The sequence below is a fragment of the Actinomadura rugatobispora genome, assembly GCF_042656285.1.
Lineage (GTDB): Bacteria > Actinomycetota > Actinomycetes > Streptosporangiales > Streptosporangiaceae > Spirillospora > Spirillospora rugatobispora.
Window position 1 is genome coordinate 115,343 of record NZ_JBHSON010000001.1, and the last position, 57,015, is coordinate 172,357.

Sequence of the window (57,015 nt, forward strand, 5' to 3'; positions counted from 1 at the left end):
TACGCAATCGTCACCCGTGATCGGGGTCGGGCGGGGAGTGTGGCCGTGATCGGTCGCCCGGGTTTATTGCCCCTTTTGCTCCTTTTGGACGGTGGGGCCGTCCCATTCGGCGGGCAGCGGCCAGGCGTCCGGCGCGACCCGCTTCACGATCTCGCCGAGCACGATCCGGACGTACGGCTCGCCCACCCACAGGTGCTTGGCGCCGTCCACCGCGACCACCTCGGCCTGCGGGATCCGCTTGAACCGCTCCCTGGCCTCGGCCGGGCGCAGGTAGTCGTCGAACTCGGGCACCAGCGCCACCACCGGCCGCCCGTCCTCGCCCCAGGCGTCGAGGTCGGCGTCACCGGCGCGGTGCAGCGGCGGCGACAGCAGGATCGCGCCCTCCACCAGCGGGTCGCGGCCCCACTTCAGGGCCAGCTCGGTGCCGAACGACCAGCCCAGCAGCCACGGATGCGGCAGATCGTTGAACTCGGCGTACTCCAGCGCCGCCGCCACGTCGAACCGCTCGGTCTCGCCGCCGCCGAACTCGCCCTGGCTGGTGCCGTGCACGGACGTCGTCCCGCGCGTGTTGAAGCGCAGCACCGCGATCCCGGCGAGCGCGGGCAGCCGGTACGAGGCCTTGCGCAGGACGTGGCTGTCCATCATGCCCTCGGCCGTCGGCAGCGGGTGCAGGCAGACCAGCGTGGCCACCGGCGGCCGGTCGGCGGGCAGCGCCAGCTCGCCGACCAGTTCCAGCCCGTCGCCGGTGTGCAGCGTGATCGCCTCACGCCGGGCCGGAAGCACGGTGCTCGCCCGGATCTCCCCCATCGCTCTCCTTCGTCCTGCGTCGCTCGGTCGGGTCGGAACCGCACGGCGGGCCGCGCGGGACGGCTCAGTGGCGGGGGGCGTCGCGGGAGCGCCGCGTGCGCGGCCGCCTGCGGTCGCGGGCCTGCCAGCAGGGGCGGTGCCAGTGCCGCCGGTCGTCGGCGTCGCCCCGCCCGTCGGCCGGCCAGGCCACCACGTGCCCCACGCCCGGCGGGATCTCCTGGTCGCAGCCGGGGCAGCGGTACGCCTTGGTGGCGTTGGCCCCGGCGATCGTGCGGACATTCCAGTCGCCGTCGGCGCCCTCCTCCGTCCGCTGGGACCAGAGCGCGGAACCGCCGCCGCCGGAGGGTCGGGGATCCGGCGTTTCACGGCGATTCTTGCGCGGGCTCATGGCCACCAGGATAGGAGGGCGGGCGGCCGGGATCGGCCACGCCCGCCCGTCTCCTCAGCCCACCGGCTCAGCCCACCGGAAGCCCTGCCGCGGCGTGCTCCCGCAGGATCCGCGCGGGCGCCAGCGCGGGCTCGTGGCGCTCCTCGTGCAGCGCCCGCAGCACGGTCACCGCGCGGTCCGCGCCGAGCCGTCCCAGGTCCGCGACGGGCCCGGACGGGTAGCCGCAGCCCAGCGTCATGGCCGCGTCGATCGAGGCGCCGTCGGCGTAGCCGGTCTCCAGCATCGTCGCGGCGTCGTTCAGGTACGGGAAGCGCAGCGCGTCCACGATGAACCCGGCCCGGCCGCGGCACCGCACCGGGACCAGCCCGAGCGCGGCCACCAGCTCCGCGGCCCGGTCGGCGACGCCGTCGCCGCAGGCCGCCGTGGTCGCGATCTCGGCCAGCCCGCTCCCGGCCTCGGGCAGGTGCAGCCCGACCACGTCGGCGGGACGGCCGGTGGCGAGCGCCTGCGGCAGCACCGGCACGAGCGGGTCGGTGACGGCGAGGACCGCGCCAGGCTTGGCCGCGCCCGCGACCGCCTCCTGGAACCCGGTGCCGGCCCCGGCCTCGATGATGATCAGGTCGCAGCCCGCCAGGTCGGCCGGGTCGGTGCCGATGCCGGCCACGCCCGCGCCCCCGCTCTCCTGCAGGGCCTTCTCCACCTCGGCGCGGGCGTCGTCGCCCGCGGCGACCAGGTGGACGCGCCCGCCCGCGGCGCGCTCGGCGACGGCCGCGGCGAACCCGGCCGCGCCCGCGCCGGCGGCCACGATCCCGACGACCGGCGGCTCCGCGGCCTCCGCCGCCGCCTCGGGCTCGGCGTCCTTCTTGCCGTAGGAGTAGAAGCCGCGGCCGGTCTTGCGTCCCAGCAGGCCCGCCCGCACCAGTTCCGAAAGGACGGGCGAGGGCGCGTGCCGCTGGTCGCGCGTCTCGTCGTAGACCGCGTCCAGCACGCCGAGGCAGGTGTCCAGGCCGATCAGGTCCATCAGCGTGAACGGCCCCATCGGCAGCCCGGCGCCGGCCGTCATCGCCGTGTCGATGTCGTCGCGGGTGGCGTGCCCGGACTCCAGCATGTTCGCCGCCTGGTTCAGGTAGCCGAACAGCAGCCGGTTGGCGACGAACCCGGCCCGGTCGCCGATCGTCACCGGGGTCTTGCCGAGGCCCTTCACCAGGTCGGCGACCCGCTCCACCGCGCCCGGCTCGGTGAGCACGGTCCCGATCACCTCGACCAGCCGCATCACCGGCGCGGGGTTGAAGAAGTGCACGCCCACGACCTTGGCGGGCCGCCCGGTGGTGGCCGCGATCTGGGTGACCGACAGCGAGGAGGTGTTGGTCGCCAGCACCGCGTCGTCCCGGCACACCCGGTCGAGCTCGGCGAACACCTTCCGCTTGAGGTCCAGCCGCTCCGGGACCGCCTCGATCACCAGGTCGCAGTCGCCCAGGTCGGCGAAGTCGGTGGAGAAGCGCACCCGGCCGATGATCTCGGCGCGGGCCTCCTCGGTCAGCCGGCCGCGCTTGACGGCGCGTCCGGTCGACCCCTCCAGGTGGCCGCGGCCGCGTTCGAGCGCGCCCGCGTCCACCTCGATTCCCACGACCGCCAGGCCACCGCGGGCCAGCACCTCGGCGATGCCCGCGCCCATCGTGCCCAGCCCGACGACCCCGACCCTGCTGAACGAACCACCAGTCATGCCCCGCAGTCTCGCAGAGCGCCGCGGGCCCCCCGAGGCCGGGTAGGACCGGGGCGTGCGCTTTGGAATCTTCCTTCTCGCGGCCCGCTTCCCGGGCCAGGACGACGCCGCCGCCCTCGCCCGCACGGTCGAGGCGGCCCTCACCGCGGAACGCGCCGGCTTCGACGACGTGTGGCTGGCCGAGCACCACTTCATGGCGTACGGCGTCGTGCCGTCCGCCGCCACGCTGGCCGGGCACCTGCTCGGCCTCACCCGCCGCGTGCACGTCGGCACGGCCGTCAGCGTCCTGTCGAGCCAGCATCCGGTGGCCCTCGCCGAGCAGGCCGCGCTGCTCTCCCTCGTCTCCGGCGGACGGTTCCGCCTCGGCGTGGGACGCGGCGGGCCGTGGCGGGATTTGGAGGTGTTCGGCACCGGGCTGTCCCGCTACGAGGACGGGTTCGCCGAGTCCCTTGACCTGCTGACCGCCTGGCTGAGCGGCACCGAACGCCTCGGCTGGACGGGCGGGCACTTCACCTTCCGCGAGGTGCCCGTCGTGCCGAGGCTCCAGGCGCCGCCGCCGATCGCGGTCGCGGCCACCTCGCCGGAGACCGAGCGGCTCGCGGCCGAGCGCGGGCTGCCGATGCTGCTGGGCATGCACGTCGGCGACGAGGAGAAGGCCGCGGCGCTCGCACGGCACGGCCGGCCGGGGCTGCCGCACGTCTCCACCCATCTCGCGCAGGTGGCCGGCAGCCGCGGGGAGGCGGTGGCGACGCTGCTGCGCGAGATGCCGCGCTGGCTGGGCCCCGGCCTGGACGGCTACGTGCCGGTGGACGACCGTCCCCGGACCCGGCAGGACCCGCTCGACTACACCCGGAAACTCTGCGACCTGCATCCGGTCGGGTCGCCGCGGGACTGCGCCGACGCGATGATCGGCACCGTGCGGCGCACCGGGATCAGGCACCTCGTCCTCATGGTGGAAGGGGCCGGATCCGACGGCGCCACGCTGGAGAACATCGCCCGCCTGGGCGAGGAGGTCCTCCCCCTCGTGCGGGCCGGCATCGCCCCCTGAGAACGCGGCCGGGCCGTCACCGGCCGGAGGCTCTTCCGGCGGTGACGGCCCGTACGACAGGTCCCGCTCAGCAGTCGCGGAGCTCGGGAGACTGGTTGAGGATCTGCTCCCGCGCCGTCACGAACGTCCGGTACGACGCCGAATCGCCCGTGGGGAAGACCGCGACGCGGTGGCAGTTCTGGAAGGCCAGCTTCACGCCGAAGTACCGCTCCAGCGTGCCGCGCATGGCGTCGCTGGCCAGCACCCGCAGCAGCTGGCCGCGCGCCTGCTCGTCCGGCGGCGGCGTCAGGTTGTCGGCGAACTCGCCGCCGTCGACCTGCAGCCGCGCCACCAGACCGCTGATCATCTCCCAGGCGTAGGGCAGGGAGGACCGGATGCACTCGACGAACGCGGCGTCGTCGACCTCGCCCTGCTGCGCCGTCTCGAGGAGTTCGGGGGTCACGTCAAGGGACATCGGGGTTCCTTTCACCGACTGTGATGAGCACCCACCACCCGTGACGCTAACCACGCCTCCGTGAGAATTCCAGGGCTTGACAGCCGTCCGGTTCAGCGACCGGCGGCCGGCGCCGCGCCCCGGGCACGCGCGCCCCGGCGGGGTCCGCGCTGCTCGGGGAGCTGCGCGGCCTCCTCCGCCCAGAACTTCCGGGCCCTGCGGAACACGTTGATGTCGCGAGCGTTCTTCGCCTCGGCCCGCTTGTCACGGGCACGCTCCTGCATCACCGAGTACATGATGTCGTTGTGGAACATCGCCCCTCCTTGGCTGCGGGCCACTCACTCGGCCCGACATCATCAAGGTTCGTTCTAAGGCGGGTGCCCCCACATCGGGACTAAGCCCTATCTAGGCGGCCTAGAGCGCCTTAGATGCCTCAGGCCCGGTGTGGAACGTCCTAGGCGATGCCTGGGAACGGCTTAGACGAGCGGAAGCTCCGCACGAGCAGGCCCGGGAGTCAATAGGGTGGGGCCTCGTGCGTCTCGTAATCGCCCGCTGCAGCGTGGACTATGCCGGCAAGCTCACCGCCCATCTGCCGATGGCCCTCAGACTGGTGCTCATCAAGGCCGACGGCAGCGTGAGCGTGCATGCCGACGACCGCGCGTACAAGCCGCTGAACTGGATGAACCCGCCGTGCACGCTCCGCGAGGAGCCGTACGAGGAGAACGGCGCCATCGCCCGGTGGACGGTCACGCACGGCAAGTCCGGCGAGCGGCTGATCCTGACCGTCAACGAGATCGTGCACGACTCCAGCCACGAGCTCGGCCTGGACCCCGGCCTGGTCAAGGACGGCGTGGAGGCGCACCTGCAGGAGCTGCTCGCCGAGCACATCACCACGCTGGGCGACGGCTGGTCGCTGATCCGCCGCGAGTACCCGACCGCGATCGGCCCGGTGGACATCCTGTGCCGGGACTCCGACCAGGCCACGGTCGCGGTCGAGATCAAGCGGCGCGGCGAGATCGACGGGGTGGAGCAGCTGACCCGCTACCTGGAGCTGCTCAACCGCGACCCGCATCTGGCGCCGGTCCGCGGAATCTTCGCGGCGCAGGAGATCCGGCCGCAGGCGCGCGTGCTGGCCACCGACCGGGGCATCGGGTGCGTGACGCTCGACTACGACGCCCTGCGCGGCATCGAGCACGAGGGCACGCTCTTCTAGTCCACGGGTCGTTTAGTCCACGGGTCGTTTAGTCTGCCCGGGATGAATCCACGCGGGCGGGGCACTTCCGGACGGAACCGGATACTCGCCGTCGTGCTGGTCCTCCTGCTGCTGCCCGCCGGATTCGGCCTGGTCCACGCGCTCGTCCGCGACGATTCGCTGCTGTGGAGCCTCGACGGCCGGACGATCGGCCAGGGCGGTTCGGTGCGGCCGACGACCTGGGCGACCGGGCCGACGCTGGCGATCACCCGGGCCCGGGACGTGACCGGCCACGACGCCGCGACCGGCGACCCGCGCTGGACGGTGCCGCTGTCCGGCACGGTGTGCGCGGCCTCGGCCCGGCCCGCCGGAGACAGGGTCGCGGTCCAGTTCGGCCAGAAGGGGCGCTGCGAGCAGGTCGCCGTGATCGACCTGAGGGCCGGGACGAAGGTGTGGGAACGGCCGATCGGCGCCGGCCGCTCCGGCTCGGGCCAGGTCGTCATCGGTGAGGGCACCGTGGTCGTGGACCGGCTCTACGGCGTCTCCGCGTTCCGCCTGGACGACGGCCGTCCGCTGTGGAGCAGTGAGGGCGCGGACTGCGCGTTCAAGGGTCTTGTGGGCGGTCCGGTGCTGTTGGCCGGACGGTCCTGCGACCGGGGGCGGGCCCGGCGCGTGCACCGGCTCGATCCGGGCAGCGGCCGTCTCCTCTGGAGCTACGACGTTCCCCCGGGCTACGCGGTGGGGGCGATGCTGTCGAGCCGTCCCGCCGTCATCGGGCTCCGCTCCGGCGACGGCGCGAGCGAGCGGCCGTGGCGGTTCGTGGTCCTCGACGCGTCCGGGAGGCAGGTCACGAGCCTGGACGCCGGCAGGTTCGCGGTGGACTGCACGATCGTCGTGCAGGACCCCACCCGCTGCACCAACGTCGTGGTCACCGGCGACACCCTCTACGTCCGGCGGGACGGCCGCCCGCCGGCCAAGGGGTTCCGCGCGGCGCCGGTCGTCGCCTTCGACCTGGCCACCGGCCGTATCCGGTGGAGCACCCGGAATCCCGACGGCAACCACCTGTTCCCTATCGCGATGGACGGCGCCCGGCTCGTCGCCGCCCAGCCCAGGACGGCCGGGGAGGGCGGCGACCCGCCCCGGCTCGTGGCGGTCGACACCGCCACCGGCGCGACCTCGATCATGGGGAAGCTCACCGGCGAGGCCGACTTCCGGCTGCGCACCGCGACCGACCGGCAGTACGCCACGGGCCGCTTCTTCCTCACCAAGGCGCTGGTGACGGCCGGGGACGAGGTCGCGCTCCGCGCCTACGGCGCCCGGTAATCTGCAAGGCATGCCCCCGGCGACCACCGACACCACGCGCGAGCGCATCATCGACGCGGCCGAGGAGTGCTTCGCCCGGTTCGGCGTGGCCAAGACGACGGTCGAGGACATCGCCGCCGCCGCGAAGCTGTCGCGGGCGACGGTGTACCGCAGCGTCACCGGGGGCCGGGACGAACTGATCATGGCGGTGGTGCTGCGCGACCTGCGGCGCTTCCTCGACCGGCTGGCCGAGCGGCTGCGCGGCGAGCGCTCGGTGCCGGAGGCGGTGGTGGAGGGCACCATGGACGCGATCGCCTACGTCCGGGAGCGCCCGGCGACCGCCGCGTTCCTGGTGCCGGAGACCGCCGGGCACATGCAGGCGGCGGTGGCGCGGGCGGCCGAGCACGTGCTGGCGGTGTGCTGCGACTACGTCCGGCCGCACTTCGAGACGGCGCAGCGACGCCGGATGCTGCGGGCCGACATCGACGTGGAGGGCACGGTGGAGTTCCTGTTCCGGATCATCACCTCGCTGATCGTGATGGACCGGGACCGGGAGCCGGCGGCGCAGCGCCGGTTCCTGCACACCTACGTGGTCCCGGTGATCGCGGGCCCGTGAGCCGCCGGGAGCGGCTCCGGCGCTCGGCGGAGGCGGTAGCGTCGAAGATCAGGCAGGACGAGGGGACGCGCGACGGCGCCCGGAGCAGGCGGGAAGAGGAACCGGAATGGGGACGGTACACCACATGCGGGATCGGTCCTCGATCCGGCCGAGCCCGGTGTTCCTCGCGATCGTGGGGATCACCGTGCTGTGCGGCCTGGTCGCCTGGCGGTACGGGGCGATGGCCTCCACCCCGGCCCGGGTCGCGGTGTTCGGCTTCGTGCTGGCCGCGTGGGTGCTGTCGCTGTGCCTGCACGAGTTCGGGCACGCCTACCTGGCGTACCGGTCGGGCGACCACAGCGTGGCGACCCGCGGCTACCTCACCCTCAACCCGGCCAGGTACACCGATCCGCTGCTGAGCTTCGGCATCCCGGTGCTGTTCATCCTGCTGGGCGGGATCGGGCTGCCGGGCGGGGCGGTGTGGATCGACCGGGGCGCGATCGCCGGGCGGATCCGGCACAGCCTGGTGTCGGCGGCGGGGCCGCTGACGAACGTGCTGTTCGCGATCATGTTGGCGGTCATCTTCAAGAACTTCGCGGACCGGCCGCACGGGGTGTTCTGGGCGGCGCTGGCGTTCCTGGCGTTCCTGCAGGTCACGGCGGCCGTTCTCAACCTGTTGCCGATTCCGGGCCTGGACGGCTTCGGGATCGTGGAGCCGTACCTGCCGAAGCGGTGGGTGGTGAAGGCGAACGAGTACGGCGGCTACGTGTTCCTGGCGCTGCTGACGATGCTGTGGCTGGTGCCGCCGGTGAACGAGGCGTTCTTCGACGTCACCTACGGGATCGCGGGCGCGATCGGCCTGGACGAGTTCCCGTTCGGGCTCTCCCTGAACGCCGGCAGCGTCTCCCTGGACGTCTCCCCGATCGGCACCGGCTTCGCCCTCTTCCAGTTCTGGAACGACTAAGACCAGTTCTGGAACGACTGACGCTCCTTCGCTCCCCCGCGCACGCCCGGCCGCGCACGTTGGACGGCCGGGCGTTCTCGTGCCTCCACTTGTCAGTATTGACATGTCACTTCGGAAGAATTTACTTTTGACCTGTCGATAGTGACATGTCGAGGAGGTAGCAATGAACGGTCCGACCGCGTCCCGCCCCCTCTGGATGGACGGGCACATGGCCCCCGTCCCCGACGAGATCGACGCCGTCGACCTCCCCGTCACCGGCGCCCTCCCGGCCGAGCTGGCGGGACGCTACTTCCGCAACGGCCCCAACCCCCGTCCCGGCGAGGAGACCCGGCACTGGTTCTCCGGGCACGGCATGGTGCACGGGATCAGGCTCCGCGGCGGCCGCGCCGAGTGGTACCGCAACCGCTGGGTCCGCACCAGGCAGTTCACCCACGGCGCGCAGCTGGTCGGCGCCGGCTTCGAGGTGGACCGGGCCGCGGTCACCGCCAACACGCACGTGATCCCGTTCAACGAGAAGATCTACGCGCTGATCGAGGTGGGCTTCCCCTACGAGCTGACGCCCGAGCTCGACACCGTCGGGCCGTGCGACTTCGGCGGGCGGCTGACCAGCGCGATGACCGCGCATCCCAAGGAGGACCCGCGGACCGGCGAGCTGCTGTTCTTCGGGTACGGCTTCGTCCCGCCCTACCTCACCTACCACCGGCTGAGCGCGGACGGCGAGCTGGTGGAGAGCCGGGAGATCGACGTCCCGGGCGGCACGATGATGCACGACTTCGCGATCACCGAGAACCACGTGGTGTGGCTGGACCTGCCACTGGTGTTCGACCTGGAGCTGGTCGAGCGGGGCCTCATGCCGTACCGCTGGGACGACGGCTACGGCGCCCGGCTCGGCGTGATGCCGCGCGATCCGGAGCGGGCGGGCGAGGTCCGCTGGTTCGACATCGACCCGTGCTACGTCTTCCACGTCGGCAACGCCCACGAGGACGAGGCCGGACGGGTGGTGCTCGACGCGGCGCGCTACACCCCGGGCGACTTCGACAAGGTGTGGGCGACGACCGGCGGCCTGCCCGCGCACGAGACGGTGACCGTGGCCTCGGTCCAGGGCGTGGCGCGGCTGCACCGGTGGACGCTCGACCCGTCCGGCGGGAAGGTCGCCGAGGAGGCGCTCGACGACCGGGGCGTGGAGTTCCCCAGGCACGACGACGCCCGCACGGGGCTGGAGCACCGCTACCTCTACACGGTGACCGGCGACTCGATCGTCAAGTACGACCTGCGGAGCGGGTCGTCGGCGGAGCACGCGCCGGGGCCGGGGCTGATCCCGGGCGAGGCGGCGTTCGTCCCGGCGGAGGGCGCGCGGGGCGAGGACGAGGGCTGGCTGATGTCGATCGTGACCGACACGTCCGGCGACGGCTCGGAGCTGCTGGTGCTGGACGCTTCGGACCTGTCGCGGGTGGCGTCGGTGCGGCTGCCGCGCCGCGTCCCGGCCGGCTTCCACGGGAGCTGGATCCCCGACGCCCGGTGAGACCGGGGGGGCCGCCCGGGGCGCCGCGACTGCCACGTTCCATCGGCAGCGCGTCCAATAAGGTGATGTACTAGCCGGTAAGCTGTGCAAGTATCCGCTTACTGAGCTCTCGCCGAAGCGCATCCCGGGAGGTCCCACATGTCCGTGGCCACGGAGAGCCCCGCGACGTTCGCCTCGCTGAACCCGGCCACCGGCGAGGTCGTCGCCGAGCACCCGGTACACGACGCCGCCGCGGTGGACGAGACGATCGAGCGCGCCCGCGCCGCCGCCGCCTGGTGGAGCGCGCTGGGCTGGAAGGAGCGCCGGCTCCGGCTGCTCAACATCAAGGGCGCGCTGACCCGCAACCTCAACCGGATGGCCGAGCTCATCCACCAGGAGACCGGCAAGCCGGTCCAGGACGCCCAGCTCGAGACCATCATGGCGATCCTGCACCTGGACTGGGCCGCCCGCAACGCCCGCAAGGTGCTCGGCCCGCGCGGCGTCCACCCCGGGGTGGCCTCGCTCAACCAGAAGGCCGTGCTGGAGTACCAGCCGCTCGGCGTGGTCGGCGTGATCGGCCCGTGGAACTACCCGATCTTCACCCCGATGGGCTCCATCGCCTACGCGCTCGCCGCCGGCAACGCGGTGGTGTTCAAGCCGTCGGAGTTCACCCCGGGCGTCGGGGTGCTGCTGGCCGAACTGGTCGCCGGGGTCGTCCCCGAACAGCCCGTCCTGCAGACCGTCACCGGCCTCGGCGACACCGGCGCGGCGCTGGCCGCCTCCCCCGGCATCGACAAGATCGCCTTCACCGGGTCGGCGCGCACCGCCAAGAAGGTCATGGCCGCGTGCGCGGCCAACCTCACCCCGATCGTGGCCGAGTGCGGCGGCAAGGACGCCTGCATCGTCGACGCCGACGCCGACCTGGACGCGGCCGCCGACGCCGCGCTGTGGGGCGCGATGTCCAACGCCGGGCAGACCTGCATCGGCGTCGAGCGCATCTACGTCGTCGACCGGGCCTACGACCGCTTCCTCGACGCCCTCACCCGGCGCGCCCGCGACCTGCGCCCCGGCTTCGACCGGGAGGCCGCCTACGGCCCGATCACCATGCCGGGCCAGCTCGACATCATCGAGCGGCACATCAAGGACGCCCTCGACAAGGGCGGCCGGGCGGTCGTGGGCGGCGCCGAGTCGGTCCGCAAGCCGTACGTGGAGCCGGTGGTCCTGGCCGACGTGCCCGACGACTCCGCCGCCGTGTGCGAGGAGACCTTCGGCCCGACGATCACCGTGCACCGGGTGAAGGACCTGGAGGAGGCGCTGGAGAAGACCAACCGCACCGGCTACGGCCTGGCCGGGACGATCTTCTCCGGCGACAAGGCCCGCGCGATGGACGCCGCCCGGCGGATGCGCTCCGGCATGACCTCCATCAACGCCTTCGCCGCCTTCGCGATGGTGGCGGCGCTGCCGTTCGGCGGCGTGGGCGAGTCGGGCTTCGGCCGCATCCACGGCGCGGACGGGCTGCGCGAGTTCGCCCGCACCAAGGCCATCACGCGGACCCGGTTCAACCTGCCCATGAACCTGACCTCCTTCGACCGGACGGAGAAGGAGATGGCCCGCATCCTGCAGATGATCAACATGATGCACGGCAAGCGCTACAAGCGCTGAGGTTCGCCTCTGACCTGCGTCGGGGCATTATCGGGTACCGCCAGGGGTCACATCCAGGGCACTCCGCACGCGGCTTGTGTCCTCGGCGGGCTCGAGGAAATCCTCCGGCGTCTCCTCGGCGCCGGCCGCGCGGCGGGCCTTGTGCCAGGAGAAGGTGTAGGTCTGGCGGTGCCAGGGGCGGCCGTCCTCGCGCACGAACAGAAGGCGGGCCGTGATGCGCCTGCCGCCTTCGGGATTGCGCCACGGCAGAGTGACGTCGACGGGAGGGTGCGCCTTGATGTGCTCGGCCAGGCGCCGCCCGAGCGAAGTCGAGGCGCACACCCCCGACAAGGCGGACCGCACGTCCGAGTAGCCCCCTGCAGGAATGGCGACACCCCCGCACTCCTCCACTTCGTCGGCAGGGGGCGGGGGCGTTTCGCGTTGTGCTATTCGACCACGATGCCTCGGTGATCCACCCATTCCTGAGTTGCCACCAGCATCGCCTTCAGCCACGTCGTGTCAGGAAAGCGCTCCACACGCTCACGCCACATCCGCAGCGTGGCCGCAGCGAACGCGTTGACCGCGGACGAGTCGGCGGTCTTCCACGCCTGGCACCCGCTCGCCCACTCCTCGGCGGCCTCGGCGTCGTGCCCCGCGGCGATCAGCTGCACCACCAGGATCGCCGGGTCGATGAACGCCGCACCCCGGGTGGGCCACGCCCAGTCCACCGCCCAGGTGTCACGGTCGCCGATCAGCAGGTTGCTCTCGTGGATGTCGGTGTAGAGCAGCGCGCCACCGCGGAACAGGCCGGCGTCTCCGCCGGCGTACCGGCCCCAGCGGGTCTCCACCCAGTCGTGCGCGATGTCCGGCAGCGCCACCGCCGCGATCCTGTTGAGGGTGTCGACGATGGCGGGCAGATCCGGCGACCCTGGGGTGAAGTCCGAGGGGCGGCCATTGACGACCTCGAAGCCCAGCGCCAGCCATGCCTCGTCCTCGGCGCGCCACCGCAGAGCGGGTGAGATGGGCTGTACGAACGGGTTGACCAGTCCTTCCCGGACCAGAGAGTCGCGGCGTCCGCCCGGCCGGTTGGGCACGGCCTTGATGAAGAACGGCCCCAGGGCGCACTCGACGAGGCCCGTGAACGCGGAACCGTTCCCGCGCGCAGTGGGGGCGATCTCGGCGAGGTCACCGGTGTGGGGACGGATCAGCGCCTCGAATCCTGGTCCGGGAAGGCTGGTCATTCTCGCCTCAGTTCCTGGGGTTGCACTCACTGCCCGGGAAGCCCGGGTTGCACTCGTCGTCGGAGTCGTCGGGGTCGCACCCGTCTGAATGCGCGACGGCCCCGATGGCGGCGGTGGCCTCTGCCATGGCGGCGCCGCCGAGGATATCGGGCAACGCCTGGTCCTGGACGTTCCCGACGCGCATCCATGTGGACATCGTGCACGGCGACACCGACCCGTCCGGGCCGACAGCGGCCTTCCCGTTTCCGCACCGGCCGCACAGCCCGGCCGGGTCCGGATCCTGTCCGCCGCTGGCACGGCCGAAGGGCCTGGCCATGTCGACCCTGATCGAGCGCACCCCGATGGCCTCCAGATCGCGCCGGGCCTCGTCCACGCGCTGGCCGTCGCCGGTGTCGACGATCCCGACGCGGATCGAGATGCCACGGGTGACCGCCCGCACGATGTTGGCGCGGGTGCGGGCGTGGGTCGGCCGACCGGTGAGCACGTTGTGCTGCCCGGCGTGGTCGGAGTAGTACGAGGTGGCCAGCGACACGCCCTCGCGCTGGAACACCCGCCACCAGGACGCGGAGATCGACACCAGGTTGGAGTAGATCTCGACCTGCAGGCCGAGGCCGAGGGCGTGCTCGACCAGCTGCATCGCGGCGGGGTGGAGGGTCGGCTCGCCGCCGATGAGCTGGATGCGCTCGACGCCGTAGACGGCGGCCTGGTCCAGGACGCGCGTCCAGTCCTCGGCGGTCATGGTGCCGTGGTCGCCGCCGGGCCCCGACTCGTTGTAGCAGTGTGAGCAGGACAGCTGGCACTTGCGGGTCAGGTCCAGCCAGAGCATCCGGGGCACGGTCGCTTCGGCCTGGACCTGTTCTGCGGTGATGGTCATGTGCACCTTCCGTCGGGCGCGCTCCATCGACTGGAACCTCGCCCCCGGCCGCGCGCCGCAAGCCGGGGTGAGGAGCTGGTGCGGGGCGGCCCGGCTGCCGCACCGTTCCGGCCAGGCCGCCCCGCGCTCGGGGTGGGGCGACCAGCCGCTCCCCGACCGGCCGCCCCTGTGAGCCCCGGCCGTCCCCCCTCCGCGTAGGGTTCGGCCGGCCGGGGCCCACGTCGTGCCGTACGGCCGCGTGACGATCGGGAGGGCCGCACGGCCGTACGACGTTGGAACCGCGGCCCCAGGCGCGCGCCTCGGCCTGGGGCCGCGGGGTCTATGTGCCGTCCGGCTTGGTCGGCTTGGCGCGGCGGGTCTTCTTCGGCTCCTCAGCGAGGACGTCCAGGGCTTTCTCGAAGACGTTCTTGTCGCCGCCCTTGGGGTTCCGCTCGGTGGGCATGTGGTCCAGGAACGCGTCGAACGCCACTGCCTTTCGGCCGATACGTGCCCGCTCCTGGTCGCTCACGGCGCCCCCTTGAGGAGCCACTCGCGCTCGATGTAGTCGACGGCACCCTGCAGGTCGTCGCAGCGGGCCATGTGCGCGCCCGTGGACGAGCGGAACCACGGCTCGTCCGATGCCACCCTCACCGTGTCGCCGACCTCCGGCAGCGACGGGTGGACGACGCGCAGCCGCACGGGCAGCTCGTGCGTGCGGACCTCGACACGCCATCCCGCGTCGGCCAGCGCCTGGCCGAGCTCCCGTAGGATCTCGGCGTCGGTCATCGCCAGCCGGTTCAACCGGTTGCGCAGCTCGTCCGGGGTGTCGGCCTCGACCTCGGACACCGGGTGCTGTTCGGGCCAGCCAGTTGCCCGGTCGACCACGGGCAGGCGGATTGCCCACCAGTTGCCCTGGTTGGTATGGATGATCGACCAGCCCGGGAACGCACGACGAAGTCCGGCCTTGGCCTCCTCAGTGGCTGTTGTCTGCGTCACAGGGCACACGTTGCCGGACATGAAACGAGGGACCGGGTACACCGTGTACCCGATCCCTCACACGTTCAACGGGTCCGGTCAGATCGGGATGCCGAGCGTCTCGGCCGCCGCGGCGATCGGCTCCTTCACCACCCTGGACCGCTGCGCGGCAGTCGCGACCAGCTCATGCGTGATCGGATGGTTCCGCACGCACTCGGGTGCGACCTTGTCGGCCTTCATCAGCTCCTCCATGGCCGCCTCGTCGTCGCCGTCCCGGCTCCGTGCGAGCGCCCGGTCCACGCCGTGCCGCGCCCTGCGCTCCTTCGGCAGGCTCGACATGTCCACGCCCGCGATCCGCTGCAGCGCCTCCCCGCCCTCGCCGAGCTCGAGCGCGACGTGCACGGCGTGGATCGCCTTGTTCCCCGGCCCGAACTCGGTTTGGTACTCGCTCACGCCGGCGCCCACTCGGTCGGCGGCGTCGGCCGCCTCCACCAGGTGCGCGGCCGCTTCCTCCCGCCGGCGCCACTGCGCTTGGATTACCGACTCGACCAGATGCAGCGTCCCCCACAGCGACCAGGTACCGGGGTCCGCATCGGCGAGCAGCGGGTCAAGCTGGTCGATCTGCTGCGTGGTGATCTCATGTGCCTCGTCGACCGCGCCGGCGGACATGTAGACCTCGGCCTGCGTCCAGACCATCGCCGTGACGAGCATCGGGTCACCCGACGCGCTGGCCGCGCGCACGGCCTGCGTCGCCGCGATGCCGGCCAGGTCGACGTACCCGAGCTTCTTTGTCGCCATGGCCGCATCGTGGCGGGCCTCGGCCAGCATGCCGAACGCGCGTTCCCGGTCGCTCCCGTCGAGCGCTACGGCCGTGGCCGCAGCGTCGTCGAGCAACTGCGGAAGGTCGGTGGCAAGGTCGCCATAGCGGGCGTGCCTGCGCTGCCGGTGGGCCCGGCTCACCCGGTTGCGCAGGTCCTCAAGTGGAAGCGGTGCGCCACCCGGGCGGGGCGGCATCTCGGCGCGCAGCAGCACCCGCCGCAGGCGCGGGATGGCGATGTGCGCGCGCTGCTGCTCGGCCGTCCCGCCCTGGTGCGGCACGCCCAGCAGGGAGACGACGTGGACGTCGAGCGCATCGGAGAGTGCCGTGATGACGGAGTACCGGTCGAGGGCCCGTCGGCCGATCTCGACGGACTTGAGCCACTCGACGGAGTATCCGACGGCGTCGGCCAACTCGGCGCGGGACATGCCGCGGGCCTCGCGGAACTCGTACACGCGCCTGCCGATGGTGCTGATCTCATCCAAGGGTGACCCCCCGAGCAGGTGGATGGTTTGCTCACACGGTCGCCTCTCCACATTGCCCGACCGTGTACGCCATGTACCCGTCCAGATCGTGCCACCGTCCGCGGACCTGCGGGAGCCAACTCGTACCGGAGCAAGGCGCAGGACCGAACCGCGTCATGGGGCTGACAGCATCCGCTTCACCTCGGCGGCCATCTTGTCCCGTGCCTCCTGTGAGGTCATCGCCTGCTCGGCGCCGGGCGAACGACAGGATGTAAGGCCGACGCGCTCGGCGTTCTTCCCGGCCGAGGTAGCCCAGCGCTTTGCGGACGTCTCCTCGCGCCAGTCGTAGACGCTGACGGCGTCGGTCGTGATCAGTCCGCGGCATGCGGGCGCGCACGAATGCGTGTTGTCCCGCGGCTCCGGCAGCGGGTAGAGCGTCTCGAGCCGGGCGACGATCTGTTGGGCCGTGGGTCGCGGTGCGGCGGCCGGCGTACTGGGTGGGGGAGCTGCTGGTGGCGCGGGCGATGGACCGGGCGGGGGTCCGTACACGGGGGCCTCCAGGGGGTTGGGGACGCTCGTGTGACGTGCGGCCTCGTCGGCGAGTTCACCGGGTGCGGGCGCTGTCACCATCCGGCCATGGCGCGGCGCCACGCGAGGCGGGCCATGCGGGGCGCGACGCGACGGCCGTAGGTCTTGGCAATGGCTCGTGCGAGGCGCGCGTCCTGGGCGCGGCGGGTAGGGCACATCCAGGGCACATCACACTCCCCCAATGTCAAACATTGCCCATTATGCGCAAACACAGTTTCCGCAGGTAGCAGGCCACTAGGGGCATCGTTGCTTGTGACCGCCGGGCCCCTAGCAGAAGCGCTACAAGCGCTGAGGCCCGGACCGGCGAGCGCCGGGTCGCGAGCAGCGGCACCGCGCCCGCCGTCCGGCGTCGTGAACCGCCGGGCCCCGCGCCACGTCCCAGAGACAGCGACCGAGGGGACGGGGCCATGACACAGATGGAGCCGAGGCCGCAGCCGGGGCCGGCACGGAAGATCGTCAGCTACGTGTGGGCGCTCAGCCCGATCTACACCCTGGGGCTCGCGACCCCTCTCACCATGGGAATCGCCGCCGCCCGCCTGAAATCGGCGTGGCACTGGCTGGCGCTGATCCCCTACTTCGCCTTCGCGTGGATCATGCTCGCCACGTCCGACAGCGCCGAGGGCACCGCCGAGGACGCCGTCTTCGTCGTGACCTGGCTGCTGTCGTCCTTGGCCGGAACGTGCCACGCCCTGGCCGTCCGCCGCCGCGTCTTCGAGGGTTCGGCGCCCCGCAACGCCCTCGAACGGGCGCGGATGGAGGCCGAGCACCGCCGCGCGCTGCGGGTCCACGCGGCCGGCATCGCCCGCGACTCCCCCCAGATGGCGCTGGAGATGCGCATCGGCCGTCCCGACCTGCCGCGCACCTACGACGACGGCGGGCTCGTCGACATCAACCACGCCCCCGCGTCCGCCCTCATGACCATCCCCGGCATGACCCCCGAGCACGCCGAACGCATCGTCGCGCTCCGCCACGACCTGGGCGGCTTCTCCTCCGCCGAAGAGGTGGCGGCCATGGCCGAACTGCCTCCCGGCCTCACCCCGCACCTGGCCGAACTCGGCGTCTTCCCGCGCTGACCACCGAGGCGCTCATGGCGACGCCTGGCGCTTGCGGCCGGGAAGGCGGAAGCCGAACATGACGATGACCAGGCCGACGGCGATGATGATCAGGATGCCGTTGCGCCCGGTGGTGAACGAGCGCAGCGTCCCGACCGTCCGGTCCAGCAGGCCGTTGTCGGCGGCCTCGGCCGTCTCGCCCAGCCAGATCGTCCCGTCGGAGGCGGCCGTGGGGTCGTTCTGCGACGCCTGCACGGTCTGCGCGAGACGCGGGCTCCGCTGGTCCATCTGCGCGGCGCTGAGCCGGGCCGGGTCCAGCTTGCTGAAGTCGACGCCGCCGAAGGTCATCTTGAGGATCGACCGGCCGTCCGGGCTCGGCTGCTCGTAGGTGAACTCCCCGCTCCGGATCGACTTGACGTAGTCGTCGAAGACCTGCCGCGGCTTCCAGGTGCCCTGCAGCTTCGCCGGGCCGAGGTCGCCGGTGTCGAGGAGGCCGTCGAACGAGGTGCGGTGCCCCTCCTGGTTCCGCTTGCGGATCCACTGGGCGATGACGCGGGCCAGGAAGGCGCGGCGCAGCGGGGCGTACTCCGGATCCTTGTTGACCGCCTCGATGACCTTCGGCACGATCATCTTCTGCTCGAGCTGCTCGTTGCGCGTGTTGGCGGCCGGGTCCGGGGTGCACGACATGCCCGCGACCCGCTCCGCCTTGGCCTTGACCGACAGGTCCGCCCTGATGATGTAGAGCGCGTCGCCGTCCTCGCGGACCTGCACGTCACCGGGAATGATCCACATCCGGGACGAGTAGCACGCCGTGCTCGAGATGGCCAGGAGCTCCCGCCAGTAACGCGCACCGAACTCGGTCTTCGGGTCGATCATCTTGCCCTGGGTGCGCTTCATCGCGAAGTCGGCCTCCAGCAGCGCCCGGCCCGCGTTGGTCTGCCCGAGCTGCTCGTCCACGATCCGGTCGGGCTCGGACGGGTTGAGGTTCACCCAGAACTTGCTCGGGTCCAGCACCAGCCAGGTCCGCAGGTCGGCGGTGCTGGTGGTGATCGCGCCCAGTCCGGTCTCCGGATCCTGGGCGCCTCCCGAGGCGGACGGCTTTCCGGAGAACGAGTACTTCACACCGGACGAGCCGTCCGACATGTACCGCATCTCCAGCGTCGAGAAGTCGACGCCGCCGAGGTTCTTGCCGTCGAGCATCTTGTCGATCGCGCTGGGCCCGCACGGCGCCTTCAGCCGCACCACCGCCATCGCCTGCCCGCCGTGCCCGCTTCCGCCCAACCCCCCGGTCGAGCACACCGGCCCGGGCTTCAGCCCGAGATTGACCCGCGCCTGCGCCTTCTTCTTCTCCTTGGCCTGCTTCACCTCCTTCTTCACCTCGGCCACCGCTCTGTCCAGCTCGGTCTTGGTCGAGACGATCCTGACGCCGGCGTTCTGCAACTTCTGGCGCACCTGATCACTCTTGATGCCTTTGACCGCGAAAAGGACGACCCGCTTGCCGGAGGGATTCACCGTCCTGTTCTTCAGCAGCCCGGGGCGGGGTTGCTTGGCCTTGGGATCGTCCAGGCTGCCGACGATCTGCGTCAGTTTCCCGCCGCCGTCTCCGGCGGTCACCTCGACGATGAAGTCCTTGGCCTCGACGTCGACCTCGGAATCGAAGTTCCTGGTGTCACCGGCCGCCGCTCGCCGCTGCTTGTCCAACTGGGGTTCGGTGTACGACCTGTTGAAGTCGACGACCTCCGGACGGATCCAGTTGGCGACCACGGCCTCCCAGTAGTGGTTGTTCCTCTTCTCGGCCTCCGCGGCTTCCCTGTTGGCCTGCCGGTATACCTCCCTGGCCTTCTCCACCTCCCGCGCCCAGTAATTCTTGGCCCTTTCGCTCGTCGCCTCCTTCATCGCCTTCTCGGCCGCGTCCAGCGCCGTCTTCGCCTGGCTCTTGGCCTGCTCGGCGGCCGTGGCCTCATCACCGCTGCGGCGCCGGCTCAGCGCGTGGTCGACCTCGGCGTCCAAGATCCGGCGGGCCTGCGCCTCCGCCTGGTTCTGCAGGGAGGTCGCGGCGCCGTGGTCGGCTTCGGCGCGCGCGTCCTTGACCAGTTGCCGCAACTTGGTGAGTTCGGCTTTGGCGGCGGCGAAGTCGGCGTTCCGGAGGGCGGCGTCGATCCGTCCGATGATCTCGGCGGACTCGCCGGGGGCCGGTGCCAGCGCGGCGGGGGGCGCGGCGAGGGCGGGGGTGGTGGTGACGGCGAGGAGGAGGGCGGCCGGGGCGGCGAGGAGACGCGTCCAGCGGTTAGGGCGCACCCGGGCCTCCCATGAGGGGAGGGCCGGGTTGGGACGTGCCGGTGGCGTGGATGTAGGAGTCGAGGACCTGCGCCGACTGCTGGCTCCCGCCGGCCGCGATCTCGCCCTTCCGGAGGACGCGGGCACCGAGCACGCCCATCACGCCCAGCACCGCGACGGCGACGACGGCGGCACCGGCCAGGGAGTGGCGGGTCGTGCAGGCCTCGCCGTCACCGAAGAGGGATCCGCCACTCCTGATCTTGTTGAGGTCGATCTCGATGTTGGGGCGGTAGCCGACGCCGACGTGGCAGGCCGAGGCCGGCTGCGCGGTCAGCGGCATCACGAGGCAGGTCATGAGAGCGGTCAGCACGAGGGTCGCCATGACGGCGCGGGCCGCGCGGCTCATCGGGTCACCACCGGCTCGGCGTGGGACTTCAACCGCATCACCTTGGCTCGCAACAGCGGGCCCTCCTCGTGTGTCTCCAGGTCGTCTCCGGCCTCCTGCTGCCGCAGCCGCCAGGCCGCCAGTTCCAGCTGGGCGGACTGCAGGCGCAGCAGCTTGCGCGCGGGGTCCTGGCCGTACCGCCGCAGCGTGGTCACCAGCGCCCAGAAGCGCAGCGACGGGTCGACCAGGAACGGCGCCTCCGCACGGGTGATCGCCGGGCCGCCCGCCATCACCTCGGCCGACACCGCCGTCCGCGCGGCGGCGGCGCGGGCGCGGCGCCCCGACCTCAGCACCAGGACGGCCAGCACGATGAACGGCGACTGCGGCAGAAGCCAGATGAAGGGCGTGACCACCAGGGTGTCGAACGCGGTCCCGGTGTCCATGTGGCCGTGGAGCTGCTGCGAGAACCAGCCCGAGAGGATCTCGGACGCGGTGGACCCGCCGATCGAGATCGCGAAGGCCGCCGCGACCGTCGTCCACCGCTCCTTGCGGCTGCGGGCCCGGGCGGCCAGGGCGAGCCCGGCGCCGAGCAGCGCCCCGAAGGTGACCTGCCCGCCGAGCAGGCCGATCGACTGCCTGATCCAGTACTCGAGCCCGGCCGAGGTCTGGAGGATCCCGCCCACCAGGCCGTAGATCTTCATGATCAGGGCGCTCTCGACGAGGTTGTAGCCGAGCCCCATCGCCGCCCCCAGGGCGAAGCCGGTCATCACGTCGGTGACGTGCCGCCGGAACAGCAGCATCAGCAGGACGATCCCGCCCGCGGTGCCCAGCGCGTTCACGGCGCCGAGGTGGAGCACCACGAAGTCCATGATCCGGAACTGGAGGCCCGTCACCTTGGTGGCGTCGCTCACGTTGTCGAAGTCGATCCCCGCGGCCTTGATCACGTAGTTGAAGAGCGACCCGAACATCAGGTTGGTGTAGGCCCGGCCCAGCCCGAACACGATCAGCGCGCCCCAGCCGAACGCGATCAGCAGCATCGACGGCGGAACCCGTGCGAACCGCTGCGCGTTGTGCAGGAGCAGCAGCACGAACGCGGTCCCGGGGAGGCAGGCGAGCGCGTGCAGCGGGTACAGGACCACGACCGACAGCCCGAGCAGCCCGAAGGGCCCCATCATGGCCCCGATGGTCGCCCAGGTCAGCCGGGCCGCGCGGGCGCCCCGCGGGCGGGTGATCGCCACGTACACCTGGATCAGCACGCCGACGACGATGCCGGCCAGGACGGCGTAGAAGACGACCGCGGGCATGGCCAGCAGCCGCTCGAGTGAGGCGAACGGGGAGTCCTTGAGCTTGCTGAGCTCCGACTTCTGGAACAGCGACAGCGTCGGCTCGTTCGGCAGGATCTTCGGCCGGGCCAGGTTGAGCAGCAGGAGCAGCAGGTAGATCCCGATCGAGGCGCGGGCGACCAGCAGCGCCCGGCGGCGCAGATCGTCGTCGTCGCGCAGGCGCGCGGGCGCGCGGTCGGGGAGCTGCGGCGGGACGCCGGCGGCGTGGTTCACGGTGCACCACCCGGGTTCGAGGGGGGCTGCGGGATGCCGGTCGGGAAATTCGTCGGGAACCCGGACGGCAATCCGGTCGGCAATTCGGTCGGGAAGTTCCTCGGCAGGCCGGTGGGATAGTTCGACGGCAGCTCGGTCGGGAAATTGCTGGGGAGGTTCGTCGGAAGGCCGGTCGGCATTCCGGTCGGGAATCCGGACGGCATTCCGGACGGCACCCCGGACGGTCTCCCCGGCATGTTCGGTATCTTCGGGGTCTCGGGCGCGTTCGCCCCGGTCAACGTGACCACGAGCGACACCCCGAGCAGCACCGTTCCGACGGTCCCGCCGATCGTCAGCAGGCGCGACTGCCCGCGCCGCGCGTCCCCGTCCACATCCGTCGAGTTCACGGGTCACCCGCCTAGTCGATGGCTCCTGGGTCGCGGAGAGTCTCTGATAGACAGGGTTGTCTGTCAATGAGATGTGACGCACTCGGACGAACCCGAACCAGAGCGGGATTCGCGGCGTCCCAGGCCGGGCTCGACGGTTCGCCGGAGGGGCCCTGAAGAAGGGTGCGGCGGCCCTCTTCAGGCGGCCGGGGAAAGGGGACGGCGGCCGCGGATCAGGTCGGCGGCGCGCTCGGCGATGGCGATCGTGGGAGCGTTGGTGTTGCCCCGCGGAACCGCCGGCATGACCGAGGCGTCCACGACCCGCAGGCCCTCCACGCCCCGGACGCGCAGATCGGGGTCGCAGACCGCGTCCTCCGAGCCGCCCATGGCGCAGGTGCTCGTCGGGTGGAACAGCGTCGCGCACTCGCGGCGGGCGAAACCGGCCAGCGCGTCGTCGCCGTCCACCTGCTCGCCGGGCGCCCACTCGCCGCCGACCATGGCGGCCAGGCGCCCGGTGGCCGCGATGCGGCGGGCCTGCCGGATCCCCGCGACCAGGATGTCCAGGTCGGCCCTGTCCGCCAGGTACGCGGGATCGATCAGCGGCTTGGCGTACGGGCTGGCGGAGCGGAGCGTGAGTGCGCCCCGGCTCGCGACCGCGACGGCCGTGACCATGACCGACAGCAGCCGCTGCGACGGCTCGACCAGGCCCTGCTCGATGAACGGGGTCGGCAGGACGTGGTACTGCAGGTCGGGGGCGGGCAGCCCGTCGGCGGTGCGGGCGAAGCCGCCCGCCTCGGCGATGTTGGAGGCGAACGGGCCGCGCGTCACCGCCCTGTAGAGCGCGAGGTTGCGGGCGTTGGCCAGCTCCCAGAGGCCCTTGACCCGCGGCGTCGCGAACATCACGTTCACGAACGGGTGGTCCTGGAGGCCCCGGCCCACGGGCGCGTCGACGAGGACGTCGATGCCGTGCTCGCGCAGGTGGGCGGCGGGGCCGATGCCCGACAGCATGAGCAGCTGCGGGCTGTTGACGGCGCCGCCGGACAGGATCACCTCGCCCTCGGCGCGGACCTCGTGCCGGATGCCGCGCCGCTCGTACCGGACGCCGGTCGCCCGGCCACGCTCGACCAGCACGCCGGTGACCAGGGCGTCGGTGACGACGGTGAGGTTGGGACGGCCCAGCGCCGGCCGCAGGTACCCGTCGGCCGTGGACCAGCGCCGGCCGCTGCGCTGCGTGACCTGGTAGAAGCCGACGCCGTCCTGCTCGGCGCCGTTGAAGTCGCTGTTGGGCGCCAGCCCGTACCGCACGGCGGACTGCACCCAGGCGCGGGTGAGCGGGTGCTTGTACCGCGGGTCCTCCACGCGCAGCGGGCCGCCGGCGCCGTGGTACTCCGACGCGCCGCGCTGCTGGTCCTCGGCCCTCAGGAAGTACGGCATCAGGTCGGCGTGGCCCCAGCCCGCGCAGCCGTGGGCGTCGCGCCAGGTGTCGTAGTCGTGCCGGTGCCCGCGAATGTAGATCATCGCGTTGGTGGACGAGCTGCCGCCCAGCGTGCGGCCCCGCGGCCAGTAGACGCTCCGGCCCCCGGCGTGCTCCTGCGGGACGGTGCCGTAGTCCCAGTCGTACGGGCCCTTGCCCAGCGACGCCACCGCGGCCGGGACGCGGATCTCCGGGGCGTCGTCGGGCGGGCCGGCCTCCAGCAGCAGGACGCGGACGCCCGGGTCCTCGCTCAGCCGGGCGGCCAGGACGCAGCCCGCGCTGCCGGCGCCCACGATGACGTGGTCGTACCCGGGGTCGTCGGTCATATCGGCCGCCTCCGCAGTCTTCCGTGGCCGGACAGAGCGCTCAGAGTCCCTGAAACCCTACCGAATCCCATTTCAGCGGCCGGGCCGAGCGGCCGCGGCACCGGCCACCGCGCCGATCGCCGCCCGGGGCCCGCGGAATAGGGTGGCGGGCATGGCGAAGAACAGGGACACCCCGGTCGTGCTGTCGCAGATCTACACCCGTGCCGGCGACGGCGGGAGCACCCATCTCGGCGACATGTCGCGTACCGCCAAGACCGATCTGCGCCTGGCCGCCTACGCCGACGCCGAGGAGGCCAACGCCGCCATCGGCGCCGCCATCGCCCTGGGCTCCCTGGCCGAGCCACTGGTCACGCTGCTGACCCGCGTCCAGAACGAGATCTTCGACGTCGGCGCCGACCTGGCCCGTCCCGTCATGGCCGAGGCCGACGGCTCGGCGCTGCGCGTGACCGAGGAGTACGTCGAACGCCTGGAGGCCGCCTGCGACGAGCACAACGCCGGCCTTCCGCCGCTGCGCAGCTTCATCCTCCCCGGCGGCACGCCCGGCGCCGCCCTGCTGCACGTCGCCCGCACGGTGACCCGGCGGGCCGAGCGGACGGCGTGGGCCGCGATCGAGCAGTACGGCGCCAGCCCGGTCGGCGAGGGCGACGGCGGCGTCAACCCGCTCACCGCCCGCTACCTCAACCGGCTCTCCGACCTGCTGTTCATCCTCTGCCGGGTCGCCAACGCCGAGCGCGGCGACCTGCTCTGGAAGCCGGGCGGCGAGCGGTGAGGTGGGGTTAGCCCCACCATCGGGACGCAGGCTCTCCACCTGGCCCGTCCCCGCCCGCCGATGTGAAGCTTGGAGCGTACGGGGGAACCGGCGAGAGCGGGAGTGAACGTGAAGACGCTGAGGGGCGTGGCAGTGGCGACCGTGGCGGCGGCGCTCGCGGCGGCGGTGACGGGCGGGTGCAGTGTCAGCTTCAACACCAAGACCCACCGCGAGACGCGGTCGCACACCCTCACCGGCACCTTCCCGGAGCTGCGGGTGCACGGTGACAGCGGGAGGCTGGAGGTCGTCGGCACCGACTCCCCGCGTGTGAAGGTCGTGGAGTATCTGAGCTGGTCGAACCCGAACAACAAGCCCAGGACCGTGCGGGCCGTCCGGGACGGCACGCTCACCCTCGAGACCAAGTGCAGCCGCACCGTCATCGGCTACAACGCGTGCGGCGCCGGGTACCGCGTCGAGGTCCCGCGCTCCACCACGGTCGACCTGCGGACCGACAGCGGCAGCCTGCGGGTGGACGGCCTGACCGGCAGCGTCATGAAGCTGCACAGCGACTCCGGCTCGGTCAACGCCGAGAACGTGCGCGCCGACAGCCTGTCCGCGACCGCCAACTCCGGCAAGGTCAAGGTGTCGGGCCGCGCCGACTCGGCCGAGCTGCGCTCTGACAGCGGGGCGATCGAGGCCGACGGCCTCCAGGCCAAGCGCGTCACCGCGCGGGCCAACTCCGGCGGGGTGCGGCTGCACCTGGCCTCCGTGCCCGACAGCGTCGACATCGACAACGACTCGGGCTCCGTCAAGGTCCTGCTGCCCACGGTCGACAAGGGGTACGCCTTCATCCTGCGGACCGACTCCGGCGCCCGGAACATCTCACCGGCGCTGCGGCAGGACAGCTCCTCCCCGCACCGCGTCCGGATCAGCAACGACTCGGGCGCGATCAACATCTCCCCGGCCCCGGAGGCCTAGCCCCTCGCGAAGCGACCTCGGGTACCGCGCGAGCGCGTTACCCGGCCGGTGAGGCGACGCCGGAGGCGGGCCTCACCGGCCAGACCGCGAAGCGATGCCGCGCTCGGATCAGCGGACGAGGTGGTCGCCGCGCCAGTCGAAGCCGGCTCCGGCGGACTGCCCGGAGAGCTGAGCGGAGGAGGCCGGGCGGCGCGTCTCCCCGTTCACCGGCAGCGTGCTGGCGGCCAGCCGCTGGGTGGCGAACGCGACCCCGTCGACGTGCGCGTCCAGCAGCTTCCAGTCGATGTTCGCGAGCGTGTCGCACGCGGTGTGGTAGCACGGGTCGTACGGCTTGCCCGCCTCCCCGCCGAACAGCGCCGCCTGCTCCGCCGTCTTGACCACCTCGGCGCCGCTGAACAGCCCCCCGGCCGGGATCCCGGCCTGGATGAACGGGCCGTAGTCGGACCGCCCGGTGAACTCGCTCTCCAGCGTCGGCAGCCCGCGCCCGGCGTAGTAGTCCTTGAAGATCTTCTCGATGGCGCCCGACCCGGGCGGCGGGGCCGTGCCGCCGCCGAGGGAGCCGTCGCCGTCGTAGACGCCGCGAACGCCGTTCACCGAGCCGAGCATGTCGAAGTTGAGATTCAGGGCGATCTTGGCGCGGTCGTTGTCGCTCAGCTTCCCGACGTAGTACTCGGAGCCGAGCAGCCCCTCCTCCTCGGCGCCCCACCAGGCGAACCGCACCTTGTTGCGCAGCCCCGCGGCGCCCAGCCTCGAGATCTTCTCCGCGACCGCCAGCAGCGCGGCCGAACCGCTGCCGTTGTCGTTGATGCCCGGGCCCTCCGGGACGCTGTCGAGATGGGCGCCGACCACCACCACGTTGTCGTCGCGGCCGCGCCCCGTCTCGGCGATCACGTTGGACGAGGTGCGCGTGCCGGTGACGGTGTCGGTCCTGACCCGCAGCTTCAGCCCGCCCGCCTGCGCCGCCCTGGTCAGCTCGGCGCCCAGCGCGTGCGGGGTCTCCACGACGGGCAGCGGGAACGCCTTGCCGAGCGTCCCGTTCACCAGGCCCTGCTCCGCCGGCAGGTTGAAGACGACCAAGGCGCCGGCACCGGCCGCCCGCGCGTTGGCGGCCTTGGCCTCGAAGCTGCAGCCGCCGCGCTGGATCAGCGCGACCGAACCGGAGGCGAAGCCCTGGAAGTCGGCCGCCTCGCAGCCCGCGGTGCCCGCCTGGCCGGACGCGGGGACGTCCACGGCCGCCGCGGAGGCGGTCACGTCGCCCGCCCCCGAGTACTGCATCGTCTGGAACTGCTCCTCCGGCTTGTAGGTCGCCTGGCCGGGGGCGGTCTGGGCGAACACCGCCGGGGTGCGCTGCTCCCAGTATTCGTACTCGAACGGCTGCACCCGCGGCGTGAACCCGGCCTTCTTCAGCCGCGCGACCACGTACTTCACCGACACGTCGTACCCCGGCCGGGACACGGCGCGGTTGCCGCCGTTGTAGTCGGAGATCTCCTGGAGCGCCTCCAGGTGCCGGCGGACGTCCGCGATCCGGACCAGCCCGGCCAGATCGGGAGCGGCCGTCGCGGGCGCACGCGGGACGGCGACGAGGGCGGCGCTCAGCGCGGACCCGGTGAGCAGGGCGGCGGCACCGGTGGCGAGTCTTCGCACATGCACTCCTGAGGTGAGGGAGCGGAGTCGGCTCGATCATTCCCCCGCGTCCCGCACGCCACAACGCACCCAAACGTCACAACACCGATACGCCTGCTCACCCGGAGTAGCGAACCGGCGGGCGTGCGCCGGCTACTCCGGCGGGTGCAGATCGACGGGGAACCCCGGCGGGGCCGCCTCCAGCCACGCCAGGAAGCCGGTCAGCGCCGCGGCGCTCATCGCCAGCTCCACCCGCAGGCCGCCGTCCCGGACCTCGATGATCGACGCCTCCGGCAGCAGCCCCTCGGCCTCCTCGCCCTCCGGACGGCGCCGGTTGGACACGACAAGGCCCCGGCGGTGAATCACCTGCCGGGGCCTCCTGCGGAATCCGAACGCGCGGTGCCAGTGCAGCACGTCGCCCTTGTAGCGGCCGATGCCCAGCCGCCAGGGGCCGGGCACTCCGTCCGCGGGCATCACGCGCAGGCTGCACTCCACCGCGCCGCCGCCGCGGACGAACAGCCAGCGTCTCAGCGCCATCAGGGCGAACGCCAGCACGACCAGCAGGACCACCACGGCGAGCACCCCGCCCGCGTCCCATGCCAGGTGCTCGCCCAAGTCCCCCCGCCGTTTCCTCGTGACGCCGTTCGCCGCGGCAGAGCCTCACCGGCCGGGCCTCACCGGCCCCGGCCGCAAGGCCTGGCCTACCGGGCCGGGCCGCGGACCGGCCGCGCCCGCCGGGCTTTGGAGGAGCCTACAGCCCGCGTGCGGGTGCCGCGCACGGCGCCCCATGCTCTGCGCGTCGACTCTTCCGTCCGCCAGGTAAAAGCGACCGAAACGCCCCAGGATCGCCGAAGGCCACGGCCGGTCCGTGTCACGAACCGGCCGTGGCCTCGGTGTTCATTGCATGCGCGAGCTGCGCTCCTCGCCTGGCGGCTCGTCGCTTGTCGCGCCTGCGGCGATCGCCGCATCGCTCCGAACTCGCCTTGACGGCTCGCTTCGCGATCAGTTCCTCGCAAGCTCGGAACTGGCTTCGCACGCGATCGCAGCGCCTGAGCGACCGTACGGGGCTGAGCCGACGGGCTTAGCCCCTCTTGGTTTTCGGTCAGCCTTCGGCGCCCGCCGCGCGCAGGCGGGCGCGGGCCCGCCGCTCGTGGGTGGAGTCCTGGTCACCGGCGGTCAGGGCCGCCTGCAGCGCCTGCCGCGCCGACGCCACGTCCACCTCGGCGCCCAGCTCGGCCTGCTCGGCCAGGATCGACACCTCGTCGTCGGCGATGGAGAAGAACCCGCTGCCGACCATCGCGCTGACCCACTCGCCGCCGTCGGCCGGCTCGACCTTCACCACGCTGCCGTCCAGCAGCACGCCCAGCACCGGGGCGTGGCCCGGCAGGATGCCGAGCTGGCCCTCGATGGTCTGCGCGACCACCATCTTGGCCTCCCCGGCCCAGATCTCGCGCTCCGGCGAGACCAGGCCGACCTTCAGAGTTGCCACAGTCCGTCCTCCGACTCCCGAAACCGGCGAAGCGGCCCCGGCGGGGCGGCCGGACCGCCCCGCCGGAACGGCTTACTTCGCCAGCTCCTTGGCCTTCTTCTCGGCGTCCTCGATGCCGCCGCACATGAAGAACGCCTGCTCGGGCAGGTGGTCGTACTTGCCCTCGGCGATCCCCTTGAACGAGGCGATGGTCTCGTCCAGCGGCACCGTGACACCGGGCTGGCCGGTGAACTGCTCGGCCGTGTACATCGGGTGCGACAGGAAACGCTCGATCCGCCGCGCCCGGTTGACGGTGACCTTGTCCTCTTCCGACAGCTCGTCGATACCGAGGATGGCGATGATGTCCTGCAGCTCCTTGTACTTCTGCAGGATCCGCTTCACCTCCTGGGCCACCTCGTAGTGCTCCCGCCCGAGGATCTGCGGGTCCATGATCCGCGAGGTCGAGTCGAGCGGGTCCACCGCCGGGTAGATGCCCTTCTCGGTGATGGCCCGGGAGAGCACCGTGGTGGCGTCCAGGTGCGCGAACGTGGTGTGCGGCGCCGGGTCGGTGATGTCGTCCGCGGGCACGTAGATCGCCTGCATCGAGGTGATCGAGTGACCGCGGGTCGAGGTGATCCGCTCCTGCAGCACGCCCATCTCGTCGGCCAGCGTCGGCTGGTAGCCCACCGCCGACGGCATGCGGCCGAGCAGGGTCGACACCTCCGAGCCCGCCTGGGTGAACCGGAAGATGTTGTCGATGAACAGCAGCACGTCCTGCTTCTGGACGTCCCGGAAGTACTCGGCCATGGTCAGCGCCGACAGCGCCACCCGCAGCCGGGTGCCCGGCGGCTCGTCCATCTGGCCGAACACCAGCGCGGTGTCCTTGAGGACGTTGGCCTCTTCCATCTCGACCCAGAGGTCGTTGCCCTCACGGGTCCGCTCGCCGACGCCGGCGAACACCGAGGTGCCGCCGAAGTTCCGCGCGACACGGGTGATCATCTCCTGGATGAGCACCGTCTTGCCCACGCCCGCGCCGCCGAACAGGCCGATCTTCCCGCCCGACACGTACGGGGTCAGCAGGTCGATGACCTTGATGCCGGTCTCGAGGATCTCGGTCTTGGACTCCAGCGTGTCGAACGCCGGGGCCTTGCGGTGGATCCCCCAGTGCTCGGTGATCTCCAGGGACGCCTTGGGCACGTCCAGGGAGTTGCCCAGCGCGTTCCACACGTGGCCCTTGGTGACGTCGCCGACCGGCACCTCGATCGAGTTGCCGGTGTCGAGCACCGGGGCGCCGCGGACCATGCCGTCGGTGGGCTGCATGGAGATGGCGCGGACCAGGTTGTCGCCCAGGTGCTGGGCGACCTCGAGGGTCAGCGTCTTGGTCTCGTCGCCCAGCGTCACCTCGACGTGCAGGGCGTTGTAGATCTCCGGGATGGCGTCGGCGGGGAATTCCACGTCGACGACCGGGCCGATGACCCGGGCGACGCGCCCCGTCGCCGTCGCCGTTTCTACCTGTGCGGTCACTTCTCACTCCCCGCCAGAATCGGCCAGCGCGTCAGCGCCACCGACGATCTCGCTGATTTCCTGGGTGATCGCGGCCTGCCGCGCCTGGTTCATCTGGCGCGTGTAGACCTCGATCAGCTCGTTGGCATTGTCGGTCGCCGACTTCATCGCCCGGCGGACCGCCGCGTGGAACGCCGCCGCCGACTGGAGCTGCATGTGGAAGATGCGGCTCTCGATGTAGTTGGGCAGCAGCAGGTCCAGCGCGGCTTCCGCGGTCGGCTCGAACTCGTAGGCCGGCGGCGCGGCGCCCCCCGCGGAGTCCGCGTCCCGCTCCTCGACCTCCAGCGGCAGCAGCCGGCGCACCTGCACCTGCTGGGTCAGCATCGAGACGAACTCGGTGTAGACCACGTGGATCTCCCCGACCCCGCCCTCGGCGTCGGTCTTGAGGAAGTCCTCCACCAGACGGCGGCCGATCCGCTCGGCGGTCGCGAAGTCGGGACGGGAACTGACCCCGCGCCACTCCGCGGCCAGCTCGCGCTCGCGGAACCGGTACCAGGTGATGCCCTTGTTGCCCACGACGTACGGGACCGGCTCGCGGCCCTGCTCGCGCAGCGCGGCCATCAGCGACTCGGCCTCGCGGATCAGGTTGGCGTTGTAGGCCCCGCAGAACCCGCCGTCGCTGCTGATGACCAGCACCGCGGACCGCTTGTCCTCCGGCTGCTCGCGCAGCAGCGGATGATCGATGCCCACGTGATGGCTGACCAGCGCCGACAGCGCCCGGGTGATCTGGTCGGAGTACGGCTTGGAGGCCGTCACCGCCTGCTGCGCCTTCACGATCCGCGAGGTCGCGATCATCTCCTGGGCGCGCGTGATCTTGGCGGTCGAGCCGACCGACCTGATCCGCTGCCGCAGTTGACGAATCTGAGCCATCTCGCGTCAGTCCTTCTTGACGCGGGTGATGGTCTCCTGCTCGACGGCCTCGTCCGCGATCGGCTCGACCGGCTCCTCCTCGCCCAGCAGGCGGCCCTCGCTGGTCTCGAAGCCCTTCTTGAACTCCGTGATGGCGTCCTTGAGGGTGGTGAGGCCGTCGTCGTCGAGCTGTCCGGTCTCGCGGATGGAGGTGAGCAGGCCCGCCTCGTTGCGGTCCAGGTGGTCGAGGAACTCGGTCTCGAACCGGCGGATGTCCTCCACCGGCACGTCGTCGAGCTCGCCGGAGGTGCCGGCCCACACCGACACGACCTGCTTCTCCACCGGGAACGGGCTGAACTGCGGCTGCTTGAGCAGCTCCACCAGGCGGGCGCCGCGGTCGAGCTGCGCGCGGGAGGCGGCGTCCAGGTCGGAGGCGAACGCGGCGAACGCCTCCAGGTCGCGGTACTGCGACAGCGACAGCCGCAGCGTGCCGGCGACCTTGCGCATCGCCTTCACCTGCGCCGAGCCGCCGACCCGGGACACCGAGATACCGACGTTGATCGCCGGCCGGACGCCCTGGAGGAACAGGTCGGTCTCCAGGAAGCACTGGCCGTCGGTGATGGAGATGACGTTCGTCGGGATGTACGCCGACACGTCGTTGCCCTTGGTCTCGATGATCGGCAGACCGGTCATCGAGCCGCCGCCCAGCTCGTCCGACAGCTTCGCGCAGCGCTCCAGCAGCCGCGAGTGCAGGTAGAACACGTCGCCCGGGTAGGCCTCACGGCCCGGCGGGCGGCGCAGCAGCAGCGACACGGCGCGGTACGCCTCGGCCTGCTTCGACAGGTCGTCGAAGATGATCAGGACGTGCTTGCCCTGGTACATCCAGTGCTGGCCGATCGCCGACCCGGTGTAGGGGGCGATGTACTTGTACCCGGCCGGCTCCGAGGCGGGGGCGGCGACGATGGTGGTGTAGGCCATCGCGCCCGCCTCCTCCAGGGTGCGGCGCACGTTGGCGATCGTGGAGCCCTTCTGCCCGACCGCGACGTAGATGCAGCGGACCTGCCTGCTCTCGTCGCCGGACTCCCAGGCTTCCTTCTGGTTCAGGATGGTGTCCACGCAGACCGTGGTCTTGCCGGTCTGCCGGTCACCGATGATCAGCTGCCGCTGGCCCCGGCCGATCGGGGTGATCGAGTCGATCGCCTTGATGCCGGTCTGCAGCGGCTCCTTCACCGACTGCCGCTGCACGACCGAGGGGGCCTGCAGTTCCAGCGCACGGCGCTCGTCGGTCTCGATCGGGCCCTTGCCGTCGATCGGGGTGCCCAGCGCGTCGACGACACGGCCCAGGAAGCCGTCGCCGACCGGGACCGAGAGAACCTCGCCGGTACGGCGGACCTTCTGGCCCTCCTCGATCTTGCTGAAGTCACCCAGGACGACGGCGCCGATCTCGCGCACGTCCAGGTTCAGAGCCAGGCCACGGGTCCCGTCCTCGAACTCGAGGAGCTCGTTCGCCATGGTCGAGGGCAGGCCCTCGACGTGGGCGATACCGTCGCCGGAATCGACGACGGTGCCGACCTCTTCGCGCGCGGCTGCCTCAGGCTCGTACGACTGGACGAAGCGCTCCAGCGCGTCCCGGATCTCATCCGGACGGATCGTCAGCTCCGCCATGATTCCTCTCTTGCTCCCTTAGGGTCGCTTGCCGGCCGCGTCAGCCGGCGAGCCGGCGTCGGACGTCGTCCAGCCGCCCGGCGATGGTGCCGTCGATGACCTCGTCCCCGATCTGGATGGACAACCCGCCGATCGTGCTGGGGTCGAGCTCGATGTTCAGGTGTACGTCGTGGCCGTAGGCCGTCGCCAGCACCGCGGCCAGCCGGGTCCGCTGGGCCTCGGTCAGCTCCACCCGGGTGCGCACGAGCGCCACCAGGCGCTGCCTGCGCTGGGCGACGAGCTTGCCGAACTCGGCGAGCCCGCCTTCCAGGCTACGGCCTCGCGGGCGAAGTACCAGCTCGGTGACCAGCGTCTTGGTGGCCGCGGTGGTCTTGCCGTCCAGCAGCGCGTCCAGCAGACCGGCCTTGCGGTCCACCGGCAGGCCCGACCAGGTCAGGGCGGCGCGCAGCTGCGGCTCGCCCTCGACGACCCTGGAGAACCGGAAGAGCTCGTCCTCCAGGTCGTCGAGCCGGCCTTCGGACTCGGCGCGGGCGGCCTCGGCGGTGACCGCGAGGGTCTCCAGCCCGTCCGCCAGCTCCGAGGGCTTGGACCAGCGCAGCCGCACCACGTCGGCGACCAGGCCGAGAGCGGCCGGTGAGACCTTGCCCTCCAGCAGGACCTGGACGAGCCGCGCCTTGTCGGCGCCGTCCCGCGCCGGGTCCGACACCGCCCGCCGCAGCCCGTGCTCGCGGTCGATCAGGCGCAGCACCGCGAACAGGTCCTCGCCGAGCCCGGCCGGGTCGGTGGAGGCGAGGACCGCCTCCAGCCGCTCCCTGGCCTCGGCCAGCGACGCCCTGCTCACCGCTCCCGTGATGGTCATGGGGCCTCCTGCGTCGGCCCCATGACCAGTGGTGCTGTGCTTACCCATTCCCTCGCAAGCTCGGTCATGAGGTGATCTGCTCCTGGGTACGGGCCCGGTCCTCGAGCTCCTCGAGGAACCGGTCGACCACGCGGCTCTGCCGGGCGGCGTCGTCGAGCGACTCGCCCACCACGCGGCCGGCCAGCTCGACCGACAGCGTCCCGATCTCGCCCCGCAGCGACTGCAGCGCGGCCTGCCGCTCGGCCTCGATCTGGGCCTGCGCGGCCTCGGTGATCCGGCGCGCCTCGGCCTGGGCCTGCTCGCGCATCTCGGCGATGATCTGCGCGCCCTGCTCGCGGGCCTCTTCACGCAGCCGGGACGCCTCGTGCCGGGCCTCGGCCAGCTTGGCCTGGTATTCCTTCAGCGTGGCCTGGGCCTCGGACTGGGCGTCCTCGGCCCGCTTGAGCCCGCCCTCGATCGCGTCGGTCCGCTCCTCCAGGGTCTTCTGGATCTGGGGAACGAGCTTCCAGCCGACCAGGAGGAGCACGATGATGAACGAGATCGTGCCGAAGACCAGTTCGGAGGTGTGCGGAAGGAGCGGATTGCTGTGTCCGCCCTCCTCCGCGGCCACCGTGGCGGCGGCCAGCAAATTGGTCATGAGGGTTCCGCCTTCCTGTCAGTGCGTGCCAGGAGGGTCAGCTGTGCACGAACGGCACAACGAAACCGATGAGCGCCAGCGCCTCGGTCAGCGCGAAGCCCAGCAGCATGTTCTGCCGGATCACGTTGGTCAGCTCCGGCTGGCGGGCGATGGCCTGCACGCCCTGGCCGAAGATGATGCCCACGCCGATACCGGGGCCGATGGCGGCGAGACCATACGCGACAGAACCGATGTTCCCGGAGACTTCGGCGAGAATGCCCATGGACTTTCCTTCTCGTTCGGCGGTGGGGAGCCGCCCCACCGGAGGTTGCTTACTAGTGACGGGTACTGGGTCGGTCAGTGGTCAGGGTGCAGGGCGCCACCGATGTAGGAGGCGGCGAGCAGGGTGAAGATGAACGCCTGCAGCGCCTGCACGAAGATCTCGAAGGCCGTCATGACGATGGTCATGAGGAAGCCGATCAGGCCGACACCCGCCCCGAGGACGGTGAGCTTCTCGGCGAGGAACCACCAGGCGACCGACGCGAAGAACGCGATCAGCAGGTGGCCGGCGAACATGTTGGCGAAGAGCCGGACCGCGTGCGTGAACGGGCGCAGGATGATGTTCGAGAGGAACTCGATCGGCGCGAGGATCACGTACAGCGGCTTGGGCAGGCCGGGCGGGAACATCATGTTCTTGAACCACCCGATGAAGCCCTGGTGCTTGATGCTCAGGAACCACATGATCGCGTAGACGAACAGCGCCAGCACGATCGGGAAGGCGATGTGGGAGGGCGCCGGCAGCTGCATGACCGGGACGACGCCCATCCAGTTCATGATCAGGATGAAGAAGAACGTCGAGATCAGGAACGGCATCCACTTGTCGCCCTCTTTGCCGATCATCGGCCGGGCGATCTGGTCGCGGACGAACAGGTAGCCGACCTCGCCGACGTTCTGCACGCCGCGCGGCACCAGCTTGGGCTTGTTGAAGGCGGCCCAGAAGAAGCCGACCACGATGATGACCGAGAGCGTGACGATGAGGGTCGGCTTGGTCACCCAGGCGGGCGCGCCGTGCCAGAGCGGCCCCCAGTCGAAGATCTCGGTCCCCGGGGCTTGGAACTCGTCTCCGCTCGGGGCGGCGAGGAGGTGTCGCGCACTCACGCGGCAGTCCCTTCGTCAGTGACTCTGCAGGTCGGTCGGTTCGTCAGGTGCGGCCCCGAGGGCCGCGCGGCGTCAGTCCCGGTCGGCGGCGGCCTGTGCCCCCGCCTCCGGCGCCGTCAGCGGCCGTAGCGGTGGTAGACCAGGTAGAGCGCGAGACCGAGGCCCACCAGGATCCCGATGGGGAACATCGCCGAGGTGCCCCACCAGCGGTCCAGCAGCCAGCCGAGTCCGCCGTAGACGGCCATCCCGCTCAGCACGTAGCTGGGAATCGACCAGGCGGCGTTGGCGAAGCTTCGCTGTCCGGAGTCCTCGTCGGACTTCGGATCGGGCGGGTGCCCCTCCTCGCTCATCGCAGGACGGACCATAGCAGGCCACCCCCCTGATGGTCATATTGGAGTAGTCCATCCGCTCCGGCGCCGCCCACGGGGTCATCACGGTCCCCGGTCGGCGGCCGAACCGGCCGTGGACACGGACCCGGCCGTGGCCTGGGAGGAGTCGTGCGGGAGGTCGGCGGCGGCGGGCTCGTGGTCCACGTACAGGGTCTTGGCCCTGGTGGAGGTGAGGATCTCCGCGCCGATCCAGACCAGGGTCAGCGCGATCACCGACCAGCCGAACGCCTTGGAGTCCCACACCGTGACGCCGTCGAGGCCGGCGACGAGGGCGAACATCACGAAGATCTTGGTGATGTAGCTGAAGACCGCCGCGGTGAACATCATCTGCGGCGAGATCCGGGAGGCGTAGCTGACCGCGATCACGCTGATCGAGAAGAAGGCGATCACGACGAACGTACCGATGGCGGCACCCAGCGCTCCCTTGGACCCGGCCAGCGCCAGGCTCGCCGCGATGGCGGCGATGCCGGCGATGCCGGTCGGGATCGCGGCGCCGCGGAGGATCCGGGCGTCGGAAGAGTGCATGTTGGCTCCGGCTGGTCACGTTTCGTGTTCGTCCCTTGCTCGTGAAAGGTATCACAAGCGTCCGGAACGTCCGCAATTACCCTAGATGTAACGACTTCGGACGGCCGTCACCGGCGCGAACACCACGGACTGTAGCCCAGGTCGACCGATGGTCACGCCGGAACGACCCGAGCACGCCGCGTATCCCGCACCCCGGAGCCTGCCAGAAACCGAGCGCCGTTCAAACCCCTGGGGGGTCGTGAACCGGACCGTAACAGATCAAACCGTGGCGGATCAGACCGTGGCGGACAGACTGCGGCCCCAGGAGGGGCAGGTCAGAAGGCCGGCTCAGCGAAACGGGCTCACGGGGAAAACTCAACGGAAGGAACTCGACGGAGCGGGCTCAGACGGGCGGCTCAGACGGGCGGCTCGGCGCGGCGGCTCGGCGCGGCGGCTCGGCGCGGCGGATCAGACCGGCTCGCGGGTGCGGGGCGGGGCGGCCGGCTCGAGCGCGCGGGCCTCCGCGCGGCGGGCCGCCATCCGCGGCACCGCGATCATCGCGGCCAGCCCGGCGACCCCCACCACCCCGGTGACCGAGGCCACCAGCACCACCGAGTTGGTGAACGACAGCCCGACCAGGCTGGAGGCCAGCAGCGACACCCAGAAGTACATGATCAGCACCGCCCGGCGGTGCGAGTGGCCCAGCTCCAGCAGCCGGTGGTGCAGGTGCTGCTTGTCCGGCGCGAACGGGGAGCGGCCCTGGTTGGTGCGGCGCCACACCGCCAGCAGCATGTCCACGAACGGCACCGCCGCCACCGCCGGGACCAGCAGCAGCGGGACGTAGAAGGGGAACAGTCCGTAAACACCGATGAACTGGGGGTCGAACTGCCCGGTCAGCATGATCGTGGAGGCGCTGAGCAGCAGCCCGATCAGCATCGAGCCGGTGTCGCCCATGAAGATCCGGGCCGGGTTGAAGTTGTGCGGCAGGAACCCGGCGCACATCCCGACCAGCACCGCGGCGGTCAGCGTCGCGCCGGTCAGCGTGGTCAGCTTGTTGGTGTACGAGAGCAGATAGGCGTAGGAGAACAGGGCCAGCGCGGCGATCCCGACGACGCCCGCGGCCAGGCCGTCCAGGCCGTCGATGAAGTTCACCGCGTTGATGGTGGCGACCACGACGAAGACGGTCAGCGGCACCCCGTAGGCCGGGGGCAGCGACAGCGGCTCGCCGGTCGGCATCGGGAGCACGTAGAGCTGGATGCCCTGCATGATGAAGATCCCGGCCGCGGCGACCTGCCCGGCGAACTTGGTCAGGGCGTCCACGCCCCAGCGGTCGTCGGCGATCCCGACCAGGACGATCAGCCCGCCCGACAGCAGCAGCGCGTTGGTGATGCTGACGTCGCCGTTGGCCAGCACCTTGCGCATCTCCGGGAGGCCGGTGGCGACCACCAGCGCGGCGACCATGCCGCCGAACATCGCCAGCCCGCCCAGCCGCGGCGTCGGGATCACGTGCACGTCCCGGTCGCGGACCGCGGCCTGCGCGCCGAACCACACGGCGAACCTGCGCACGGCGGGGGTGAGCAGATAGGCGACGAGGGCGGCGATGAGAATGGTGAGCAGATATTCCCGCACGCCCCACGCCTCCTTTCACCGGTGCTCGCGCCGTCCCGGCGCCGCCTCGCGTGCCGTCACACGGGCGGCGGGCGGCCCTTTCCAGGGACCGCCCCGTCGGGGTAGGACGCGCGCCGCGGGCGATCGGTTCGCGGCCGCGGCGTATCGATCAACTGTAGTCCTCCCGCGGCGCGGTCGGCGCGGGTTCGGGACGGCGGGCGCGATGCGCCCCGGCGATCCCGGCCCCGACCAAGATCACGCCGAGGCCGGCGACGGAGAGGTCGCCCAGCGAGAACGCCCAGGGGCCGCGGGGCACCACGTCGTCGGCGACGTCGGCCAGGACGGCCAGCGCCCCGCCCGCGGCCAGCAGCCGGCCGGACCGCCGCCGCGGGAGCGGCCTCGGGAGCGGCCGCCCGCCCGCCGCGCGCGCGGCGACCAGCATGCCCGCGGCCAGCGCGACGCCGAGCACGGCGGTGCCCGCCCACGTCCCGTCCCAGCGGGGCGGGGCGTACTGGGGCGGTGGCGCGTTCACCGCCCCCTTGGGCAGCCGAACCCGGACCAGGACGCCCTCACGCGGGCGCAGGCCGCGCTGGGTGAAGCCGATCGCGTACGGGCCGTCGCGGTCGCGCAGGCAGCGGGTGCCCGCCGCGAGGGTGCCCGCGTGGCAGGACACCTTGCGCAGTGGAACCGGCGCCTGCACGCGCACCGCGACCTCGTCGATGGGCACGTCCCAGGAGCGGCCGATCGCGTCCCAGGCCAGCTCGGCGCGGCCCGCGCGCGGGGTGAACAGCCCGGCCATCTCGTACTCGATCACGTACGCCTGGCGTCCGGTGACCCGGTGGCCCTGGCCGCCCACGGTGATCCGCACGTCGTTCAGCAGCCGCAGCGTGCGCGCCCGGGCGGGGGCCCCGGTGGACGAGCTGGTCCGGATGTTGCGGACCTCGTAGAGCCGGTCGCCGCGGCGGTACGGGACGGGCCGCTCGATGCCGTGCTCGCCGCCCCGGTCGAAGTCGTAGGTGATCGTCTCGCGGACGTGCAGCACGCCCTGGCGGTCGATGGTCAGCACCACGTCGTAGGCCGGGATGCTCTCCACCGGACCGGGCTCGGGCCGCGCCGCCGCGGGCCCGGGCGGGGCCTCCGCCGGCGCCGATCCGGCCGCGGGCAGCGCCGGTCCGGCGGTCACCAGCGACCACAGGCCGACCGCGACCGCCAGCCCCCGGATCCGGCCACGCACGTCAGGCATGGTGTCACCGTTTCCGCACCGGACGCGCCGTAACGAGCCGTTTACTTCGGCGCGGGGCACCGCGCGGCGCCCTTTAAGGTCACTAAGTGTGCGGCAATGGGGGCGGATCGGGGTCACGGACGGGCGATGGCCCACCATCGCGGACTTCGCCGTGCCCGCCATCCTCGCCTTCGCCCAGATCGGCGGGACGTGGCTGCTCACGGCCGGCGTCGACCGGCCGGTGGAGCGCGAGCGGTGGATGGCGGCCGTCGCCGCCGTCCTGATCGGCAACTTCGCGCTGATCTGGCGCCGGGTCGCGCCCGTGACCGTGCTGGCGGTCACCGTCGTCGCCGGCGGCGCCGGGGCGCTGGCGATCGACTCCGAGGACGCCGTCGTCGGCGGGATCATCGACACCGTCGCGCTGTTCTCGGTGGCGGTGCACCGCGGCCGCCGCCACGCCATGCTCGGCTGCCTGGCCGCGCTGGCCGTCCTGACGCTGGTCATGGCCCCGGTGCGGCCCGGCGCGGCGCTGCTGACCAACGGGGTCCTGGACGTCGCGTCCTACGTGGCCGTCACCGCGCTCGGCCAGATCCGGCGGCAGCGCAAGGCCCGCCGCCGGGAGCTCACCGAACGGCTCGCCGCGGCCGAGCACGAGCGCCGCGACGCCGCCGCCGCCGAACGCGAGCGCCTGGCCCGCGACCTGCACGACGTGGCGGGCCACCACCTGAGCGCCGTGGTCGTCCACAGCACCGCCGCGTCCCGCCTGGACGACCCCGACCTGGCCGTGCGCGCGCTCACCGCCGCGGCCGACACCGGCCGCGACGTGCTCAAGGCGCTGAGCCGTCTGGTGGACGTCGTCGGCCCCGATTCCGGGGACGGCCGGCTGGAGACGCTTCTGCCTCCCCTCTGCCGCGGCCTGGTGCGCCTGGGCGTCCCTGTGACGCTCACAGTCGAGGCTCCGCGGCGGCTCCGACCCCAGGTGACCAACGCCGCGTACCGGATCGTCCAGGAGGCGCTCACGAACGCGATGCGGTACGCCCAGGGCGCCGCCGTGACCGTCGACATCGGCGGCGGCCCGGACGGGCTGGAGGTGGAGATCCGCAACGCCGCGCCGCCCGAGGAGATCCCCGCCCCGGCCCTGGGCGGCGGCCGCGGGATCGCCGGGATGCGGGAGCGGGCCGAGTCGCTCGGCGGCACCCTCACCGCCGGTCCGGACGGCTCCGGCGGCTGGACGGTCCGCGCCGTGCTGCCCACCTCGGCGCCCGCCGGGCGGCGCCGGATCGGCTGGCCGGAGGTGCTGGACCTGTCCACCATCGCGCTGTGCGCGGCGCTGCCCGTGCTGGTGGCCTTCGCACCGGCCGAAGGGATGCTGCTCGACTGGTCCCTGGGCGGGAGCGTGCTGGCCGTCGCGGCCGTCCTCGGCCGTTCGCTGCCGCTGTTGTGGCGGCGGCGCGCCCCCTACACGGTGCTGGCCGCGCTGACGGTGATCGACACGGTGTGGGCGGTGCTGGCCGGGCTCAGCGCCTCCGGCGAGATGCTGGGCATGCTGGCGCTCGCCTGCCCCACCACCATGGTCGCGGTGTCCTCGGTGGGCTGCTACGCCCGGCGCGGCACCGTGACCTGGCCCGCGCCCCTGGTCGCCGCACTGCCCTGGGGCGTCCTGTTCGGGATGCTGGGCGGGCTGGAGAACACGTCCGCGAGCGACGCCGACGCCATCCTGTTCGGGCTGGTCACGGGAGCGCTCTTCGCGACGCTGGTGCTGCTGCCGTTCTGGGCCTGGGGGCGGACGATCGCGGGACGCGGCGTGCAGTGGGAGGCCGACGCCCTGGAGACCGTGGCGGCGCGCACGGGCGAGGCCGTGCTCGCCGAACGGCACCGCGTGGCGATGGGGCTGCGCGGGACCGTCCTGGAGCACACGGCGCGGGTGGTGCACACCGCCGAGGCGGGACTGGCGGAGGCCGAGGCGGACGTACGGCAGGCGCTGGCGGACGTGGCCGAGCACGCGCGCGCGGCGCTCACCGACATGCGCGCCCTGCTGGACGCGATGCAGGATGACACCGCCACCTGAAAAGCGGAAATGTCATTTCCGGCGGAGACTGAGGCGTTCTGACCCGGTTTTCTGACTCGCGGGTAAAGGCCGGCCGGGGTCAGTCCTCTTTGCGGAGCGAAGGGCCGGGCTCGTCCTTTGTGAGCGACGTCTTACCGTTCACGTCCGCGGAAATCGCGTCCTTGTCCAGGCTCACGGCGCCGTCCTTGTCCAGGTCCACGGGGCCGTCCTTGTCCAGGCTCACGGGGCCGTCCTCGGCCGGGTCCGCGGCGCGCTCCTCGTCCTCGTCGGTCAGCAGCACGCCCACCACGGAACGGATCTTCTCCTCGGAGACCGCGCCCGCGCGCAGCAGCCGCGGGATCGACCCGGTCAGGTCGACGATCGTCGACGCCTCGGCATGCCCCGTCGGCCCGCCGTCCAGATACACCGACACCGCGTCGCCCAGCATCTTCTCCGCCTCGGCGAGGGTGCGCGCCGCCGGCTGCCCGCTGAGGTTGGCGCTGCTCACGGCCAGCGGACCCGTCTCCTTCAGCAGCTCCACCGCCAGCTCGTGCATCGGCATCCGCACCGCGACCGTGCCCTTGGTCTCGCCCAGGTCCCACAGGAGGTTCTGGTTGGCCCTGCAGACGAGCGTCAGAGCGCCGGGCCAGAACTCGTCGATGAGGTCCTGCCCGTAGGTGCCCAGGTCCTCCACGAGGGCCGTGGCGGCCCGTACGGAGCCCACCAGCACCGGCGGGGGCATCTCCCTGCCCCGGCCCTTGGCGTCCAGCAGCGCCGTCACCGCGGGCGGGGTGAACGCGTCGGCGCCGACGCCGTACACCGTGTCGGTCGGCAGCACGATCAACTCGCCCCGCCGCGCGGCCGAAACCGCCTCGGCGATGCCGCGGGTGCGCTCCATCGGCTCGGAGCAGTCATAACGTCGGCTCACGGTCGCTCCTTCTTATTGCAGGCGCGAGCTGCGCTCCTCGCCTGGCGGCTCGTCGCTTGTCGCGCCCGCGGCGATCGCTGCATCGCTCCGAACTCGCCTTGACGGCTCGCTTCGCGATCAGTTCCTCGCAGGCTCGGAACTGGCTTCGCACGCGATCGCAACGGTTGGGGTTGTTGCGGGTCTGGCAGGCCGCTTGCGGTTGGTGCACAACGGGTTCCATGCAGAGTCTAGGGCGGCATGGTCTCGGGCATGGTCTCTAGGGGACGCCCAGGCGGGCGGTGACGAAACGATCGCGGTTGGTCAGGTCCCGGCGGTTGCGCACATCGCGCCAGCCGTTCTCCTCCGCGAACACCCAGTAGACCGCGTTGCCCTGCAGATCGCTGTGCTCGACCGCCACGTACCCGCCCGGCCGCAGCAGCCGCCGCGCGGCGCGCTCCACCACGCGGATCGCGTCCAGGCCGTCGTCGCCGCCGCCCCACAGCGCGTCGGCCGGGTCGTGGTCGCGTACGTCGCGCGGCACGTACTCCCACTCGCTCATCGGGATGTACGGCGGATTGCTGATCACGAAGTCGACGGTGCCGTCCAGCTCGCCCAGCGCGGAGCCGAAGTCGCCCAGGTGCAGCCGCACCCGGCCGCGCTCGTCCAGCTCGTCGACGTTACGGGTGGCGTGCACGAACGCCGTCGGGTCCTTCTCCACCGCGTGCACCCGCGCCCGCGGCGCCTCCAGCGCGATCGACAGCGCGATCGCCGCCGACCCGGTGCCCAGGTCGACCACCAGCGGGTCCTGGACGTCCATGTCGCGCAGCGTCTCCAGCGTCCAGCCGACCATCACCTCGGTCTCCGGTCGCGGGACGAACACCCCCGGCCCCACCTTCAGCTCCAGGTAGCGGAAGAACGCCCGGCCCGTGATGTGCTGCAGCGGCTCCCCGGCCTCGCGGCGCGCCACGAACTCCCAGAACAGCGCGTCGAACGCGGCGTCGGGCACCTTGTGCAGCTCGGAGCGGTTCACCCCGTGCACCGCCGCGGCCAGCTCCTCGGCGTCGGCGCGGGGCGAGGCGGCCCCGGCGTCGGCCAGCCGCGCGGTGGCCCTGGCGACCTCGTCGAGCAGCAGGTTCATGGCGTCGGCTGCGCCTCCGACTGCTGCGCCTCCGCCAGCCGGCGCTCCATGTCGGCGTCCACCAGCGCCTGCGTCACGTTGTGCAGGTCGCCGTCGAGGACCTGGTCGAGGTTGTAGGCCTTGTAGCCCACCCGGTGGTCGGAGATGCGGTTCTCCGGATAGTTGTAGGTGCGCACCCGTTCGGAGCGGTCGACCGTGCGGACCTGGCTCTTGCGCTCGGCCGCCGCGGCGGCGTCGGCCTCCTCCTGCGCCATCGCCAGCAGCCGCGACCGCAGCACCCGCAGCGCCTGCTCCTTGTTCTGGAGCTGGCTCTTCTCGTTCTGGCACGACACCACCACACCGGACGGCTTGTGCGTGATCCGCACCGCCGAGTCGGTCGTGTTGACGCTCTGCCCGCCCGGCCCGGACGACCGGAAGACGTCGATCTCCAGGTCGTTCTGGTCGATGTGGACGTCGACCTCCTCGGCCTCCGGGGTGACCAGGACGCCCGCCGCGCTGGTGTGGATGCGGCCCTGCGACTCCGTCACCGGGACCCGCTGGACGCGGTGCACGCCGCCCTCGTACTTCAGGCGCGTCCACACGCCCTCCTCGGGCGTCCCCTTGGTCTTCACCGCGACCGTCACGTCCTTGTACCCGCCCAGGTCGGACGGGTGGGAGTCGAGGACCTCGGTCTTCCAGCCGGCGCGCTCGGCGTACCGCAGGTACATCCGCAGCAGGTCGCCGGCGAACAGCGCCGACTCCTCGCCGCCCTCACCGGCCTTGATCTCCAGGATGACGTCCTTGGAGTCGTTGGGGTCGCGCGGCACCAGCAGGTGCCGCAGCCGCTCCTCCAGCTCCTCCCGGCGCTTGTCCAGCTCGGTGGCCTCGGCGGCGAACGTCTCGTCCTCGGCGGCCAGCTCGCGGGCCGCCGCGAGGTCGTCCTCGGTGGCGGCCAGCTCCCGGCGGGTCTCGACGATCGGCCGCAGTTCGGCGTAGCGCTTGCCCAGCCGCCGCGCCAGGTTCTGGTCGGCGTGCACGGACGGGTCGGCGAGCCGGCCCTCGATGTCGGCGTATTCGCTGATCAGATCGTCGAGATTCACGGTGTGCCTTGTTCTGGCCGCCGGTCACGGCCGGTCCTGACCCGCTCCGGCCGGACGGCGCGGCGCACGGGTGACGTTCCAACGGCCCGGCACCCGTCGGCGCCGGGCCGGTGCTGCAACGCGGCCGGGCTCGCGCAGAGCCCGGCAGGCCCCGGAGGGCCTACTTGCCGCGGCCGCCCTTCTTGCCGAAGCGCTGCTCGAAGCGCGCCACCCGGCCGCCGGTGTCCAGGATCTTCTGCTTGCCCGTGTAGAACGGGTGGCAGTTGGAGCACACGTCGGCGTGGATCACGCCGTTCTCCGCGGTGCTGCGGGTCTCGAAGGTGTTGCCGCACGTACACGTCACGGTCGTGACGACGTAGTTCGGGTGGATGTCAGGCTTCACGGATTCTCCTCGCTTCTGGCGGTCGCCGGGCACTTCCCGGGCTCGCGCGGGGCGCGCGTGAAATGGGGGAAGCGTGAACCGGTACCGCAGCGGTTGCACTCCAAGTGTGCCAGATACACGAACGTGCCGAGGTCACCGGGCATTCCCAATCTCCCTCGCCCGCGCACCGCACCGAGGCCTGACCGCCCCGAACGCTGCGATCGCGTCCGAAGGCAGGTTCGAGCGGAGCGAGAAACTGATCGCGGAGCGAGCCGCCAGGCGAGTTCGGAGCGATGCAGCGATCGCCGCGTGCGCGACAAGCGACGAGCCGCCAGGCGAGGAGCGCAGCTCGCGAACGCAATGAACACGTCAGGCCTCGGCGCGGCCCAGGTAGGCCAGGACGGCCATCACCCTGCGGTGCCCGCCCTGCGCGGGCTGCAGGTTCAGCTTCATGAAGATGTTGGAGATGTGCTTCTCCACGGCGCCCTCGGTGACCACCAGGTCCGCCGCGATCGCCCCGTTCGACCGGCCCTGCGCCATCAGCCCCAGCACCTCGTGCTCGCGCGGCGTGAGCGCCTCCAGGGGGTCGCCGGTACGGCGCCGTCCCAGCAGCTGCCCGATCACCTCCGGGTCGATCACCGTGCCCCCGGCCGCGATCCGCCGGACCGCGTCGATGAACTCGGCGACCTCGGCCACCCGCTCCTTCAGCAGGTAGCCCACGCCCCTGGCGCCGCCGCCGATCAGATCGGTGGCGTACCGCTCCTCCACGTACTGGGACAGCACCAGGATCGGCGTCTCCGGCAGCCGCTCGCGCACCGCCAGCGCGGCCCGCAGCCCCTCGTCGGTGAACGACGGCGGCATCCGCACGTCCACGATCGCCAGATCGGGCCGGTGCTCGACCACGATGCCGAGCAGGCCCGGCCCGTCCCCCACCGTCGCCACGGTCTCGATCCCGGCGTCGGCCAGCAGCCGCACCAGCCCTTCCCGCAGCAGCACCGAATCCTCGGCGATCACGACGCGCATCCCCCCATTATCGGGCGCCGCGCCCACCGCCGCGCCCGCTCGGGGAGACCCGCGAGATCCCGGCCACCGGGATCTCGCGGACGGGCGTCCCGCTACCAGGTGCAGGGCAGGTCGGCGCGCAGCACGGTCGGACCGCCGGGCGGGCTGTCGACCACCAGCATCCCGTCGATCGTCGCGGCCCGGTCCGCCAGCCCCGCCAGCCCCCCGTTCGGACGGGCGACCGCGCCGCCCACCCCGTTGTCGGCCACCTCGACCACCACCCAGGAGTCCTCACGGGCCACCCGCACGGTGGCACGGGTGGCACGCGCGTACTTGGCGATGTTGGCCAGCGCCTCCGCCACGATGAAGTACGCGATGCTCTCCACCGCGGCCGGCGGACGCTCCGGCAGATCCACCTCCACCTCGACCGGCACCGCCGCCCGCCCCGCCAGCCCCGACAGCGCCGGGTCGAGCCCGCGGTCGGTCAGGATCGCCGGGTAAATGCCCCGGGCCAGGTCGCGCAGCTCGGAGATCGCCTCCTTGGTGCCCGCGTGCGCCTGCTCGATCAGCGCGCGGGCGCCCTCCGGGTCCTCGTCCAGCTTCGCCCGCGCCCGGCCGATGTCCATCGCGACCGCCAGCAGCCGCTGCTGCGCCCCGTCATGCAGGTCGCGCTCGATCCGGCGCCGCTCGAACTCGGCCGCGTCCACCCCGCGGGCCCGGCTCGCCCGCAGGTACGCCGTCCGCTCCCGCAGCTCCAGGTTCTCCTCCTGCGAACGGCTCGGACCGAGCAGCGCCCGCGCCACCAGCGCGTGCCCGACCGCCAGCGTCCGCGTCACGTACAGCGCGATCACCAGCAGGAAGACCCCGACCACCGTGCCGGGCAGCGCGGCCACCGCGTTGCCCGCCCAGAACGACACGAACCCCAGGCCGACCTCGACCCCGTCCGACTCCTGCGCGATCAGCGGCAGCGCCAGGAACGTCCCGGCCGCCGTCCAGATCATCACCGACACCGCGAACTCCACCAGCGCCAGCGGAAACCGCAGGAAGAGGTAGACCAGGTCCTTCCACGTCGCCGGGTCCTGGGCCATCGCCTTCAGCTTCGACAGCGGGTTGCGGCCCTCCGGCAGCTCCCGGTACGGGCTCCGGATCCGCACCCCGAACGCCCGCTCCGCCAGCACCCGCTCCACAACCGCCGCGAACCGCCACCCGATCATCATCAGCACCAGCATCGGGATGCCGACCCAGATGAGCGACAGCGCGGCCGACAGCGTCAGCCCCACCGTCAGGAAGATGAACCAGCCCAGCCCGAAGGCCAGGCTCGTCACCATGTAGAGGGCCGATGACCAGATCGTCCACGACCTGGCCATCGCCATCGGGCGCCATGACCCGCTCACGATCGTCGCCCGGCCCCGCGCGGCGGCGGTGCTGCTCAGCTCGCCCACATCGTCCCTCCATGCCCGGTCCACCGTACGACCCCAGCCTGCCGGTCGAACCCGCCCCCGACCATGGTGCCCTCCAGCCGCTCCCTGGTAGGGCTAGCCCTACCTGTTGCATGCGCGAGCTGCGCTCCTCGCCTGGCGGCTCGTCGCTTGTCGCGCCTGCGGCGATCGCTGCATCGCTCCGAACTCGCCTTGACGGCTCGCTCCGCGATCAGGTTCTCGCTCCGCTCGAACCTGCCTCCGGACGCGATCGCAACGCTTGAGGCCACCACGGGGCCAGGGCAACGAGCCAAGGTCGTCCCCACCGCTCGAAACTGCCTTTGGGCGCGGTGGCGACGCTTGTGGCAGGCGTGGTCGGGCACGGAAAAGCCCGGCCCCGTGCTGGTGGCGTGGGGCCGGGCTCATCTCAAGCGCCGCTTACGGCCTCGCTCCTCGTTCGGTGGCGCGTTCCCGGACGCGCCGCCTCCGGGGGCTCAGCGGTCGTCGGACACCGTGGTCTTCTGGACCTGGAGGAGGAACTCGGCGTTGGACTTGGTCTCCTTCATCTTCTCGATGAGCAGCTCCAGCGCCTGCTGCGTGTCGAGCGCGTGCAGCACCCGGCGCAGCTGCCAGACGACGCGCAGCTCCTCCGGCGCCATCAGGATCTCCTCCTTGCGGGTGCTGGACTGGTCGACGTCCACCGCCGGGAAGATCCGCTTGTCGGCCAGGCTCCGGTTGAGCTTGAGCTCCATGTTGCCGGTGCCCTTGAACTCCTCGAAGATGACCTCGTCCATCCGGGACCCGGTCTCCACCAGCGCGGTGGCGAGGATGGTCAGCGAGCCGCCGTTCTCGATGTTGCGGGCCGCGCCGAAGAACCGCTTGGGCGGGTACAGCGCGGTCGAGTCGACACCACCGGACAGGATCCGCCCGGACGCCGGGGCGGCCAGGTTGTACGCCCGGCCCAGGCGGGTGATCGAGTCGAGCAGCACGACCACGTCGTGGCCCAGCTCCACCAGCCGCTTGGCCCGCTCGATCGCCAGCTCGGCGACCGTGGTGTGGTCCTCGGCGGGACGGTCGAAGGTCGAGTGGATGACCTCGCCCTTCACCGTCCGCTGCATGTCGGTGACCTCTTCGGGACGCTCGTCCACCAGGACGACCATCAGGTGGCACTCGGGGTTGTTCTTGGTGATCGCGTTGGCGATCGCCTGCAGCACCATCGTCTTGCCGGCCTTGGGCGGCGACACGATCAGGCCGCGCTGCCCCTTGCCGATCGGCGACACCAGGTCGATGATCCGCGTGGTGAGGATCCCCGGGTCCGACTCCAGCCGCAGCCGCTCCTGCGGGTACAGCGGGGTCAGCTTGCTGAAGTCGACGCGGCCCTTGGCCTGCTCGGGCTCCATCCCGTTGACGGTGTCGAGCCGCACCAGCGCGTTGAACTTCTCCCGCCGCTCGCCCTCCCGGGCCTGGCGGACCGCACCGGTGATGACGTCGCCCTTGCGCAGGCCGTTCTTGCGGACCTGCGCCAGCGAGACGTACACGTCGTTGGGCCCGGGCAGGTAGCCGGTGGTGCGCACGAACGCGTAGTTGTCGAGGATGTCGAGGATGCCCGCGACCGGGATCAGGACGTCGTCCTCGGAGATCACCGGCTCCTCGTAGCGCTCGCGGCCGCCGCGGCCCCGGTTGCGCTCACGGAACCGGCGCCCGCGCCGGCCCCTGCCGCCGCCGTCCTCGTCGTCGGCCTGGCCGCCGCCGCCCTGGCCCTGACCCTGGCCCTGGCCGCCGCGCTGCCGGCCACCGTCCCGGCCGCCATCGCGGTCGCGGTCCCGGCCGCCGTCGCGACCGCCCTGGTCACGGCCCTCGCCACGCTCCCGGCCCTCGCCGCGCTCCCGGCCACGGCCGCGCTGCCGGCCCTCGCGGCCGCCGTCACGGCCGTCGCGGCCGCCCTGGGCCTCGCCGTCGTCGCCGTCCCGGCCGCCCTGCTGCCGTTCGCCCCGCTCCCCGCGCTCACCCCGGTCGCCGCGCCGCTCCTGGCGGTCGGTGCCCTTGTCGGTCTTCTCCGCCTTGCCGTCGGCCTGGCCGTCTCCCTGGGACTCGCCCTTGGCCTCGCCGCGCCCCTGGTCGGCGGCCTTCTCCGCGGTCTTGGCGGCCGGCGCCTTCTCGGCGGCCGGCTGCTCGGCCGCGGCCTCGGCGATCGTCACCTGGCCCTCGGCCTGCTCCGCGCGCTTGGCGGCGGTCGTACGGGTACGGCGCGGGCGCTCGGCCTTCACCGCGCCAGCGGCTCCCTGCTCGCTCCCCGCCGAGCCCTGGCCCTCGCCACCGCCCTGCTTCTCCTGAATGGCGGCGATGAGCTGGCTCTTGCGCATCCCGGTCACACCGGTGATGCCGAGCTGGGACGCGAGCGCCTTGAGCTCGGGCAGCACCATGGCCGAAAGGCCGGTGCCCGTCCGGCGGCGCCGGGGGGTGGCACGCGGGGCACCGTCGGCCGCGGCCTCGGCGGCGGGTGCCGTGCTGGAGGCGTCCGTAAGGAGTTCGCTGGATTCGCTCACTAAGGGTCCTTCCCAGGGAGCGGGCGTAGGCCGGCGATCGGCCAGGCAACCCGGTAGTGCGGCCCGGCGGGGGCGCCGAGTCGGGCTCCGCGGCCCGCGGTGGTACCGCGTGCCGCGATTTCTGGGCACAGCCAGATGGTGGTCGGGACGATTCGCTCGTGCGGGTTCCCCGTACCGCCACGTCCGAAGTTGGTTCGCTGGAACGCCTGACATCGGGATGTCACGGTGTCGGGAAGCCTAGTACGCGGGACCGACACGGCCGGAGGGCCGGACAGGCGACGCGCGGCTGACGAGCACACGGCCCCGAACGGGGCATCTGGTGCGGCAATCAGCCTAACATCACCAGGGCGCACTGCTATTCCCCAGAGGTCGATGTCTTCGCATTTTACTAGCCGGATCATTGCACCCGGCCGGTCCTGCGGCCCCCGGCCCACCCCGCGCGAAGGTCAAGGCCGGACGCTGGAACCGCCGTGCCGAACGCAGGCACCTTGGGGGGCGACGTTCAGCGGGTGTATGTGCCAGCCATTACCCACTTCCGCGCACATCGAATCAACTTGTGCGGCGGTTGTGAAGACCAGGACAGTAGGACCTGCCCCGGAAATGACCGCCGGGACGCCCTTCGCGCGCAGCCGCGCGACGAGCTCGGCGGATTCGGGCATCGCCGGGGCGCGGTGGTCCTGGTGAAGCCGGTCCTCGGTGGCCTCCAGCAGCACGTCCTGCCCGAGCCCCTGCGAGAGCGCCGCGATCAGCAGCGCCGCACGTCCGGCGTTGGCGGCCGCGTCCCCGTGCGGGACGGTCTCGGGCAGCAGCCCGCGGGCCCGCTCCGTCGCCAGCCGCTGCTCGGGCACCAGCGCCGTGACCTCGCCCAACTTGGGGTCCAGCCGTACCGAACGGGGGCCCTGGGCGCCCGTCCAGGCGATCGTGAGCCCGCCCGCCAGGCACGGCGCCACGTTGTCGGGATGGCCCTCGATCTCGGTGGCCAGCCGCAGCGCCGCCGCGTCGTCCAGCCGGTGCCCCTCGGGATGCAGATGCCGCGCCGCGACGATCCCCGCCACGATCGCGGCCGAGGACGACCCGAGCCCCCGGCTGTGCGGGATCCGGTTGACACACCGCAGCCGCAACCCCGGCGGCCGGCCGAGATCGGCCCCGCCCAGGCCGTTGAGCATGTCGAACGCGCGCCCCAGCACGCTCACGATCAGATGCCGCTCGCCCCGGTCGGCGACCTCGGCGCCCTCGCCCTCCACCTCGATGGCCAGCCCGCCGCCGGTCACCGCGACCTCGACCTCGTCGTACAGCGTCAGCGCCAGCCCGAGCGAGTCGAAACCGGGCCCCAGGTTGGCGCTGGTGGCCGGAGCCCGCACCAGGACGGGCGCGGACGCCCAGGATGCCGTCACGCCAGGCCCAGGGCGGACGCCGCGGCGTGCGCGTCGACCTTGACGGTGGTGGGCGCGGGCGCGCCGGAGATCGCCCAGTCGGGGTCCTTGAGGCCGTTGCCGGTCACCGTGCAGACAACCTTTGAACCCCGCTCGACCACGCCCTGCTCGGACGCCTGCAGCAGCCCGGCCACACTCGCGGCCGACGCGGGCTCGACGAACACGCCCTCCTCGGCCGCCAGCAGCCGGTACGCGCGCAGGATCTGCCGGTCGGTCACCGAGTCGATCGCGCCGCCGGACTCGTCCCGCGCCGCGATCGCCAGATCCCAGGAGGCCGGGTTGCCGATCCGGATCGCGGTGGCGATCGTCTGCGGCTTCAGCACCGGCTCGCCCTTGACGAACGGCGCCGCCCCGCTGGCCTGGAAACCCAGCATCCGCGGCGTCGCGGACGAGACCTTGTCGGCCGCGTACTCCTTGTAGCCCATCCAGTAGGCCGAGATGTTGCCGGCGTTGCCGACCGGCAGGCAGTGCACGTCGGGGGCGTCGCCGAGCGCGTCCACGATCTCGAACGCGGCCGTCTTCTGCCCCTGCAGCCGGTACTTGTTGACCGAGTTGACCAGGGCCACCGGGTAGTCCACCGACAGCTTGCGGGCCAGTTCCAGGCAGTCGTCGAAGTTGCCGTCCACCTGGAGCAGCCGGGCGCCGTGCACCAGCGCCTGCGCCAGCTTGCCCATCGCGATCTTGCCCTGCGGCACCAGCACGGCGCAGGTCATCCCGGCCCGTACCGCGTAGGCGGCGGCCGAGGCCGAGGTGTTGCCGGTGGAGGCGCAGATCACCGCCTTGGCGCCGTCCTCGGCGGCCTTGCTGATCGCCATCGTCATCCCGCGGTCCTTGAACGACCCCGTCGGGTTGGCGCCCTCGACCTTGAGGTACACCTCGCAGCCGGTGAGCTCGGACACCCTGAGCGCCGGCACCAGCGGCGTCCCGCCCTCCAGCAGGGTGACGACCGGAGTCCCGTCCGTCACCGGAAGGCGGTCGCGGTACTCCTCGATGAGGCCGCGCCAGGCGCGGGCGGTCGCGTTCACGTCGATCTCCTCAGATGACCTGCGGTGTTGCGCAAAGTCTAGGGCCCCCGCCCCACCCCCCGCGGCACACCGCACCCCCTGTGGGCCCTCCCACACTCCCCCCGAGCAACATCTCGCACGCCACTACGGAAGCCACATCCCGCACGGGGACCGCTGAGGCCACATCCCACACGGAGCCGAAGGCCGCAGGTTTCACACCCTGCGCAGGTTGCAGGCACCACAGCCCTCCAGCACCGCGCAGGCCGCGTCCCACACGGTGGCAACGGGAGTCAGGCCCCGCGCGGAGCCGGAGGCCGCGGATTTCGCATCCTGCCTAGGTTGCGGACGCCACATCCCTGCCGGCCCCCGGACACCACGTCCCACGCGGGGCAAGGGGACATCACGCCCCGCGGTGGGTTTCATATGCTGCGTGGATCCCTGGGGTCACTCCTCGCCTTCGACGCGCATGACGCTCGCCACCTCGCGGACGATGTCGAGCTTGCGCAGCCGCTCGACGGTGGCCGACAGGGCGGCGTCGGGGGCTCGGTGGGTCACCACGACCAGCTGGGCGTCGTCGCCCAGGCCCTCCTGCCGGACGGCCTGGATCGACACCTCGTGGCGGGCGAACTCCTCGGCGACGGTGGCGAGCACGCCGGACCGGTCGGCCACGTCCAGCTGCACGTAGTAGCGGGTGATCGTCTCGCCCATCGGCAGGACGGGCAGCTTGGCGTAGGTGACCTCGACCGGGCCGCGGCTGCCGCCGGCCAGGTTGCGGGCCACCGCGACCAGGTCGCCGAGGATCGCCGAGGCGGTCGGGGCGCCGCCCGCGCCCGCCCCGTAGAACATCAGCGGGCCCGCCGATTCGGCCTCGACGAAAACCGCGTTGTACGCGCCGCGCACGCTGGCCAGCGGGTGCGAGCGCGGGATCATCGCCGGGTAGACCCGGACCGACACCCCGCGGCCGCCGTTGCGGCCGTCCTCGGCCGGGACGCGCTCGCAGATGGCCAGCAGCTTGACCACGCTGTCCATCTCCTTGGCCCCCGCCACGTCCGCCGCGGTGACCTCGGTGATCCCCTCGCGGTGCACGTCGGCGGCGGTGACCGGGGTGTGGAACGCCAGCTGCGCCAGGATCGCCGCCTTGGCCGCCGCGTCGAAACCCTCCACGTCCGCGGTCGGGTCGGCCTCCGCGTAGCCGAGCGCCTGCGCCTCCCCCAGCGCGTCGTTGAAACCCGCGCCGTGGGTGTCCATCTGGTCGAGGATGTAGTTGGTGGTGCCGTTCACGATGCCCAGCACCCGGTGCACGTGATCGCCGACCAGCGACTCGCGCAGCGGGCGCAGCAGCGGGATCGCCCCGGCCACCGACGCCTCGTAGTACAGGTCGGCGCCGTACTCGCGGGCCGCGGCGAACAGCGTCTCGCCGTCCTCGGCCAGCAGCGCCTTGTTGGCGGTGATCACCGACTTGCCGGTCTTCATCGCCTCCAGCATCAGCGACCGGGCGGGCTCGATCCCGCCGATCACCTCCACCACCAGGTCCACGTCGTCCCGCGTGACCAGGGACTGGGCGTCGGTGGTCAGCAGCGCCGGGTCGACGCCCGCGCGGACCCGGTCAGGCCGCCGCACCGCGATCCCGGCCACCTCCAGCGGGACCCCGACGCGCGCGGTCAGATCGGCCGCCTGCTCCCGCAGCAGCCGTACGACCTCCGAGCCGACGACGCCGCATCCCAGCAGCGCCACCCGCAGCGGGCCCCGTTCGGGTTTCACGCTCCAACCTCCGCATCGAGCCGCAACAGGTCGTCCTGGGTCTCCCGGCGGACGATGACCCGCGACGCACCGTTCCGCACCGCCACCACCGCCGGCTTCGGAACGAAGTTGTAGTTACTGGCCATTGATCGACAGTACGCACCGGTCGCCGCGACCGCCACCAGGTCTCCCGCCGAAAGATCTTCGGGCAGCCACACGTCTCGCACGACGATATCTCCGCTCTCGCAGTGCTTGCCGACAAGTCTGCCGAGCATCGGATCCGCGGCGGAGGCCCGGCTGGCCAGTACGCAGGTGTAGTCGGCGCCGTACAGGGCGGTTCTGAGGTTGTCGCTCATGCCGCCGTCGACGGAGACGTAGGTGCGCAGGCCCTCCACGTCCTTGACCGTGCCGACCTCGTACAGCGTGACCCCGCCCGGGCCGATGATCGCGCGGCCCGGTTCCACGGTCAGCCGCGGCATCGCCAGCTCGTACGCCTTGCACTCCCGGCTCACGATCGCGCGCAGGCCGTCGGCCAGGTCCTTCGGGTCGTGCGGCTCGTCCCCCGGCACGTAGGCGATCCCGTAGCCGCCGCCGAGGTCGAGCTCGGGAAGCTCGATCCCGTGCTCGTCCCGGATGGCCACCAGGAGCTGCGCCAGGCGGTGCGCGGCAACTTCGAAACCGTCGGTTTCAAAGATCTGCGAGCCGATGTGGGAGTGCAGCCCCACCAGCTCCAGCTGCGGGAGCTGCAGCACCCTCCGCACGGCCTCCAGGGCCGCCCCGGACTGCCGCGAGAACCCGAACTTCTGGTCGTCGTGAGCCGTGGCGATGAACTCGTGCGTGTGCGCCTCGACACCCGTGGTGACCCGCACCATCACCTTCGGCCGCACGCCCTTCGCCTGGGCCAGATACCCCAGGCGGGCGATCTCCTGGAACGAGTCGAGCACGATGCGCCCGACCCCCGCCTCCAGGCCCTGCTCCAACTCCGCGACCGACTTGTTGCTCCCGTGCATGGTGATGCGCTCCGCCGGGAAGTCCGCGGCCAGCGCCACCGCGAGCTCTCCGCCGCTGCACACGTCCAGCCCGAGGCGCTCCTCCTTGAGCCACCGGGCGACCGCCGTACACAAGAAGGCCTTGCCCGCGTAGTGGACGTCGCCGTCGTGGAACGCGGCCACGTACTCCCGGGCCCGCGACCGCACGTCGTCCTCGTCATAGACGAACAGCGGCGTCCCGTACTCCCTGGCCAGGTCGCGCACGTCGATCCCGCCGATCGTGACCACGCCGTCCTCGCGCTTGGCACCGCGGGGCCAGATCTGCGGCTCCAGCGCGTTGAGGTCCTCCGCCGGAGGCAGCGGGTGGTCTTCGGGCAGGACGTCGGCATGCCGCGGTCCGGCCGGGTGCACTCTGCTCATAGTCGCTCTCTAGGGGTTTCACCGATCATCTTCAGGCCGTTGCTCAGGGCGATGCGCGCGGCCTCCGCCAGCGTGGCCCTGGCCGCATGCACCGCCCCGGGTTTCTCCTCGCCCTGGGGCAGCGCGGGACACCGCTCGTAAACGTCGTGGAAGCCGTCCGCCAGGCGCAGCAGAAAACCCGGAAACTCCTCCCGGCGGGCCCACCCCGGCATCTCCCCCAACAACCCGAGGAGCGCGAGCTCTTCCCGCCTCTCCAGCCCCACAGGCCGCCCGGGTCTCACTCCAAGATCGCGGGCGCGTCGTCCCACGGCCGCGGCCCGCGCGTACGCGTACCGCACTCGAAACCCGGGGTTGTCAAAGGTTCGGGGCCGGTCCGGCCACGAGTGCGGGCGGACCATCTCCCACCCGTACCGCTCGCCCTCGGCGACGATGTCCGCCGCCAGCTCCCCCGGACACGCCACCGTGATCCGCAGGAACCCCCCGTGAACGTCCACCCGTGCGATCCCGGGGACCCCTTCAAGCGCCCCCGCGAGCACCTGGGCGTCCAAGCCGATCCGCAGCGCGACGGGACTCCCGTAAACCCCGGCCTCCAGGCACCGAAGCCCCACGTCAGGCACGCTCCGCCCCGCGTCCCTCAGCGCGCCCATGAGGGCAGCGCTCACCTCGGCCGGAGTCACTCTGGTGAGACTATCCGACCACTATGTGGACGCCGCGGCCAGCTTCCGGACCGTCTGGATCAGCTGGTTGGGGTCGAAGGGCTTGGTCACGTACGCGTCGACGCCGATCTCGTGCCCTCTCCTGACGTCGTGCTCCTGCGCCCTGGCCGTGATCATCACGACCTTGATGTGCCGGGTGTCGTCGTCCTCCCGCAACCGCATCGCGGTCACCCACCCGTCCAGCCGAGGCATCATCACGTCCAGCGTGATCACATTCGGCCGGACCTCCCGAACCCTCTCCAGGCAGTCCTGGCCGTCCACCGCGGTCGACACATCGAACCCCTCAAGCTGCAGGTTCACGGCGATGAGCTGGCGTATCACCTCATCGTCATCGACGACCAGCACGCGTCCCAGTGGCTCGGTCACGGCCACGAAGTTAGTCGACTCCGCAGAGCAACGCACGGCGAACCGTCCAGGTGCACGCGGACTCCCCAACCCTGGTAGCCTTCTTCTCGCGCCGAACGACCAGGGCGCGGGCCCCCTTAGCTCAGGGGATAGAGCAACGGCCTCCGGAGCCGTGTGCGCAGGTTCGAATCCTGCAGGGGGCACCCCAGATGATCAGCCAGAACCCCGGTTGACCTAGCCGGTCACCGGGGTTTGTTGTCTATGCAACCGGCCTCAGCGACCAAGAGCCGCATCCATCCGTGCGAACCAGTGTCCGTCATCACCGTCGATGCAGTGGGCGTAGATCCGTTGCAGGACCTCCACACTGTGGCCGCCCCACTCGGCGACGTTGACGGCCGGGACGCCCGCATTCAGCCGCCACGAGGCCCCGCGTGCCGGAAGTCGTACGGCTTGCGCGCCGGGGGTGTCCCTGCCTGACTCTCCGTGAGCGCCTTGTCGAGCACCTGCCACAGCGTCAAGGGGCGGCGGCGCTCAGGCCGCTGCGCGCCGTGCCACGCGCGCTGGCTCCTGTCTCGACCGCTCACCGCGGGGGCGCGCCGCCGCCCTGACGTTTCGATGCTGGAGCCTCTACGCCCGTTCGGCGATGAGCACCA

The 57,015-nt window shown here is 71.9% G+C and carries 55 protein-coding genes and 1 tRNA gene; 13 read left to right on the plus strand and 43 right to left on the minus strand.

The features are described from left to right. Positions 1–63 precede the first annotated feature (63 nt). The 3 genes from ACFPZN_RS00460 to ACFPZN_RS00470 form a co-directional block, all read right to left on the minus strand. Positions 64–807: an alpha/beta hydrolase gene (locus tag ACFPZN_RS00460; RefSeq protein WP_378278911.1), complete on the minus strand. Its 744-nt coding sequence runs from the start codon at positions 805–807 to the stop codon at positions 64–66. A 64-nt stretch (positions 808–871) separates the two neighbouring features. Then, positions 872–1,195, minus strand: coding sequence for an ATP/GTP-binding protein (locus ACFPZN_RS00465; RefSeq protein ID WP_378278913.1), 324 nt, complete (start codon positions 1,193–1,195; stop codon positions 872–874). A gap of 67 nt (positions 1,196–1,262) precedes the next feature. Next, positions 1,263–2,918, minus strand: a complete 1,656-nt coding sequence (locus ACFPZN_RS00470; protein ID WP_378278915.1) for a 3-hydroxyacyl-CoA dehydrogenase family protein — start codon at positions 2,916–2,918, stop codon at positions 1,263–1,265. A 55-nt stretch (positions 2,919–2,973) separates the two neighbouring features. On the opposite strand from ACFPZN_RS00470, the gene ACFPZN_RS00475 reads away from it, so the two are divergent. Continuing rightward, positions 2,974–3,966 (plus strand): LLM class flavin-dependent oxidoreductase, encoded by a 993-nt coding sequence (locus ACFPZN_RS00475; protein ID WP_378278917.1) that lies wholly within the window; start codon positions 2,974–2,976, stop codon positions 3,964–3,966. Positions 3,967–4,033: 67 nt separating this feature from the next. Here ACFPZN_RS00475 and ACFPZN_RS00480 read toward each other — a convergent pair whose 3' ends face one another. Together ACFPZN_RS00480 and ACFPZN_RS00485 are read right to left on the minus strand one after the other, a co-directional pair. Continuing rightward, the gene (locus tag ACFPZN_RS00480; protein ID WP_378278919.1) at positions 4,034–4,420 is read right to left on the minus strand and encodes an SCO5389 family protein; all 387 of its coding nucleotides are present in this window, start codon (positions 4,418–4,420) and stop codon (positions 4,034–4,036) included. Positions 4,421–4,512: 92 nt separating this feature from the next. Continuing rightward, positions 4,513–4,713: a hypothetical protein gene (locus ACFPZN_RS00485; RefSeq protein ID WP_378278921.1), complete on the minus strand. Its 201-nt coding sequence runs from the start codon at positions 4,711–4,713 to the stop codon at positions 4,513–4,515. 218 nt (positions 4,714–4,931) lie between these two features. Between ACFPZN_RS00485 and nucS the strand changes: the two genes are divergently transcribed. The 6 genes from nucS (at position 4,932) to ACFPZN_RS00515 (ending at position 11,615) form a co-directional block, all read left to right on the plus strand. After that, entirely contained in the window at positions 4,932–5,612 is a 681-nt protein-coding gene (nucS, locus tag ACFPZN_RS00490) for an endonuclease NucS (RefSeq protein ID WP_378278922.1), read from the plus strand. Between the two features lie 93 nt (positions 5,613–5,705). Further along, entirely contained in the window at positions 5,706–6,914 is a 1,209-nt protein-coding gene (locus ACFPZN_RS00495; protein ID WP_378278924.1) for an outer membrane protein assembly factor BamB family protein, read from the plus strand. Between the two features lie 10 nt (positions 6,915–6,924). After that, complete coding sequence (locus tag ACFPZN_RS00500; RefSeq protein WP_378278926.1) at positions 6,925–7,509, plus strand: TetR/AcrR family transcriptional regulator; 585 nt, start codon at positions 6,925–6,927, stop codon at positions 7,507–7,509. Positions 7,510–7,633: 124 nt separating this feature from the next. Then, positions 7,634–8,452, plus strand: coding sequence for a site-2 protease family protein (locus ACFPZN_RS00505; protein ID WP_378278928.1), 819 nt, complete (start codon positions 7,634–7,636; stop codon positions 8,450–8,452). Between the two features lie 163 nt (positions 8,453–8,615). Further along, positions 8,616–9,974 carry a carotenoid oxygenase family protein gene (locus ACFPZN_RS00510; RefSeq protein WP_378278930.1) on the plus strand — a complete coding sequence of 453 codons (1,359 nt, stop codon included), beginning with the start codon at positions 8,616–8,618 and terminating at the stop codon, positions 9,972–9,974. Positions 9,975–10,112: 138 nt separating this feature from the next. Further along, positions 10,113–11,615, plus strand: a complete 1,503-nt coding sequence (locus ACFPZN_RS00515; RefSeq protein ID WP_378278932.1) for an aldehyde dehydrogenase family protein — start codon at positions 10,113–10,115, stop codon at positions 11,613–11,615. Between the two features lie 27 nt (positions 11,616–11,642). Here ACFPZN_RS00515 and ACFPZN_RS00520 read toward each other — a convergent pair whose 3' ends face one another. The 3 genes from ACFPZN_RS00520 to ACFPZN_RS00530 form a co-directional block, all read right to left on the minus strand. Next, complete coding sequence (locus tag ACFPZN_RS00520; protein ID WP_378278934.1) at positions 11,643–11,957, minus strand: hypothetical protein; 315 nt, start codon at positions 11,955–11,957, stop codon at positions 11,643–11,645. 83 nt (positions 11,958–12,040) lie between these two features. Beyond that, positions 12,041–12,835 (minus strand): protein kinase, encoded by a 795-nt coding sequence (locus tag ACFPZN_RS00525; RefSeq protein ID WP_378278936.1) that lies wholly within the window; start codon positions 12,833–12,835, stop codon positions 12,041–12,043. Between the two features lie 7 nt (positions 12,836–12,842). Next, positions 12,843–13,709 carry a radical SAM/SPASM domain-containing protein gene (locus ACFPZN_RS00530; protein WP_378278938.1) on the minus strand — a complete coding sequence of 289 codons (867 nt, stop codon included), beginning with the start codon at positions 13,707–13,709 and terminating at the stop codon, positions 12,843–12,845. Here ACFPZN_RS00530 and ACFPZN_RS00535 point away from each other — a divergent pair. After that, positions 13,708–13,881: a hypothetical protein gene (locus ACFPZN_RS00535; RefSeq protein ID WP_378278940.1), complete on the plus strand. Its 174-nt coding sequence runs from the start codon at positions 13,708–13,710 to the stop codon at positions 13,879–13,881. The genes ACFPZN_RS00530 and ACFPZN_RS00535 overlap by 2 nt on opposite strands. Positions 13,882–14,028: 147 nt before the next feature. Here ACFPZN_RS00535 and ACFPZN_RS00540 read toward each other — a convergent pair whose 3' ends face one another. From ACFPZN_RS00540 to ACFPZN_RS00550, 3 genes are all read right to left on the minus strand, one after another. Next, positions 14,029–14,217, minus strand: coding sequence for a hypothetical protein (locus tag ACFPZN_RS00540; protein ID WP_378278942.1), 189 nt, complete (start codon positions 14,215–14,217; stop codon positions 14,029–14,031). After that, positions 14,214–14,684, minus strand: coding sequence for a hypothetical protein (locus ACFPZN_RS00545; protein ID WP_378278944.1), 471 nt, complete (start codon positions 14,682–14,684; stop codon positions 14,214–14,216). The genes ACFPZN_RS00540 and ACFPZN_RS00545 overlap by 4 nt, the downstream gene beginning before the upstream one ends. Before the next feature lie 78 nt (positions 14,685–14,762). Then, the gene (locus tag ACFPZN_RS00550) at positions 14,763–15,965 is read right to left on the minus strand and encodes a helix-turn-helix domain-containing protein (RefSeq protein WP_378278945.1); all 1,203 of its coding nucleotides are present in this window, start codon (positions 15,963–15,965) and stop codon (positions 14,763–14,765) included. Positions 15,966–16,939: 974 nt separating this feature from the next. On the opposite strand from ACFPZN_RS00550, the gene ACFPZN_RS00555 reads away from it, so the two are divergent. Then, the gene (locus tag ACFPZN_RS00555; protein WP_378278947.1) at positions 16,940–17,605 is read left to right on the plus strand and encodes a ComEA family DNA-binding protein; all 666 of its coding nucleotides are present in this window, start codon (positions 16,940–16,942) and stop codon (positions 17,603–17,605) included. 12 nt (positions 17,606–17,617) lie between these two features. On the opposite strand, the gene ACFPZN_RS00560 is transcribed toward ACFPZN_RS00555, so the two are convergent. The 5 genes from ACFPZN_RS00560 to ACFPZN_RS00580 form a co-directional block, all read right to left on the minus strand. Then, positions 17,618–19,882: a cell envelope integrity TolA family protein gene (locus tag ACFPZN_RS00560; protein WP_378278949.1), complete on the minus strand. Its 2,265-nt coding sequence runs from the start codon at positions 19,880–19,882 to the stop codon at positions 17,618–17,620. Continuing rightward, on the minus strand, positions 19,872–20,267 hold the full coding sequence (locus ACFPZN_RS00565) for a hypothetical protein (protein WP_378278951.1): 396 nt from the start codon (positions 20,265–20,267) through the stop codon (positions 19,872–19,874). The genes ACFPZN_RS00560 and ACFPZN_RS00565 overlap by 11 nt, the downstream gene beginning before the upstream one ends. Further along, positions 20,264–21,802, minus strand: coding sequence for a PrsW family glutamic-type intramembrane protease (locus ACFPZN_RS00570; protein WP_378278953.1), 1,539 nt, complete (start codon positions 21,800–21,802; stop codon positions 20,264–20,266). Before ACFPZN_RS00570 ends, ACFPZN_RS00565 begins: the two co-directional genes overlap by 4 nt. Continuing rightward, positions 21,799–22,188: a hypothetical protein gene (locus tag ACFPZN_RS00575; RefSeq protein ID WP_378278954.1), complete on the minus strand. Its 390-nt coding sequence runs from the start codon at positions 22,186–22,188 to the stop codon at positions 21,799–21,801. The genes ACFPZN_RS00570 and ACFPZN_RS00575 overlap by 4 nt, the downstream gene beginning before the upstream one ends. 177 nt (positions 22,189–22,365) lie before the next feature. Further along, on the minus strand, positions 22,366–23,967 hold the full coding sequence (locus tag ACFPZN_RS00580; protein ID WP_378278956.1) for a GMC family oxidoreductase: 1,602 nt from the start codon (positions 23,965–23,967) through the stop codon (positions 22,366–22,368). A gap of 151 nt (positions 23,968–24,118) precedes the next feature. Between ACFPZN_RS00580 and ACFPZN_RS00585 the strand changes: the two genes are divergently transcribed. Both ACFPZN_RS00585 and ACFPZN_RS00590 read left to right on the plus strand, forming a co-directional pair. Beyond that, positions 24,119–24,736: a cob(I)yrinic acid a,c-diamide adenosyltransferase gene (locus tag ACFPZN_RS00585; protein WP_378278958.1), complete on the plus strand. Its 618-nt coding sequence runs from the start codon at positions 24,119–24,121 to the stop codon at positions 24,734–24,736. Between the two features lie 126 nt (positions 24,737–24,862). Continuing rightward, the gene (locus tag ACFPZN_RS00590; RefSeq protein ID WP_378278960.1) at positions 24,863–25,693 is read left to right on the plus strand and encodes a DUF4097 family beta strand repeat-containing protein; all 831 of its coding nucleotides are present in this window, start codon (positions 24,863–24,865) and stop codon (positions 25,691–25,693) included. A 108-nt stretch (positions 25,694–25,801) separates the two neighbouring features. Here the strand turns inward: ACFPZN_RS00590 and ACFPZN_RS00595 are convergent, their stop codons facing one another. The 14 genes from ACFPZN_RS00595 to ACFPZN_RS00660 all read right to left on the minus strand — a co-directional run bounded on the left by ACFPZN_RS00595 (position 25,802) and on the right by ACFPZN_RS00660 (position 39,238). Further along, a complete protein-coding gene (locus ACFPZN_RS00595; protein WP_378278962.1) occupies positions 25,802–27,337 on the minus strand; it encodes a M28 family peptidase in 1,536 nt (511 codons plus the stop codon). 132 nt (positions 27,338–27,469) lie between these two features. Next, entirely contained in the window at positions 27,470–27,931 is a 462-nt protein-coding gene (locus ACFPZN_RS00600; protein ID WP_378278964.1) for a DUF2550 domain-containing protein, read from the minus strand. 487 nt (positions 27,932–28,418) lie between these two features. Then, complete coding sequence (locus tag ACFPZN_RS00605; RefSeq protein WP_378278966.1) at positions 28,419–28,805, minus strand: F0F1 ATP synthase subunit epsilon; 387 nt, start codon at positions 28,803–28,805, stop codon at positions 28,419–28,421. 72 nt (positions 28,806–28,877) lie between these two features. After that, a complete protein-coding gene (gene atpD / locus ACFPZN_RS00610; protein ID WP_378278968.1) occupies positions 28,878–30,308 on the minus strand; it encodes a F0F1 ATP synthase subunit beta in 1,431 nt (476 codons plus the stop codon). Positions 30,309–30,311: 3 nt separating this feature from the next. Continuing rightward, positions 30,312–31,217 (minus strand): F0F1 ATP synthase subunit gamma, encoded by a 906-nt coding sequence (locus ACFPZN_RS00615; protein ID WP_378278970.1) that lies wholly within the window; start codon positions 31,215–31,217, stop codon positions 30,312–30,314. 6 nt (positions 31,218–31,223) lie between these two features. Further along, positions 31,224–32,861, minus strand: coding sequence for a F0F1 ATP synthase subunit alpha (gene atpA, locus ACFPZN_RS00620; RefSeq protein WP_378278972.1), 1,638 nt, complete (start codon positions 32,859–32,861; stop codon positions 31,224–31,226). 40 nt (positions 32,862–32,901) lie between these two features. Next, positions 32,902–33,720, minus strand: a complete 819-nt coding sequence (locus tag ACFPZN_RS00625; RefSeq protein ID WP_378278974.1) for a F0F1 ATP synthase subunit delta — start codon at positions 33,718–33,720, stop codon at positions 32,902–32,904. A gap of 64 nt (positions 33,721–33,784) precedes the next feature. Beyond that, entirely contained in the window at positions 33,785–34,357 is a 573-nt protein-coding gene (locus ACFPZN_RS00630; protein ID WP_378278976.1) for a F0F1 ATP synthase subunit B, read from the minus strand. Between the two features lie 37 nt (positions 34,358–34,394). After that, a complete protein-coding gene (gene atpE, locus ACFPZN_RS00635) occupies positions 34,395–34,619 on the minus strand; it encodes an ATP synthase F0 subunit C (protein ID WP_378278978.1) in 225 nt (74 codons plus the stop codon). Between the two features lie 74 nt (positions 34,620–34,693). Continuing rightward, on the minus strand, positions 34,694–35,494 hold the full coding sequence (atpB, locus tag ACFPZN_RS00640; RefSeq protein WP_378278979.1) for a F0F1 ATP synthase subunit A: 801 nt from the start codon (positions 35,492–35,494) through the stop codon (positions 34,694–34,696). Between the two features lie 116 nt (positions 35,495–35,610). Further along, on the minus strand, positions 35,611–35,844 hold the full coding sequence (locus tag ACFPZN_RS00645) for an AtpZ/AtpI family protein (protein WP_378278981.1): 234 nt from the start codon (positions 35,842–35,844) through the stop codon (positions 35,611–35,613). An 81-nt stretch (positions 35,845–35,925) separates the two neighbouring features. Next, complete coding sequence (locus tag ACFPZN_RS00650; RefSeq protein ID WP_378278983.1) at positions 35,926–36,408, minus strand: hypothetical protein; 483 nt, start codon at positions 36,406–36,408, stop codon at positions 35,926–35,928. A 447-nt stretch (positions 36,409–36,855) separates the two neighbouring features. Next, complete coding sequence (locus ACFPZN_RS00655) at positions 36,856–38,016, minus strand: glycosyltransferase family 4 protein (RefSeq protein ID WP_378278985.1); 1,161 nt, start codon at positions 38,014–38,016, stop codon at positions 36,856–36,858. A 148-nt stretch (positions 38,017–38,164) separates the two neighbouring features. After that, entirely contained in the window at positions 38,165–39,238 is a 1,074-nt protein-coding gene (locus tag ACFPZN_RS00660) for a DUF2207 domain-containing protein (RefSeq protein ID WP_378278987.1), read from the minus strand. Positions 39,239–39,326: 88 nt separating this feature from the next. On the opposite strand from ACFPZN_RS00660, the gene ACFPZN_RS00665 reads away from it, so the two are divergent. Continuing rightward, positions 39,327–41,285 (plus strand): sensor histidine kinase, encoded by a 1,959-nt coding sequence (locus tag ACFPZN_RS00665; RefSeq protein WP_378278989.1) that lies wholly within the window; start codon positions 39,327–39,329, stop codon positions 41,283–41,285. 79 nt (positions 41,286–41,364) lie between these two features. Here ACFPZN_RS00665 and ACFPZN_RS00670 read toward each other — a convergent pair whose 3' ends face one another. The 13 genes from ACFPZN_RS00670 to ACFPZN_RS00730 all read right to left on the minus strand — a co-directional run bounded on the left by ACFPZN_RS00670 (position 41,365) and on the right by ACFPZN_RS00730 (position 56,362). Further along, the gene (locus tag ACFPZN_RS00670) at positions 41,365–42,192 is read right to left on the minus strand and encodes an L-threonylcarbamoyladenylate synthase (RefSeq protein ID WP_378278991.1); all 828 of its coding nucleotides are present in this window, start codon (positions 42,190–42,192) and stop codon (positions 41,365–41,367) included. A gap of 256 nt (positions 42,193–42,448) precedes the next feature. Beyond that, the gene (prmC, locus tag ACFPZN_RS00675) at positions 42,449–43,309 is read right to left on the minus strand and encodes a peptide chain release factor N(5)-glutamine methyltransferase (RefSeq protein WP_378278994.1); all 861 of its coding nucleotides are present in this window, start codon (positions 43,307–43,309) and stop codon (positions 42,449–42,451) included. Next, the gene (gene prfA, locus ACFPZN_RS00680) at positions 43,306–44,388 is read right to left on the minus strand and encodes a peptide chain release factor 1 (RefSeq protein WP_378278996.1); all 1,083 of its coding nucleotides are present in this window, start codon (positions 44,386–44,388) and stop codon (positions 43,306–43,308) included. The genes prmC and prfA overlap by 4 nt, the downstream gene beginning before the upstream one ends. A 160-nt stretch (positions 44,389–44,548) precedes the next feature. Continuing rightward, positions 44,549–44,770 (minus strand): 50S ribosomal protein L31, encoded by a 222-nt coding sequence (gene rpmE / locus ACFPZN_RS00685; protein ID WP_378278998.1) that lies wholly within the window; start codon positions 44,768–44,770, stop codon positions 44,549–44,551. Positions 44,771–45,118: 348 nt separating this feature from the next. Continuing rightward, positions 45,119–45,772: a response regulator transcription factor gene (locus ACFPZN_RS00690; RefSeq protein WP_378278999.1), complete on the minus strand. Its 654-nt coding sequence runs from the start codon at positions 45,770–45,772 to the stop codon at positions 45,119–45,121. A 92-nt stretch (positions 45,773–45,864) separates the two neighbouring features. Further along, positions 45,865–47,193 (minus strand): sensor histidine kinase, encoded by a 1,329-nt coding sequence (locus ACFPZN_RS00695; protein WP_378279001.1) that lies wholly within the window; start codon positions 47,191–47,193, stop codon positions 45,865–45,867. 470 nt (positions 47,194–47,663) lie between these two features. After that, positions 47,664–49,715: a transcription termination factor Rho gene (gene rho / locus ACFPZN_RS00700; protein ID WP_378279002.1), complete on the minus strand. Its 2,052-nt coding sequence runs from the start codon at positions 49,713–49,715 to the stop codon at positions 47,664–47,666. Between the two features lie 446 nt (positions 49,716–50,161). Beyond that, complete coding sequence (gene thrB, locus ACFPZN_RS00705) at positions 50,162–51,109, minus strand: homoserine kinase (RefSeq protein ID WP_378279004.1); 948 nt, start codon at positions 51,107–51,109, stop codon at positions 50,162–50,164. After that, positions 51,106–52,173, minus strand: a complete 1,068-nt coding sequence (gene thrC / locus ACFPZN_RS00710) for a threonine synthase (protein ID WP_378279006.1) — start codon at positions 52,171–52,173, stop codon at positions 51,106–51,108. Before thrC ends, thrB begins: the two co-directional genes overlap by 4 nt. A gap of 423 nt (positions 52,174–52,596) precedes the next feature. Beyond that, entirely contained in the window at positions 52,597–53,886 is a 1,290-nt protein-coding gene (locus ACFPZN_RS00715; RefSeq protein WP_378279233.1) for a homoserine dehydrogenase, read from the minus strand. Positions 53,887–53,909: 23 nt separating this feature from the next. Continuing rightward, positions 53,910–55,301, minus strand: coding sequence for a diaminopimelate decarboxylase (gene lysA, locus ACFPZN_RS00720; protein ID WP_378279007.1), 1,392 nt, complete (start codon positions 55,299–55,301; stop codon positions 53,910–53,912). Further along, positions 55,298–55,978, minus strand: a complete 681-nt coding sequence (locus tag ACFPZN_RS00725) for a DALR anticodon-binding domain-containing protein (protein ID WP_378279009.1) — start codon at positions 55,976–55,978, stop codon at positions 55,298–55,300. Before ACFPZN_RS00725 ends, lysA begins: the two co-directional genes overlap by 4 nt. Before the next feature lie 21 nt (positions 55,979–55,999). Continuing rightward, positions 56,000–56,362, minus strand: coding sequence for a response regulator transcription factor (locus ACFPZN_RS00730; protein WP_378279235.1), 363 nt, complete (start codon positions 56,360–56,362; stop codon positions 56,000–56,002). Positions 56,363–56,493: 131 nt separating this feature from the next. Here ACFPZN_RS00730 and ACFPZN_RS00735 point away from each other — a divergent pair. Next, positions 56,494–56,565: transfer RNA gene (locus tag ACFPZN_RS00735), tRNA-Arg, on the plus strand. Positions 56,566–57,015: the final 450 nt, after the last annotated feature.

Coding starts and splice junctions, on each gene's coding strand:
- ACFPZN_RS00460 (WP_378278911.1), bottom strand. CDS start 807: ATGGGGGAGATCCGGGCGAGCACCGTGCTTCCGGCCCGGCGTGAGGCG.
- ACFPZN_RS00465 (WP_378278913.1), bottom strand. CDS start 1,195: ATGAGCCCGCGCAAGAATCGCCGTGAAACGCCGGATCCCCGACCCTCC.
- ACFPZN_RS00470 (WP_378278915.1), bottom strand. CDS start 2,918: ATGACTGGTGGTTCGTTCAGCAGGGTCGGGGTCGTCGGGCTGGGCACG.
- ACFPZN_RS00480 (WP_378278919.1), bottom strand. CDS start 4,420: ATGTCCCTTGACGTGACCCCCGAACTCCTCGAGACGGCGCAGCAGGGC.
- ACFPZN_RS00485 (WP_378278921.1), bottom strand. CDS start 4,713: ATGTTCCACAACGACATCATGTACTCGGTGATGCAGGAGCGTGCCCGT.
- ACFPZN_RS00500 (WP_378278926.1), top strand. CDS start 6,925: ATGCCCCCGGCGACCACCGACACCACGCGCGAGCGCATCATCGACGCG.
- ACFPZN_RS00505 (WP_378278928.1), top strand. CDS start 7,634: ATGCGGGATCGGTCCTCGATCCGGCCGAGCCCGGTGTTCCTCGCGATC.
- ACFPZN_RS00510 (WP_378278930.1), top strand. CDS start 8,616: ATGAACGGTCCGACCGCGTCCCGCCCCCTCTGGATGGACGGGCACATG.
- ACFPZN_RS00515 (WP_378278932.1), top strand. CDS start 10,113: ATGTCCGTGGCCACGGAGAGCCCCGCGACGTTCGCCTCGCTGAACCCG.
- ACFPZN_RS00525 (WP_378278936.1), bottom strand. CDS start 12,835: ATGACCAGCCTTCCCGGACCAGGATTCGAGGCGCTGATCCGTCCCCAC.
- ACFPZN_RS00535 (WP_378278940.1), top strand. CDS start 13,708: ATGTGCACCTTCCGTCGGGCGCGCTCCATCGACTGGAACCTCGCCCCC.
- ACFPZN_RS00530 (WP_378278938.1), bottom strand. CDS start 13,709: ATGACCATCACCGCAGAACAGGTCCAGGCCGAAGCGACCGTGCCCCGG.
- ACFPZN_RS00555 (WP_378278947.1), top strand. CDS start 16,940: ATGACACAGATGGAGCCGAGGCCGCAGCCGGGGCCGGCACGGAAGATC.
- ACFPZN_RS00565 (WP_378278951.1), bottom strand. CDS start 20,267: ATGAGCCGCGCGGCCCGCGCCGTCATGGCGACCCTCGTGCTGACCGCT.
- ACFPZN_RS00580 (WP_378278956.1), bottom strand. CDS start 23,967: ATGACCGACGACCCCGGGTACGACCACGTCATCGTGGGCGCCGGCAGC.
- ACFPZN_RS00585 (WP_378278958.1), top strand. CDS start 24,119: ATGGCGAAGAACAGGGACACCCCGGTCGTGCTGTCGCAGATCTACACC.
- ACFPZN_RS00615 (WP_378278970.1), bottom strand. CDS start 31,217: ATGGCTCAGATTCGTCAACTGCGGCAGCGGATCAGGTCGGTCGGCTCG.
- atpA (WP_378278972.1), bottom strand. CDS start 32,861: ATGGCGGAGCTGACGATCCGTCCGGATGAGATCCGGGACGCGCTGGAG.
- ACFPZN_RS00625 (WP_378278974.1), bottom strand. CDS start 33,720: ATGACCATCACGGGAGCGGTGAGCAGGGCGTCGCTGGCCGAGGCCAGG.
- ACFPZN_RS00630 (WP_378278976.1), bottom strand. CDS start 34,357: ATGACCAATTTGCTGGCCGCCGCCACGGTGGCCGCGGAGGAGGGCGGA.
- atpE (WP_378278978.1), bottom strand. CDS start 34,619: ATGGGCATTCTCGCCGAAGTCTCCGGGAACATCGGTTCTGTCGCGTAT.
- ACFPZN_RS00645 (WP_378278981.1), bottom strand. CDS start 35,844: ATGAGCGAGGAGGGGCACCCGCCCGATCCGAAGTCCGACGAGGACTCC.
- ACFPZN_RS00650 (WP_378278983.1), bottom strand. CDS start 36,408: ATGCACTCTTCCGACGCCCGGATCCTCCGCGGCGCCGCGATCCCGACC.
- ACFPZN_RS00660 (WP_378278987.1), bottom strand. CDS start 39,238: ATGCCTGACGTGCGTGGCCGGATCCGGGGGCTGGCGGTCGCGGTCGGC.
- prmC (WP_378278994.1), bottom strand. CDS start 43,309: ATGAACCTGCTGCTCGACGAGGTCGCCAGGGCCACCGCGCGGCTGGCC.
- ACFPZN_RS00690 (WP_378278999.1), bottom strand. CDS start 45,772: ATGCGCGTCGTGATCGCCGAGGATTCGGTGCTGCTGCGGGAAGGGCTG.
- lysA (WP_378279007.1), bottom strand. CDS start 55,301: ATGAGCAGAGTGCACCCGGCCGGACCGCGGCATGCCGACGTCCTGCCC.